General features: G+C 59.2%; 45 protein-coding genes, 1 tRNA gene, 2 rRNA genes, 12 pseudogenes and 1 riboswitch (1 of these 61 running past the window's edge). Of the genes and pseudogenes, 9 read left to right on the top strand and 51 right to left on the bottom strand.

Translation table 11 applies throughout. The annotated features are described in order from the left end of the window. From OMP40_RS05705 to urtA, 15 genes and pseudogenes are all read right to left on the bottom strand, one after another. Positions 1–3393 carry the 5' portion of an Ig-like domain-containing protein gene (locus OMP40_RS05705; protein WP_277529896.1) on the bottom strand. 657 nt of this gene lie to the left of the window's left edge, so 3393 of the gene's 4050 nt are visible here — the first part of the coding sequence; it begins with the start codon at positions 3391–3393; its stop codon lies off the left edge, out of view. 503 nt (positions 3394–3896) lie between these two features. Then, entirely contained in the window at positions 3897–4373 is a 477-nt protein-coding gene (locus OMP40_RS05700) for a hypothetical protein (RefSeq protein ID WP_277529894.1), read from the bottom strand. Between the two features lie 233 nt (positions 4374–4606). Next, the gene (locus tag OMP40_RS05695; protein WP_277529892.1) at positions 4607–5011 is read right to left on the bottom strand and encodes an urease accessory protein UreD; all 405 of its coding nucleotides are present in this window, start codon (positions 5009–5011) and stop codon (positions 4607–4609) included. Beyond that, the gene (locus OMP40_RS05690; RefSeq protein WP_277529890.1) at positions 4944–5471 is read right to left on the bottom strand and encodes an urease accessory protein UreD; all 528 of its coding nucleotides are present in this window, start codon (positions 5469–5471) and stop codon (positions 4944–4946) included. The genes OMP40_RS05695 and OMP40_RS05690 overlap by 68 nt, the downstream gene beginning before the upstream one ends. Continuing rightward, positions 5446–6135 (bottom strand): urease accessory protein UreG, encoded by a 690-nt coding sequence (ureG, locus tag OMP40_RS05685; RefSeq protein ID WP_277529888.1) that lies wholly within the window; start codon positions 6133–6135, stop codon positions 5446–5448. The genes OMP40_RS05690 and ureG overlap by 26 nt, the downstream gene beginning before the upstream one ends. 73 nt (positions 6136–6208) lie before the next feature. Further along, entirely contained in the window at positions 6209–6889 is a 681-nt protein-coding gene (locus OMP40_RS05680) for an urease accessory protein UreF (protein WP_277529886.1), read from the bottom strand. A 21-nt stretch (positions 6890–6910) separates the two neighbouring features. Then, positions 6911–8623, bottom strand: coding sequence for an urease subunit alpha (gene ureC / locus OMP40_RS05675; protein WP_277529885.1), 1713 nt, complete (start codon positions 8621–8623; stop codon positions 6911–6913). Then, positions 8616–8984, bottom strand: a complete 369-nt coding sequence (locus tag OMP40_RS05670; protein ID WP_277529883.1) for an urease subunit beta — start codon at positions 8982–8984, stop codon at positions 8616–8618. The genes ureC and OMP40_RS05670 overlap by 8 nt, the downstream gene beginning before the upstream one ends. Positions 8985–9134: 150 nt before the next feature. Then, on the bottom strand, positions 9135–9437 hold the full coding sequence (locus tag OMP40_RS05665; protein WP_277529881.1) for an urease subunit gamma: 303 nt from the start codon (positions 9435–9437) through the stop codon (positions 9135–9137). Next, the gene (locus tag OMP40_RS05660; RefSeq protein ID WP_277529879.1) at positions 9401–10399 is read right to left on the bottom strand and encodes a HoxN/HupN/NixA family nickel/cobalt transporter; all 999 of its coding nucleotides are present in this window, start codon (positions 10397–10399) and stop codon (positions 9401–9403) included. The genes OMP40_RS05665 and OMP40_RS05660 overlap by 37 nt, the downstream gene beginning before the upstream one ends. Positions 10400–10416: 17 nt before the next feature. Next, a pseudogene (gene urtE, locus OMP40_RS05655) lies at positions 10417–11125 on the bottom strand (urea ABC transporter ATP-binding subunit UrtE). Further along, positions 11112–11888, bottom strand: a complete 777-nt coding sequence (gene urtD, locus OMP40_RS05650) for an urea ABC transporter ATP-binding protein UrtD (RefSeq protein WP_277529876.1) — start codon at positions 11886–11888, stop codon at positions 11112–11114. Before urtD ends, urtE begins: the two are co-directional and overlap by 14 nt. After that, a pseudogene (gene urtC, locus OMP40_RS05645) lies at positions 11885–12956 on the bottom strand (urea ABC transporter permease subunit UrtC). The gene urtD and the pseudogene urtC overlap by 4 nt, the downstream one beginning before the upstream one ends. Before the next feature lie 51 nt (positions 12957–13007). Continuing rightward, positions 13008–13913 carry an urea ABC transporter permease subunit UrtB gene (gene urtB / locus OMP40_RS05640; RefSeq protein ID WP_277529874.1) on the bottom strand — a complete coding sequence of 302 codons (906 nt, stop codon included), beginning with the start codon at positions 13911–13913 and terminating at the stop codon, positions 13008–13010. Positions 13914–14024: 111 nt separating this feature from the next. After that, positions 14025–15261 (bottom strand): annotated as a pseudogene (gene urtA / locus OMP40_RS05635) (urea ABC transporter substrate-binding protein). Positions 15262–15720: 459 nt separating this feature from the next. Between urtA and OMP40_RS05630 the strand changes: the two are divergent. From OMP40_RS05630 to OMP40_RS05605, 6 genes and pseudogenes are all read left to right on the top strand, one after another. Next, positions 15721–17352, top strand: a complete 1632-nt coding sequence (locus tag OMP40_RS05630) for a plastocyanin/azurin family copper-binding protein (protein ID WP_277529872.1) — start codon at positions 15721–15723, stop codon at positions 17350–17352. A gap of 13 nt (positions 17353–17365) precedes the next feature. Continuing rightward, positions 17366–18211, top strand: coding sequence for a cupredoxin domain-containing protein (locus OMP40_RS05625; RefSeq protein WP_277529870.1), 846 nt, complete (start codon positions 17366–17368; stop codon positions 18209–18211). A gap of 140 nt (positions 18212–18351) precedes the next feature. Beyond that, positions 18352–18927: an RNA polymerase sigma factor gene (locus OMP40_RS05620; protein WP_277529867.1), complete on the top strand. Its 576-nt coding sequence runs from the start codon at positions 18352–18354 to the stop codon at positions 18925–18927. Positions 18928–18929: 2 nt separating this feature from the next. Next, the gene (locus OMP40_RS05615) at positions 18930–19715 is read left to right on the top strand and encodes an anti-sigma factor (protein WP_277529865.1); all 786 of its coding nucleotides are present in this window, start codon (positions 18930–18932) and stop codon (positions 19713–19715) included. A gap of 455 nt (positions 19716–20170) precedes the next feature. Then, positions 20171–20467, top strand: a complete 297-nt coding sequence (locus OMP40_RS05610) for a transposase (RefSeq protein WP_277529863.1) — start codon at positions 20171–20173, stop codon at positions 20465–20467. Between the two features lie 20 nt (positions 20468–20487). Next, positions 20488–21345: pseudogene (locus OMP40_RS05605) on the top strand (IS3 family transposase); the annotation flags it as partial. A gap of 409 nt (positions 21346–21754) precedes the next feature. Here the strand turns inward: OMP40_RS05605 and OMP40_RS05600 are convergent. The 4 genes and pseudogenes from OMP40_RS05600 to pth form a co-directional block, all read right to left on the bottom strand. Further along, positions 21755–22927 (bottom strand): peptidylprolyl isomerase, encoded by a 1173-nt coding sequence (locus OMP40_RS05600; RefSeq protein ID WP_277529861.1) that lies wholly within the window; start codon positions 22925–22927, stop codon positions 21755–21757. After that, positions 22914–26439 (bottom strand): annotated as a pseudogene (mfd, locus tag OMP40_RS05595) (transcription-repair coupling factor). The gene OMP40_RS05600 and the pseudogene mfd overlap by 14 nt, the downstream one beginning before the upstream one ends. Positions 26440–26550: 111 nt before the next feature. Next, positions 26551–26782 (bottom strand): annotated as a pseudogene (locus OMP40_RS05590) (anti-sigma-F factor Fin). A gap of 190 nt (positions 26783–26972) precedes the next feature. Beyond that, entirely contained in the window at positions 26973–27539 is a 567-nt protein-coding gene (gene pth / locus OMP40_RS05585) for an aminoacyl-tRNA hydrolase (protein WP_277529859.1), read from the bottom strand. 109 nt (positions 27540–27648) lie between these two features. Between pth and OMP40_RS05580 the strand changes: the two genes are divergently transcribed. Continuing rightward, positions 27649–27852 (top strand): hypothetical protein, encoded by a 204-nt coding sequence (locus OMP40_RS05580; protein WP_306795368.1) that lies wholly within the window; start codon positions 27649–27651, stop codon positions 27850–27852. Between the two features lie 207 nt (positions 27853–28059). Here OMP40_RS05580 and OMP40_RS05575 read toward each other — a convergent pair whose 3' ends face one another. The 18 genes and pseudogenes from OMP40_RS05575 to OMP40_RS05495 form a co-directional block, all read right to left on the bottom strand. Continuing rightward, positions 28060–28707 (bottom strand): 50S ribosomal protein L25, encoded by a 648-nt coding sequence (locus tag OMP40_RS05575; RefSeq protein ID WP_277529858.1) that lies wholly within the window; start codon positions 28705–28707, stop codon positions 28060–28062. A gap of 144 nt (positions 28708–28851) precedes the next feature. Next, complete coding sequence (locus OMP40_RS05570; RefSeq protein ID WP_277529857.1) at positions 28852–29808, bottom strand: ribose-phosphate diphosphokinase; 957 nt, start codon at positions 29806–29808, stop codon at positions 28852–28854. A gap of 97 nt (positions 29809–29905) precedes the next feature. Then, positions 29906–31318 (bottom strand): bifunctional UDP-N-acetylglucosamine diphosphorylase/glucosamine-1-phosphate N-acetyltransferase GlmU, encoded by a 1413-nt coding sequence (gene glmU, locus OMP40_RS05565; RefSeq protein WP_277529856.1) that lies wholly within the window; start codon positions 31316–31318, stop codon positions 29906–29908. Between the two features lie 162 nt (positions 31319–31480). Continuing rightward, positions 31481–31768, bottom strand: a complete 288-nt coding sequence (gene spoVG, locus OMP40_RS05560) for a septation regulator SpoVG (protein WP_067781204.1) — start codon at positions 31766–31768, stop codon at positions 31481–31483. A 214-nt stretch (positions 31769–31982) separates the two neighbouring features. Further along, complete coding sequence (locus tag OMP40_RS05555) at positions 31983–32165, bottom strand: hypothetical protein (RefSeq protein WP_277529854.1); 183 nt, start codon at positions 32163–32165, stop codon at positions 31983–31985. A 65-nt stretch (positions 32166–32230) separates the two neighbouring features. After that, positions 32231–32446 carry a WCX domain-containing protein gene (locus OMP40_RS43055; protein WP_459076904.1) on the bottom strand — a complete coding sequence of 72 codons (216 nt, stop codon included), beginning with the start codon at positions 32444–32446 and terminating at the stop codon, positions 32231–32233. A gap of 178 nt (positions 32447–32624) precedes the next feature. Further along, a pseudogene (locus OMP40_RS43050) lies at positions 32625–33179 on the bottom strand (helix-turn-helix transcriptional regulator); the annotation flags it as partial. Positions 33180–33343: 164 nt separating this feature from the next. Then, positions 33344–34172: pseudogene (purR, locus tag OMP40_RS05545) on the bottom strand (pur operon repressor). 124 nt (positions 34173–34296) lie between these two features. Further along, a pseudogene (gene ispE / locus OMP40_RS05540) lies at positions 34297–35155 on the bottom strand (4-(cytidine 5'-diphospho)-2-C-methyl-D-erythritol kinase). Positions 35156–35342: 187 nt separating this feature from the next. After that, complete coding sequence (locus OMP40_RS05535; RefSeq protein WP_277533002.1) at positions 35343–35528, bottom strand: small, acid-soluble spore protein, alpha/beta type; 186 nt, start codon at positions 35526–35528, stop codon at positions 35343–35345. A gap of 147 nt (positions 35529–35675) precedes the next feature. After that, complete coding sequence (gene veg / locus OMP40_RS05530) at positions 35676–35948, bottom strand: biofilm formation stimulator Veg (protein WP_277529852.1); 273 nt, start codon at positions 35946–35948, stop codon at positions 35676–35678. Between the two features lie 152 nt (positions 35949–36100). Beyond that, the gene (yabG, locus tag OMP40_RS05525; protein ID WP_277529850.1) at positions 36101–36985 is read right to left on the bottom strand and encodes a sporulation peptidase YabG; all 885 of its coding nucleotides are present in this window, start codon (positions 36983–36985) and stop codon (positions 36101–36103) included. Between the two features lie 102 nt (positions 36986–37087). Next, positions 37088–37996, bottom strand: coding sequence for a 16S rRNA (adenine(1518)-N(6)/adenine(1519)-N(6))-dimethyltransferase RsmA (rsmA, locus tag OMP40_RS05520; RefSeq protein ID WP_277529848.1), 909 nt, complete (start codon positions 37994–37996; stop codon positions 37088–37090). Next, the gene (gene rnmV / locus OMP40_RS05515) at positions 37993–38739 is read right to left on the bottom strand and encodes a ribonuclease M5 (RefSeq protein WP_277529846.1); all 747 of its coding nucleotides are present in this window, start codon (positions 38737–38739) and stop codon (positions 37993–37995) included. The genes rsmA and rnmV overlap by 4 nt, the downstream gene beginning before the upstream one ends. Positions 38740–39039: 300 nt before the next feature. Then, positions 39040–39489: a 3D domain-containing protein gene (locus tag OMP40_RS05510; RefSeq protein WP_277529844.1), complete on the bottom strand. Its 450-nt coding sequence runs from the start codon at positions 39487–39489 to the stop codon at positions 39040–39042. Next, entirely contained in the window at positions 39416–40084 is a 669-nt protein-coding gene (locus OMP40_RS05505) for a ubiquitin-like domain-containing protein (RefSeq protein WP_277529842.1), read from the bottom strand. Before OMP40_RS05505 ends, OMP40_RS05510 begins: the two co-directional genes overlap by 74 nt. Positions 40085–40507: 423 nt before the next feature. Beyond that, positions 40508–40720: riboswitch (cyclic di-AMP (ydaO/yuaA leader) on the bottom strand. A gap of 154 nt (positions 40721–40874) precedes the next feature. Further along, positions 40875–41673, bottom strand: a pseudogene (locus OMP40_RS05500) (TatD family hydrolase). Positions 41674–41737: 64 nt separating this feature from the next. Further along, a complete protein-coding gene (locus OMP40_RS05495; protein ID WP_277529839.1) occupies positions 41738–43030 on the bottom strand; it encodes an HD domain-containing protein in 1293 nt (430 codons plus the stop codon). 318 nt (positions 43031–43348) lie between these two features. Between OMP40_RS05495 and OMP40_RS05490 the strand changes: the two genes are divergently transcribed. Beyond that, on the top strand, positions 43349–43597 hold the full coding sequence (locus OMP40_RS05490; RefSeq protein ID WP_067781230.1) for an AbrB/MazE/SpoVT family DNA-binding domain-containing protein: 249 nt from the start codon (positions 43349–43351) through the stop codon (positions 43595–43597). Positions 43598–43688: 91 nt separating this feature from the next. On the opposite strand, the pseudogene rsmI reads toward OMP40_RS05490, so the two are convergent. The 11 genes and pseudogenes from rsmI to OMP40_RS05435 form a co-directional block, all read right to left on the bottom strand. Then, positions 43689–44607: pseudogene (rsmI, locus tag OMP40_RS05485) on the bottom strand (16S rRNA (cytidine(1402)-2'-O)-methyltransferase). 121 nt (positions 44608–44728) lie between these two features. Beyond that, positions 44729–45541 carry a tRNA1(Val) (adenine(37)-N6)-methyltransferase gene (locus OMP40_RS05480; protein WP_277529838.1) on the bottom strand — a complete coding sequence of 271 codons (813 nt, stop codon included), beginning with the start codon at positions 45539–45541 and terminating at the stop codon, positions 44729–44731. A 221-nt stretch (positions 45542–45762) separates the two neighbouring features. Then, on the bottom strand, positions 45763–46146 hold the full coding sequence (locus OMP40_RS05475) for an initiation-control protein YabA (RefSeq protein WP_420871898.1): 384 nt from the start codon (positions 46144–46146) through the stop codon (positions 45763–45765). A 55-nt stretch (positions 46147–46201) separates the two neighbouring features. Beyond that, a pseudogene (locus OMP40_RS05470) lies at positions 46202–47003 on the bottom strand (PSP1 domain-containing protein). A 42-nt stretch (positions 47004–47045) separates the two neighbouring features. After that, positions 47046–48029 (bottom strand): DNA polymerase III subunit delta', encoded by a 984-nt coding sequence (gene holB / locus OMP40_RS05465; RefSeq protein ID WP_277529835.1) that lies wholly within the window; start codon positions 48027–48029, stop codon positions 47046–47048. Between the two features lie 57 nt (positions 48030–48086). Further along, on the bottom strand, positions 48087–48530 hold the full coding sequence (locus tag OMP40_RS05460; RefSeq protein ID WP_277529834.1) for a YaaR family protein: 444 nt from the start codon (positions 48528–48530) through the stop codon (positions 48087–48089). Positions 48531–48554: 24 nt separating this feature from the next. Beyond that, positions 48555–48884: a cyclic-di-AMP receptor gene (locus OMP40_RS05455; RefSeq protein ID WP_067781248.1), complete on the bottom strand. Its 330-nt coding sequence runs from the start codon at positions 48882–48884 to the stop codon at positions 48555–48557. 124 nt (positions 48885–49008) lie between these two features. Beyond that, positions 49009–49647 carry a dTMP kinase gene (gene tmk, locus OMP40_RS05450; RefSeq protein ID WP_277529828.1) on the bottom strand — a complete coding sequence of 213 codons (639 nt, stop codon included), beginning with the start codon at positions 49645–49647 and terminating at the stop codon, positions 49009–49011. 45 nt (positions 49648–49692) lie between these two features. Beyond that, a complete protein-coding gene (gene wsfD, locus OMP40_RS05445; RefSeq protein ID WP_277529826.1) occupies positions 49693–51261 on the bottom strand; it encodes a glycan biosynthesis hexose transferase WsfD in 1569 nt (522 codons plus the stop codon). Positions 51262–51294: 33 nt separating this feature from the next. Further along, positions 51295–52782: an aminotransferase class I/II-fold pyridoxal phosphate-dependent enzyme gene (locus OMP40_RS05440; protein WP_420871897.1), complete on the bottom strand. Its 1488-nt coding sequence runs from the start codon at positions 52780–52782 to the stop codon at positions 51295–51297. A gap of 145 nt (positions 52783–52927) precedes the next feature. Then, positions 52928–53113 (bottom strand): sigma factor G inhibitor Gin, encoded by a 186-nt coding sequence (locus OMP40_RS05435; protein ID WP_277529823.1) that lies wholly within the window; start codon positions 53111–53113, stop codon positions 52928–52930. A gap of 157 nt (positions 53114–53270) precedes the next feature. On the opposite strand from OMP40_RS05435, the gene OMP40_RS05430 reads away from it, so the two are divergent. After that, complete coding sequence (locus OMP40_RS05430; protein WP_277529821.1) at positions 53271–53798, top strand: transposase; 528 nt, start codon at positions 53271–53273, stop codon at positions 53796–53798. 331 nt (positions 53799–54129) lie between these two features. On the opposite strand, the gene rrf is transcribed toward OMP40_RS05430, so the two are convergent. From rrf to OMP40_RS05415, 3 genes are all read right to left on the bottom strand, one after another. After that, positions 54130–54246 (bottom strand): 5S ribosomal RNA (gene rrf, locus OMP40_RS05425). Positions 54247–54427: 181 nt separating this feature from the next. After that, positions 54428–57367: ribosomal RNA gene (locus OMP40_RS05420) — 23S ribosomal RNA — on the bottom strand. 129 nt (positions 57368–57496) lie between these two features. Continuing rightward, positions 57497–57572: transfer RNA gene (locus OMP40_RS05415), tRNA-Ala, on the bottom strand. Positions 57573–57671 lie beyond the last annotated feature (99 nt).

The following is a 57671-nucleotide window of genomic DNA, read 5'->3' as shown; positions in this document are numbered from 1 at the left end:
GGCCGATGCTTCCGCGTTGGCTGCGTCCTCGGCTGCAAGGTTCGCTGCCGACGCCTGGGCAACCAACTCGGCCATCCGCTCGGCGGCATCGATCTGCGGCCACTTCAGCTTGACGACATATTTTCCGCCTGCCGACACGTCTACCGTGCCCGGTTTCCAGACAATCTTGCCGTCCGATACCGTACCGCCGGCAGCGTCCACCACTTCCGCGCCATCGGGAATCGCGAGCGTGATTTGCGCATCCTTGGCAGCGGCGTCGCCGTCGTTTTTATATTGGACGGTCACGGCCGCCGTGCTGCTCTCTTCATAGGTGCTGCGATCGATCGTGACATTGACGATCAGATCGGGCTTGCCTGTCTGCTCGGGCTCTGCCGGCGTCGACGGACCCGTCGGGCCGCCCGGCGACGGCGTGCTCGTCTGAGGCGTCAGCGGCACGTCATGACGTACGATCGCGTACTCGACCGGAATCGTCGGACTGACGTACGTATCGTAACCGGCAGCCGTCACGACCAGATAGTAGTCGGTCGTCGGGTACACCATGTAGGCGTATTTGCCGCCGCCCTTGCTCGTCTGCGGATTGGCATTGTCGTTCGGCGCGAAACCTGGGATTGCCGGTAATACGACTTCGGTGCCCGGCGTGATGCCCGCGGCTCTGTTGCGCGGCGTATCGGCATAGTAGAGGACGACGTGCGCGCCGTCGACTGCCGCGTTTGTTACTTTATCCGTAATGTCGCCGTACGGGTCGATCAGCTCGTCCAGAATGTTGAGCTCGCCGTCCGCGGACAGCTCGAACTTCGGCAGCGTGCCGTCGTTGTCGACCGCGTTCATGATGATTTCCTTCGCCGCGCCGCCGCCTTGGGCGTCAGGCAGACTGTACACGATCGCCAGGCCGTACTTCTTGCCTTTGACCAGGCCCGGAATGCTGAACACGCCGCTCGGATCGAGCGCGAACGCGTCCTGTCCGTTTACCGTTACGAACGCGCCGGTGTCGGGATCCTGAATCTTGATCTTGATCTGTGCCGCCATATCGCGATCGTCCGAATCCTGGTCGTCCAGCAGCTTCTGCGAGCCGTCGGGCTTCGCGAGCACGATGATGCCCGTGGCGACCTTTTCCGAGTCGAAATATTCTTCGCCGCCGCCCATAATCTCGCCGACCTTGGCGGTCTGCTTGAACGACACTTGCTTCGTCTCGCCGCCTACCGTGACCGGCTTGATAATCTCGATGCTGTAGACGAGATCTCCTTCGGGAACCGGTATGGCGTATTGCCCCAGTTCGTCCGTCGTCGTCTCGGCGGAGAAGCCGGTCGTCGCGTTCGAAATGCGGACCGTAACGCCTTTTTCAACGACGCGGTGGCCGTTAACCGTCGAAGCCACGACGCCGCGGATCGCAGCGGGTTGGAACGTGACGTTGATCTGCTGGTGGCTATAAATACCCTTTGCCGTGTCGTGCACGTCCGCAGTTACGGGAATGACCTGAGAGACCGTGCTCGAAATTTTGGACGTCTTATACGGAATGACCGCTTTCCCGGACGCATCCGTCACGGCTTCGTCACCGTCCGGGAATGTGCCGGACGTCGCGCCGAACTTGACCGTAACGCCTGGAACAGGATTATTTTCACTGTCCAGCAAGGTCGCCGTCAGCTGCGTCGTGGATTTGCCGTCACCGATGAGCGTGTCCGGATCGGCTACCAAACGGATGACGTACGTGCCCGGCTCCGCAATCACGATCGTCACCTGTGCAGGTGCCGACGTTGCGCCGTGGTTGTCGGTGACCGTGAAAGTAAAGCTATCCTGGCCGCTGTAGCCCGGAGTCGGTTGGTACGTATAGGTGCCAGTATCGGCATCTATCGTAACCGTGCCGTGCTCAGGACCGCTTGCCTTGGCAAAGGTGAGCGTGTCGCCAGAATCAAGGTCGCTGCCGTGCAGCTGGCCGTTATATACAGCGCCGTTCACGCTAATGACAACGTCTTGCGGAATGGCGGTCGGCTTCTGGTTCGTGACGGTGATTGACACTGTCGCCTCGTTGGAGTCTGCCTTGCCGTCAGTTGCCTTGAAGGTGAAGCTGTCGGTGCCTACGTAATTGTCGTCCGGCGTGTACGTATAGCTGCCGTCCGGATTCACCGTGACCGATCCATGCACCCCATTCGTAACCAGGGCATATGTCAAGGTGTCATTCGTATCTGCATCCGTGGCGGACAACGTACCGCTTACCGGCGTATTCAGATGCGTAGATTTGGAACCGTTGGTCGCCACCGGCGCCACGTTTGCAGGCTTGATCGGACCAAAGCCCGTACTCACGACCGGTGTGCCCGTCAATACGCCTGCTACCGCGACCGGCGTCACTTCGAAGAAGAGGTACTTATTCGTGTCGCCTGCCACCGGCGTGTAGGTTAATCCCGTTTCGTTAGTAATTTCGACCTTGCCCGTTCCGTCCTGATTGCTGCCGACGTACCATTTGAACGTCGAGGTGCCTTGAGAATTGCTGTCGGCATCCGAGTAATCATAACTGCCCGTCAGTTGCTGGCCGACTTCGTCGATGCCGTCGATCTCCACGTTCGTCGCCACCGGCGCCACGTTCGCCGGCTTGATCGGACCAAAGCCCGTACTCACGACCGGTGTGCCCGTCAATACGCCTGCTACCGCGACCGGTGTCACTTCGAAGAAGAGGTACTTATTCGTGTCGCCTGCCACCGGCGTGTAGGTTAATCCCGTTTCGTTAGTAATTTCGACCTTGCCCGTTCCGTCCTGATTGCTGCCGACGTACCATTTGAACGTCGAGGTGCCTTGAGAATTGCTGTCGGCATCCGAGTAATCATAACTGCCCGTCAGTTGCTGGCCGACTTCGTCGATGCCGTCGATCTCCACGTTCGTCGCCACCGGCGCCACGTTTGCCGGCTTGATCGGACCAAAGCCCGTACTCACGACCGGTGTGCCCGTCAATACGCCTGCTACCGCGACCGGCGTCACTTCGAAGAAGAGGTACTTATTCGTGTCGCCTGCCACCGGCGTGTAGGTTAATCCCGTTTCGTTAGTAATTTCGACCTTGCCCGTTCCGTCCTGATTGCTGCCGACGTACCATTTGAACGTCGAGGTGCCTTGAGAATTGCTGTCGGCATCCGAGTAATCATAACTGCCCGTCAGTTGCTGGCCGACTACGTCGATGCCGTCGATCTCCACGTTCGTCGCCACCGGCGCCACGTTTGTAATCTCTGAAGAATCCGTTGCCGGCGTGGAAGGATTACCATTTGCGTTAACCACGCTGGCCGTCACCTTAACGACGCCCATCGTCAATGAAGACAAATCGACCGTCTTGGTGTAGCCGCCTCCGCTCGCAACACTTGTGGTAAAAGTAAGAATCTTTCCTGCGAAATCTTCGACCGTAATCGTGACCACATCACCGGTTGAAGCCTTCGTCGTCGTACCCGAGAGAACGACATTAGGGAGCTCTGCAGCAGACAGCTTTCCATCGGTACCGTCCTGGACCTCCACGTTAATTGTAGGAGAATCTGCGTTACTATAGGTTGCGGGGTCACCGAATATACCGCCGGGCGCACCAAAATTAAGCGAGAATTGTCTCCCTACTCCACTGCCATTATTAAGAGGGCCCGTATTGCCGATCAACACGCTAATCGTCTGAACGGGCGCATCGTAGTGGGCAATAAACGAAGCCGTATTGTCAAAGCTCACGTCCGGGAGCGAATTGAGGACTCCTTTAAATCGTGTGCGGCCGCCACTCGGACGATCGCTGACAGGCGAGTTTGCATCATAGATGGTCAAACTTGTTCTGTAGCCTGTATTACTCGAATTTATATCGCCAACTTCATAGCTCGAGAATCCCCCCGACTTCGGCATATTCCTGGTAGGAACTGTTGCCGTCCAGGTCGATCGCCGTCAGATTAAAGCCTTTCAGATAAACAGGATCGCTCGTCCCGCTTTGTACAAAGCTGATCTGAAACAGGATCCCGCCCGCTCCCCCCGCTTGTAGATATCGTCGGATTAAACCGTCGGAGGATATCAGCGGATTTTCCGGACGGGTCGTCGTCCAACAAATTCAGGGTGGCCGTCGTATCCTTGCTGACGATCTTGACCAGCGCATCGACCGTAATGTTGTTTTTGGTCAGTACATTTTTATAACGATACACGTTGCCTACCGCATTGCCCGAGGTCCCGGATTCCCTTGAGGGATTGTTGGTCGACGAATTCGACGTAAAATCAAGATAATCGCTATTCGTTAAAGGCACCAGCAGCGGCTCGGAAGCCGCGCTTGCCGCGGGCGGCGACAAGGAAATCGAAGACCCGATCAGCGCGACGATTAACAAATTTAAGAAAAGCCTCTTCATCCATTTCGATTTACTGACGTGGTTCGCTAACATGGAGAACGAATCCCTTCTTTCTTAAAATAAAATGTCGAAAATACAAAGAAAAATTTACCAACATCCTCCCTTGTACTATTGCTTTCTTTCATTTTCAGGCCTTTTTAACCATTATCAATGATCGTTCTGAACAACTACTGAACAAATAGCAGCTAAAAAAAATAAAGCCCGCCCGGTCTCCATAGACCTTAAGGACGAGCTCTGTTTAATTTCCTTTTTTATAGATATAAAATTTATCCGATCCGACTCGCCTGACTAGGCCTAAGCCCCAGTAACGTCTGCCGCACCGCTGCCCAGACATCCCAAAGCGTCTGCTGCAGCACCCATGCGGCCGACGCCGACGCCGAGACGGACAAACCGTGCCGCCAGGTCAGCGCCGCGCCCGCGATCAGCTGCTCCTGCGCAAAGGGGAGCTCCTCGAGCGCCTTCCTTACGATCTCCAGCAGCCCCGGCGTCACCCGGTCCGAAAAAACAACAAACGATCCTAGGTGACTGTAATCTCCCCAAGCCCCTTGCGTCGCCATCCGCTGCAAGGCCGGCCGGATCAGCTGCCGCTGATGATGGATCAACTCACCCTCGTAATAAACGGACAAACGATTGTCCAACGACTCGTATTGAAAAGCCTCTCCCCGCAGCATCCTCCCCCGGGCACAGCACCTCGCCCTGCATCCAGACGGCGCCGGGGGCCAGCTCGACGACCGTTCGGTTGTCGAAGACGGCGTCCCGATAGAGCATGACGGGCTTCATCATCGTCTCCACGACGGCGCCGGCACCGATTCGATAACAGCTCTCCATCGACGCAGCCTGACCGAGCCCGCACGGATGAACTTTGGTGAAGCCTTGGTTCGTCAGCACAAGATGCGTGCCGGCCTCCGCCTCCCAGCTCAGTCCATAGCGGTCGCCCGCCAGCATGCCCGGCGAAGCGTCCATCAGCATGACGCCAAGCGCGCCTCCTTCGGGAAATGTCTTGGCGATCTTGATCGGCGACGTGCAGTAGCGGCGAGCCAGGACGGTCGCGCCGCCCCGCAGCTCGGCCGCGGCTTCCAGCACCGAAGGGCGGCCGGCACCTCCGTCAGCGGTGGCTGTGCTCGATGCCATGAGCATGCTCGTATTCATGCGCGAGCCAGGAGACGATCTCCGCCACGCCTTCTCCTCCGCGCAAATTGGAGAATACGTAAGGCCGATCCCCGCGCATTCGCTTGGTGTCCGCCTCCATGACCGCCAGGCTGGCGCCGACATGCGGAGCGAGATCGGTCTTGTTGATGATCAGCAGGTCGGATCGCATAATGCCCGGACCGCCCTTGCGCGGAATCTTCTCTCCCTGCGCGACGTCGATGATATAGATGAAGCGATCGGCCAGCTCCGGGCTGAATGCCGCGGCCAGGTTGTCGCCGCCGCTCTCGATCAGAATGAGCTGCAGGCCGGGGAATCGCTCTTCAAGCTCGTTCACGGCCTCGAAGTTCATGGAGGCATCCTCCCGAACGGCCGTATGCGGACAGCCGCCCGTCTCCACGCCGATGACGCGCTCTTCCGGCAGCACGCCCGTGGCCAGCAGGATGCGCGCGTCCTCCTTCGTATAAATATCGTTCGTGATCACGCCGAGACTGAACCGCGACTGGAGCTCGCGCGCGATATTCTCGAGCAGCGCGGTCTTCCCCGATCCGACGGGGCCTCCGATGCCGATGCGCATGGGGCGCGAGCCCTCGAACGCCGGCTGCGACCACTCGGGGTGATGGTGTCCCGGTCCTTTTCCTTGGCACATTTCGCATTCCTCCTATTAAATAGCGTTGCGTTAAATAGGCTTGTGTCGTCTCCTCATAACACTCTCGTGACGCTCAGGACATGAACAGGCGCGAATACAGCGTCTCGTGCCGGATCGCGCCGATCTCGCTCAACGGCGCGTTCGTATAGGCTTCCTCCGGCGCCAGTTCCCGCGCGATGCGCCAGCCCTCGTCGATCGCGGGACCGAGCCGGGCGATGAGCGCCTGGCATTCGGTCTGCCCGATCGGCAGCAGCCGCAGCGCGCTGCTCGTCGCCGTGACGACGCAGGCGTACAGATAACCCTGCACCGCTTGCTCGAGCGGCAGCCCGAGCTGCCGGCAGACGAAGCCGTGCACGAGCGGATGCGTGGCAAGGCAATCTCCGGTTTCGCATGCCGCGAGCAAGACCGACCAGTCAAGCGCGGGATGGATCGAGACGGCCAGCTGAAGCAGGCGCCGCCCCATCTTCTCCGCGCCCGCACGCGATTCGCTGCCTGCCCGCTGCAGATGGACGAGCCGTTCTACGCGCCACGCACGCGCCCAATCCCCGTCCGCCGCCTCGTACACCGCCTTGACGGCCATGGCGTCCGCCGTCGACCAGCTCTGCAGGAGCATCGTGCGAATATACTGCTCAAGCTCCCGCAGGTCGGCGACGAGGCCGTCCTGCACCGCTGCCTCGAGGCCGAACGAATGCGCGAAGCCGCCGATGGGCAGCGCGGAGTCGAGCAGTTGCTGGGCCGCGAGCCATCGAATCATAGGCGCCAGACTCCTCCCGCCCTAGAATAAAAAGTAACGTTGCGCCATCGGCAGCCGCTCTGCCGGCTCGCAGACGGCGGGCACGCCGTCCACCGTCACCGTGTACGTCTCCGGATCCACCCGAATATCGGGCGTCGCGTCGTTCAGAATCATGTCCGCTTTAGAGACGCTGCGGCAGTTGCGCACAGGCTCGATCCGCTTGCGCAGCCCCAATCTCTCAGCCAAGCCGCTATCGTAAGCCGCCTGCGAGACGAACGTAACCGCGCACTGCTCGACGGCCCGGCCGTAGGCGGCGAACATCGGCCTGCCCATGACCGGCTGCGGCGTCGGGATCGACGCCCCGGGATCGCCCATCTGCGCGTATGCGATGCTCCCGCCCTTCAGGACGAGGTCCGGTTTGACGCCGAAAAAGGCAGGCGACCAGACCGCGAGGTCGGCGAGCTTGCCCGGTTCGACCGAGCCGACGAGATGCGAGATGCCGTGCGTGATCGCAGGGTTGATCGTGTACTTGGCGATATAACGCCTGATCCGAAAATTGTCGCTGTCCGTATCCGCCCCGAGCGGGCCCCGCTGCCGCTTCATCTTGTCCGCGGTCTGCCACGTGCGCAGGATGACCTCGCCTACGCGCCCCATCGCCTGCGAATCGGAGCTGATCATGCTGAATACGCCCATATCGTGCAATATATCCTCCGCGGCGATCGTCTCGGGCCGGATTCGGGAGTCGGCGAACGCGACGTCTTCGGGGATGCGGCTATCGAGGTGGTGACAGACCATCAGCATGTCCAGATGCTCCTCGATCGTGTTGACCGTGAACGGGCGCGTCGGGTTGGTGGACGAGGGCAGCACGTTGGGATGTGAGGCAGCGCGGATGATATCCGGCGCATGTCCGCCGCCCGCGCCTTCCGTATGGTAGGTGTGGATCGTTCTGCCGCCGATGGCGGCCAGCGTATCCTCCAGGAAGCCCGCCTCGTTCAGCGTATCGGTATGGATCGCTACCTGCACGTCGTACGCGTCGGCCACGCGCAGGCACGTATCGATCGCGCGCGGCGTCGTGCCCCAGTCTTCGTGCAGCTTGAGGCCGATCGCGCCCGCTTCGATCTGCTCGACGAGCGGCGCTTCGAACGACGCGTTTCCTTTTCCCGTGAACCCCAGATTCATCGAAAAAGCCTCCGCGGCCTCCAGCATCCGTCGCAGATGCCAGGCGCCGGGCGTGCATGTCGTGGCGTTGGTCCCGGTCGCCGGTCCCGTGCCGCCGCCGATCATCGTCGTCACGCCCGACGACAGCGCCGTCTCGATCTGCTGCGGGCAAATAAAGTGGATGTGCGCGTCGATGCCGCCCGCCGTCACGATCCTGCCCTCGCCGGCGATGACCTCGGTGCTCGCGCCGACGATCATATCCGGCCGGACGCCGTCCATGATGTCGGGATTGCCGCCCTTGCCGATGCCGACGATCATCCCGTCCTTGATGCCGATGTCCGCCTTCACGATGCCCCAGTGATCGATGACGACGGCATTCGTGATGATCGTGTCCAGTACGCCGTCAGCCCGTACGGCATGGGCAGACTGCCCCATCCCGTCCCGGATCACCTTGCCGCCGCCGAACTTGCATTCGTCTCCGTAGACGGTGTAGTCCCGCTCGATCTCCGCCCACAGCTCCGTATCCGCGAGCCGAACCGCATCGCCGGTCGTCGGCCCGAACATGCCGGCATACGCCTCGCGCGTCATTCTAGCCATTCGCCTTCCCCCACTCCGCAAGCCGCCGGACCGTCTCCTCGGGCAGCGGTCCATCCGCCGCGAGGCCCTCGGTCAAGCCGTTCAGCCCGTAGACCAGCCTTGCGCCGCCAAGCGCGACCAGCCTGACCGGCTTCTCCTCGCCCGGCTCGAAGCGCGCCGCGGTGCCCGCGGGAATATCCAGTCGCATGCCGAACGCCTGCGCCCGATCGAAGCGAAGCTCCCTGTTGACCTCAAAAAAGGGATAGTGCGAGCCGATCTGAACGGGACGGTCGCCCAGGTTGGCTACCAGCAGCTCGACCTGTCTGCGCCCTTCGTTCAGCTCGATGTCTCCTGCGCGTATGCGATATTCGCCCGGTATCATCCCGTCTTCACCTCATTTGAAATGCCAGAATCCGATTGACCGCCATCCGATCGGCCAACCCGCCAACCCGCCGACCCGTCAATCCGTCAACCGCCAATCCGCCAATCAGCCGATCAGCCGATCAGCCGATCAGCCGATCCCCCCAAGCCGTCAGCCAATCGGCTGATGCACGGTCACCAGCTTCGTCCCGTCAGGAAAGGTCGCCTCGACCTGAACCTCGTGGATCATCTGCGGAATGCCCTCCATGACCTGCCCGGCAGTCAGAATCTGCCGCCCGTAGGCCATGAGCTCGGCCACGCTCCGCCCGTCGCGCGCACCCTCCATGATCTCCGAAGTGATCAGGGCGACGCTCTCCGGGTAGTTGAGCTTCACGCCCCGTTTCATCCGGTCTCTCGCCAGATTGGCGGCCACCGTGATCAACAGCTTTTCTTTTTCACGCTCCGTCCACTGCATGGCTTGCTTCTCATTCCTCTCCTGGCGATTGCGAAGCCGATCCATGTCGCTGCGAAAAGGCCCACCAAGCCGTATCCGAGATAAACGAAGTCGATCCGGTCGGTCCAGGACAGCCACGCCTGCGGGAGTCGGCCTTCAAGCAAATGCGACAGCTGCAGGCAGCCGACGAACAAGGCGGACACGACCGAGATGCCCGTCACGACAAGGTTGTAGGCGAACCGCTTGCCCGGCGTGACGGACGACCAGCGATAGGCGCGGCTCATCAGCACGCCGTCGAGCGTGTCCAGCAGCGTCATGCCCGAGGCAAAAAGAAGGGGCAGCGACAAAATGCCGATCAGCGAAGCCGATTGTCCGGCGGCGCCCGCCGACAGCGCCAGCAGGCCGATCTCGGTGGCGGTGTCGAACCCGAGCCCGAACAGGAAGCCCAGCGGGTACATATGCCAGCTGCGGCTGACGAGCCGCAGCACCGGGCGCAGCAGCGCGGCGAGCGGTCCCGACGGACGCGGCGCAGGGTCGGCGGCGCGCCATCCGGACCGACGCGCGGCAGATAGCGCCTTGAACAAGACGACAAGATTAATGATTCCGATGGCAACCAGAAACACGCCCGAGACCGACGTCCCGATCAATGCGCCCAACTCGCGCAGCGCGGCATTTTCAAAAATGTAAGTATCCGCCGCGAGACCGATGGCGAGCACCATCAGCAGGACGACGGAGGAATGTCCGAGCGAAAAGTACAAGCCGACGCCGTTCGAATCCGAGCGCGCCGATACGAGCTTGCGGACGGCGTTGTCGATGGCGGCGATATGATCCGCGTCGAACGCGTGCCGAAGGCCGAAGGAATAAGCCAACAGGCCAAGCCCCCAGAAGGCGGATTCCCGAAGCGATGCATAGATCAGTCCGAAAATGCCAAGCACGTGAAGCAGAATTACGATCCGCCAATAGACGGGGCCGCGCGGCGCCATTCGTCCGCCTCCTCTCTCTAGATCGTCAGGTACCGCATGACGGCCGGATCGTCCAGCTCCTCCCTGCCGCCGGACCAGACGATCGTTCCTTTTTCCATAATGTAAAAAACGTCGCCGACGCTGCGCACGAAGTCCAGGCTCTGCTCGATGAGCAGGATCGACGTCTTGCCTTCGTCCGCAATGCCGCGGATGACCTCCTGGATCGCCTGAACGATAGAGGGCTGGATGCCCTCCGCCGGCTCGTCGAGCACGAGCAGCTCGGGCTCCGCTGCGAGCGCGCGGGCAAAAGCGAGCTGCTGCTGTTGGCCGCCGCTCAGGTCGCCGCCGCGACGTCCGTACATCGACGGCAGCACGGGGAACTTCGCGATCGCCGCCGGCGGAATCTCCTTCGCTCTTCGCCGCTTCGGATCGCGGCTCGCTTCCAGCCCGATCCGCAGATTGTCCAGCACGCTCAGTTGGCCGAATATCTCGCGGCCCTGCGGGACGTAGCCGATGCCCGATCTGGCCCGCTCCCCCCGAAGCGACGCGCGTAATGTTCCTCCCCTTGAAGGAAATACTGCCCCTTCTTGCCTTCAGAACGCCCATAATGCTCTTGGCAAGCGTCGACTTGCCCACGCCGTTGCGGCCCATCAGGCAAACCACCTGGCCGGGCTCCACCTTCAGGCTGACGTCGCGCAGGATGACGCTCTCTCCATAGCCCGCCTCAAGCGCCTCAACCGACAGCATGCGCATCCCGCCTTTTGCCCAGATAAACTTCGGCCACCCGGTCGTCGCGCTGGATCTCGTCCATCGTGCCGTCTTTTAGCAGCCTGCCCTCATGCATCACCGTCACCTTGCTCGCGAAGTTCCGCACGAACTCCATGTCGTGCTCCACGACGACGACCGTCCGCCGCTTGACGATCTCCTGCAGCAGCTCGCCCGTCTTATCGGTCTCCCGGTCGGTCATGCCGGCCACCGGCTCGTCGAGCAGCAGAATCTCGGGCTCCTGCATCAGCATCATGCCGATCTCGAGCCACTGCTTCTGGCCGTGAGACAGCAGCCCCGCCCGCGTATGGCGGTGGTCCCCAAGACCGATCAGCGCCAGCTCCTCGTCGATGCGCTCCCGCTCCCGCGCCGTAAGGGAAGCGCGCAGCGTCGCCCATACGCTTCGGTTCTGCGACATCGCGATCTCCAGATTTTCCATGACCGAGAGACCGGCGAAAATCGACGGCGTCTGGAACTTGCGCCCGATGCCAAGCTCCGCGATCTTATGCTCTTTGCGCTTCGTAATATCGACCACGCCCGCACGGCTGTGAAACGAGACGGAGCCCGACACCGGCTTCACCTTGCCGCAGATGACGTCGAGCATCGTCGTCTTGCCCGCGCCGTTGGGGCCGATCAAAAACCGCAGCTCACCCGGGTCGAGCGACAAGCTCATCCCTTGCACCGCCTTGAAGCCGTCAAACGCTACGGTTACTTCCTCGCAGGACAGGATGGACGTCCGGCTCATGATGCGCATTCCCCCTCCCCCGTTTTTTTACGAACGCTTCCGGCTCCCTTGCGGATCAAACCGACGATGCCTCCGGGCAGGAAGACCGTCACGACGATGAAGAGCGCGCCCAGGAAAATCGTCCAGATCTCCGGGTACGCCTCCGACAACCCGCTCTTCGCATAGTTCAGGGCGAGCGCGCCGATCAAGGCGCCGATCAGCGTGCCGCGTCCCCCCGATCGCGACCCACAGGATCATCTCGATGGACGGCACGATCCCCATCATCGACGGCGAGATGATGCCGACGTGGAGCACGAACAGCATGCCCGCAAGCCCAGCCAACGCGCCGGACACGGCGAACGTCGCCATCTGGTACGTCGCCGGATCGTAGCCGAGGAAGCGCACGCGGTTCTCTCCGTCCCGGATCGCGCGCAGCACCTTGCCCATCCGGCTCGTCGTCAGATAGCGGCAGAGCGCATAAGCTGCGATGAGCGCGATGACCGTGGCGAGGTACAGCGCGCTTTTCATGCCGTCCGACCGCAGCGGGCTGCCCAGCAGCTTCGTGAACCCGGTCAGCCCGTTCGTCCCGCCGGTATAGGCCTGTTGGCCGACGAACAGCGTCGTCACGATGATAACCAGCGCCTGCGTCAGAATCGTGAAGTAGACGCCCTTGATCCGGTTGCGAAACGTGAAGAAGCCGAGGAACAGCGCAAGCAGCGCCGGGATGAGAATGCCGAGCAGCACCGCCGCGGGGAAAGACTTGAACGGCTGCCAGAACCATGGCAGACGCGTCAGCCCGCTCCAATCCATGAAGTCCGGCAGCTTGCCGCCGCTCGCATTGAGCTTCAGATGCATGCCCATCGCATAGGCGCCGAGTCCGAAGAAGACGCCGTGCCCGAGGCTCAGTACGCCCGTATAGCCCCACAGCAGGTCCAGGCCGAGCGCCACGATCGCGAAGGCCAAAAACTTGGCGAGCAAATTCAAGCGAAAATCGCTTAAATAGAGCGGTGCGGCAAACAACGCAGCCGATGCGCCGGCATAGGCGAGCAGCAGCCATAGACGTTTGCGATCCGACCATAATCCATTCATAACGGCCTCACCTTCTTTGCGTGGAAAGTGGATGTCGCGTTCCTCCTCCTGTCAATCCAGCTGCCGCGTGCGAACGGCGAACAGTCCCTTCGGCTTCCACTGCAGGAAGGCGACGATGCACAGGAAGACGAATACCTTGCCGAGCGACGCGGTCGACCACCATTCGAACATCGTGTTAAAGACGCCGATGCCAAGCGCGCCAAGCACCGTGCCGATCAGCTTGCCCACGCCGCCGAGCACGACGACCATGAAGGCGTCGACGATATAGTACGTGCCGATATTCGGCCCGATCGGTCCGATCAGCGTCAGCGCGCAGCCGGCGATGCCGGCGATGCCCGAGCCGATCGCGAACGTCATCCCGTCGACCCGGCGCGTCGAGATGCCGAGGCAAGCGGCCATCTCCCGATTTTGCATCACCGCCCGCATGCGCCTGCCCGAATGGCTGCGATTGATATACAGATACATCGCCGCCAGACAGACCGCCACCAGCGCGAGGATGAACAGCCGCTTGTAGGGCAGGTCTATGCCGTCCATCACATGCAGTCCGCCGTTCAGCCAGGAAGGGCTGTTCACGGCGACGTTAGGCGCCCCGAAGATAGAGCGGGCGATCTGCTGCAGGACGAGTCCGACGCCCCATGTCGCCAGCAGACTGTCCAGCGGGCGGCCGTACAGATGACGGATCAGCAGCAGCTCGAGCAGATAACCGATCGCGAAGGCGACGAGGAAGCTGGCGGCGAGCGCGACGGGGAAGTACGCGTCGAACATGCGCCCGGGCAGCAGTTCCTTGAAGGCGTTCTGCGTCAAATACGCCGCGTAGCTGCCGATCATGATGAACTCGCCGTGCGCCATATTGATGACGCCCATCAATCCGAAGGTGACGGAGAGTCCGAGCGCGATCAGCAAGAGAATGGAGCTCACGCTTAACCCGTTGAACAACTGGGTGATCCACATCGCCAAGAAAAATCGCTCCCTCCTTGTATTGAAGGCAGCGGGGCGGTCGCCCGGGACATCCATTCGTCTCCGGGCGCCGCTCCGTCGCGTTAGGCGCCTCCGATGCGGGAGATGCCGTTACGAACCGGCGCTTAGATCTTTGGCCCAATCATAGCCCTTGAGATACGGATCGGGCTTCACCGGACTGCCGGAGTTCCACAGCTCCTTGATCATGCCGTCCGGCTGAATCTCGCCGATGCGAACCGTCTTGTAGATATGCTGATTGTCGCCGTCGATGGTCACCTTGCCCTCGGGCGCGTTCCATTCGATGCCCTTCGCGGCTTCCTTGACCTTGTCGACGTCGAAGGAGCCTGCCTTCTCGACCGCCGCCGCCCACAGGTAGACGGCCGTATAGCCCGCCTCCATCGGATCGCTCGTCACGCTGTCCGCGCCGTACTTCGCCTTGAAGTTCTCGACGAACGTCTTGTTCTCCGGCGTGTCGGTCGTCTGATAGTAGTTCCAGGCGACGAGATGGCCGGCCAGGAAGTCGGGACCGATGCCTTTGACTTCTTCTTCCGCGATGCTGACGGACAGCGTCGTCAGATCCGATGCGGCGATGTTGGCATCCTTCAGCTGCTTGAAGAAGGCGACGTTGCTGTCTCCGTTCAGCGTGTTGTACACGACGTCCGGCTTGGCTTCCTTAATCTTCGCGATGATCGTCGTATAGTCCGTATGTCCGAGAGGCGTGTATTCTTCCGCGACGGTCTCTCCGCCTTTGGCGGCGAGCTGCGCTTTGATGATCTTGTTGGCCGTGCGGGGGAAAACGTAGTCCGAACCGAGGAGGAAAAATTTCTTCTTGCCCTGCTCCAGCAAATAATCGACCGAAGGCACGATCTGCTGGTTCGTCGTGGCGCCCGTGTAAAAGATGTTGGGCGAAGATTCAAGTCCTTCGTACTGAACGGGGTACCACAACAGGCCGTTCAGCTCTTCGAATACGGGCAGCATCGCCTTGCGGCTTGCCGACGTCCACCCGCCGAAGACGGTCGCGACCTTGTCCTCGGACAGCAGCTTGCGCGCCTTTTCGGCGAAGGTCGGCCAATCCGACGCGCCGTCTTCCACGATCGGCTCGATTTTTTTCCCTAATACGCCCCCCTTTGGCGTTAATCTCGTCGATCGCCATCGACTCCGAGTTTTTGACCGTCACCTCGCTGATCGACATCGTGCCGCTGAGCGAGTGCAGAATGCCGACTTTGACGGTATCTCCGCCGCTGGCGGCGGACGAAGAGGCCGCGCTCGACGAGGCCGGCGCCGACGATGCACTCTCCTTGTCGTTATTTCCGCACCCGGCCAGCGCAAGGCTTAAGGATACCGCGATACCCGCGCTTTTAAACCATTTCGTTTTTTTTCATGAACCCACTCCCTTTTCATGTATATGTTTAAAAAACGAACGTTCGGTAATTTTTTTTTAATTACCGTTCGCGATTCATATTATAGAGTCGTATTAAATTTGGTGTCAATATAATTTACATAAAATAAAATTTTCTGGTAAATGTGATTCATATGTAATATATTTAATGAAATTCGCTATGATTAATGGAATATTATATGACATTTTGATTGCTCTAATACTTAATTGGGGCCTTAATGAAGACAAAACGGGAAATTGAATGATGATGTCGATTTTTGGCGAATGTTCGCATTTTATTTTCTCTGTGAAAATATGATTAGCGTCGGTCAAAAGACTTTCGCTTGTTTTACATTTCGTTCGAACCGCCTCCGCCTTCCGTTCGTTACCTCATACATAACCGGAACGATGGAGAAGGAGATGGTTAAAATGAACGGATTCGTAAAAACCGTTGCAACGCTCGCCATGTGCGCGTCCCTGCTGATTCCCTCGCTGGCATCGGCGGACGAGCCTTCGGTCCCGACGGTCCAGCCCGGCGGCGCGGCGGTCAAGACGGACGGACAGACGGCAGCGGGGCTCGGCTTGCTGATCGGCGACGGCGGCGGCGTCTCGGCCGAATACCTGGCCAAAGGCACGACGCGCATTCAAGCGGCCATCATCTCGCTGAGACTGCAAGGGAAGCTTGAAGCGGCCAAAGCTTACGAAGGCGCCGGCAGCTTTGCCGACGCCAATCTCGCCGGCGCGAGCAACCGGCCGATCCTCGCCTTCCTGCACGACCATCCCGAATACGGCTGGACGGGCGAAGGCGCGAACCGCTTCAACCCGCTCGCGTCCGTTAGCTCGCAGCAGCTGTACAAGGTGCTGCTCGAGACGCTGGGCTACCGTTCGAACGCGGATTTCGCCTACAAAGATACGGAAGCGTTCGCGTCCGGCAAGGGATTGACCTCGATCGCGGGCACGCCGGCCCTTACGAATGCGCATATGGCTGCCGCGCTGGTCGAATCGCTGTCGGCGTCGACCGCGATGGGGCACTCGCTCTTCGACATGCTTCGGACGGAAGGCGTTCTTCCCGCAACGGCGACGCTGCCTGCCGGCGAGCGTATCTCGCTGCGGCGCGATGTCGCCGGCGACGCTTATCTGGCGGACGCCAAAGGCTTTACGCTGTACTATTTTTCGAATGACGCGGCGAACCTGGACGCTTGCCAGGGTCAGTGCCTTGCCAACTGGCCGATATTAACCGCAGACGAGCTGCGGATTCCGGCCGGCCTGGACCCGGCGGACTTCACGGTCGTCACGCATGCGAACGGCGTTAAACAGTGGATGTACAAAGGCTGGCCGCTTTATCGGTTCGTCAAGGACGTCAAAGCGGGGGACACGCTGGGCGAGGGCGTCGGGGGCGTTTGGTTCGAGGCGAAGCCGGACTATCGCGTCATGATCGGCAAGAGCGCGGAACTGGGCGGCTACCTGACCGACAGCGAGGGACGCACGCTCTACTATTTCGACAAAGATATCCCGCAGTCCAGCGCCTGCACGGAGAGCTGCCTGGCGAACTGGCCGGCTTACGATGCGACTGCCGGCAACGTGCCGTCGACCTTGAACGCGGCGGACTTCGGCACGATCACCCGTCCGGACGGCAGCAAGCAGGCGGCTTTCAAAGGCTACGCGCTTTATTATTTCGTGAAGGACACGAAGCATGGAGATGCAGCCGGCCAGAATATCAACCAAGTCTGGTTCACGGTGGATCCCGCCAAGTTCTCGGGCACGACCGCAGGGCAAACGGCGCCTGCGACGCCTGCCGAGCAGACCGGCAAGACGTACCGTATCGACATCAAGGACTATTCGTTCGGTTCCGGTCCGCTTACGGTCGAAGCCGGATCGACGATCATTTTCACGAACTTCGACGATATGAAGCACAACGCGGTGGCGGTGGACGGCAGCTTCGCAGGTCCGCTGCTCGCCAAAGGCGAGTCGTATACGATCAAGCTGGATAAGCCCGGTACGTACGATTATTACTGCCAGCCGCACAAAGCGTTCATGACCGGCCAAATTATCGTAAAATGAGAGGTGCAGGCGAATGAGAAGCTTCCTCGCGACGCTTCTGGTCGCAGCCATGCTGGCGCTGTCCGCTTGCGGCGCTTCCTTCGATAACGCGGCAGGGGCGGATAGCGGGCATGCCGAACATTCGGCAAGCGCAGCGGCGCAAACGCAGACAGCCACGGCCTCCGCTTCAGCGGATGAATCGGAGCCGACGGCAAGCGCGCAAGCCTCGGCTACGGGACAGGCACAACCGCAGCCGGACGACAACATGCCGAATGCGACGGCGGAATCCGCAACTGTAATGCCCAAGTCTACAGCAACGCCAAAATCAACTGCGAAGCCGACTGCGACGACGCAAGCGCAGCATGAAGGCGACGACGACAACGACGGACATGGCAGCGGCGATGACGGCAACGGACATGGCGGAGGCATGGACGACAACGGCAGTCATGCCGCCGCTTCCCACCAACCGTCTCCGTCGACGATCCCGGCCAAGACCGCCAGTCCGCGGCCGACGTCCGGCACGAAGACAACCCCGTCGCCGACGTCCAAGCCGTCTTCCTCCGCCTCGGCGCAGGATGACAAGCATGGCGGCAAAGGCGGAAGCGAAGACGACAAGCAGGACGCCAAGACTTATGTAGTCGAGATCGCAGACTTCAGCTTCACCGTGGATAAGCTGGAGATTCATCCCGGAGACTCGGTCACGTTCGTAAATCGCGATAAGATCAAGCATACGGCCACCGCGGACGACGGCTCCTTCGACACGGGCCTGCTCGGCCAGGACGAGTCGAAAACGGTGGTTTTCAAGAAAGCAGGCGAATTCGGCTATTACTGCACGCCCCACCCGGGCATGAGGGCGACGATCGTCGTCAAGGCCGATTGAGCGCCCGCGCGCCCATATCCGAGCAGGGAGACCGCCCAGGCGGTCCCCCTGCTTTTGCCGTACCGCCCGCCGCGATCGACCGGTTGGAGCGCCGCACGCGCGAAGGCGTTCCTCAAGCCGACCTTGGAGGCTGCGTTCCTATGCAAATGCAACATTTAACCGATTATGAATTAATGCTCCTCGTCAAGCTCAAGCGGCAAGAAGCGCTGTCCGTCCTGTACGACCGCTTCGCGAGCCTCGTCTATTCGTATGCGTTCAGAGCCGTACGGGAGGAACAAGCCGCGCGGGATATCGTTCAGTCAGTTTTCGTGCGGCTATGGACGACCGACTCCGATTACAGCGAAGAAAAAGGCAAATACGCGAACTGGCTCATTACGATTACCCGCAACATCACGATCGACTGGCTGCGCAAGCAGCGCAGGGAATCGGCAGGCATCGTTTCCTACTCTTCCGAGCAAATGGCGCGCATTCCGGACGACGTGGACGATTCGCCGGAAGCGAGCGCCCTGCGCGAATCGCTCAAAGGTCAAATTCGTCTCGCCTACCGCTACTTAACCGGCCCTCAGATCGAACTGCTGGAGCACTTTTACTGGCAGGGCTTCACGCTCAGGGAACTGGCCGCCCGGTACGGCGAACCGCTCGGCACCGTGAAGAACAGGCTGCATCAGGCTTTGAAAATATTGCGCAGACATTTGGCCCTGGAAGGAGAGCGATGACGATGCACGACAAGCAAAAGCCGCTATGCGATCTGTGCCTGTCCGTCATGACCGGCGAATGCAGCGAAGAAGAGCGGCTCGCCTTTGAGCGTCATCTTCCGCGCTGCGAAGCCTGCCGGGCCGAATGGAACGATCTGCAGCTCGCATGGGGGGCGCTGTACGCGGATATGGACAAGATCGAACCGCCCGAGGATCTGAAGCGCCAAGTGATGAATGCCGCGCTGGAGGCGGACCTGGCGCTTGCCGAAGAAGACAGGAGAAGAGAAGCGGATTCGGTCCAGCGTCGGCGGAACAACCGGCGGAAGGGAAGGAGCCGGTGGCTTGCGGTCTCTGCCTCCGTCCTGCTTGTTCTGCTGGCGGCTAGCTCCGCCTGGAATTACAAACTCGCCCGGGACAACGGCGCGGCCCCGCCGCCGATCGAACGCGCGCTGTCGGTACCCGCCTCCCAAGTGAAGCTTGCCGTGCCGCTCCAATCGCAGGCGCCGGAAGCTTCCAAGGCGTTCGGCATCGCCTGTATCGTCGACAACGGGAAAAGCCGCCAATTCGTCGTCTACGTCTACGGCGCATCGCCGACCAGCGGCGAGGAAGCCTACCAGGTCTGGCTGCTTAAGGACGGCGTGCGCAAGAGCGCGGGCACCTTCCGCGTGACCGACGACGATCAGGGGCTCGGCGTGCTGGCCATGCCGATCGAAGCGGCCAACCTGGACTTCGACAAGATCGGCATCACGCTCGAGCCCGACGACCGCGGCGACCAACCGCGCGGGGCGAAGATGTTCGGCTCCGTCTGACGGGCACCGCAATCAACGCCTATCAGGACCGTCCGGGAGAATCGCCCTGACGGTCCTTCTTATTCTTAGAGCGCTGCAACACCGACGTCCCGGTCACTAATCATTATCAAGCCTCTGCGCTGCGCACCAGGGAGGCAAGATGGCTGCAACTGCCTTCCAACAGGCTGTAGAGTAACCTTTTACCCTTATAGCACCATCTAGACCATGCAAGGAGACTGTAGAGTAACTTTTTGCCCTTATAGCACCATTTAGACTATGCCTCGAGACTGTAGAGTAACTTTTTGCCCTTATAGCACCATCTAGACCATGCCGGGACACTGTAGAGTAACTTTTTGCCCTTATAGCACCATCTAGGCCATGCCGGGACACTGTAGAGTAACTTTTGGTGGTAGCATATAAAGTGGACACCTCCTAAGCGCATGAGATAATAAAGAAAACGACGTGAGGTGTCCAGAATGGGCGATGTACGGAAACACTACAACGAGGCATTCATTGAACAGACGGTGAAGTTCATTCAAGAACAAACGAAGTCCATCCCGCAGCTTGCACAGGAGCTCGACATACCGGCCGGTACGCTGAGGAAGTGGATGAGCAAACACCGTAAGTTTGAAAACGAACCCCTCTTGGATCGGGAAACGATTCGTCAGAAGGAGAAGCAGATTGCCTCCCAGGAACGTGAGATCGAGGACCTCAAGGAAGAGATCGCAATCCTAAAAAAAGCCATGCACATCTTCAACAAAGAAAGGAACTAAGGTTCCAGTTTGTCGAAGATCACCGCTCCGAGTTTCGACTGGAGAAGATGTGCTTCGTACTGAATGTCTCCCGGAGCGGCTTTTACAAATGGTTGAAAGAGAAGCTAAAGGAAACCAACTACCAGAAACGCCGACGGGCCCTGCTGCTCCGCATTACCTGGTTGTTTACCGACTCGAAGTGTCGGTATGGCAGCCCGAAGATCACGAAGATTCTGCGCAATGAGGGATGGATCGTCTCCGAGCGCCTGGTAGGGCAGATCATGGGCGAATACGGTCTCAGATCCTGTGTCTCCCGTAAATTTCGCGTGAACACCACGGATTCCAATCACGATCTCGCCATTGCGCCTAACGTGCTGGGCCAACAGTTCAAGGCGGCGGCTCCCAACGAAGTTTGGATGGCTGACATCACCTACATTCCTTGCCGGCAAGGTCGCCTGTACCTAGCGAGCATCATGGACCTGTACACCCGCCGCATCGTAGGCTGGAAGCTCGCAGACCGCATGACGACGGATTTGGTGCTGGCCGCCTTGGATCAAGCCTACGCGTCGGAGAAGCCTTCAGCAGGCCTGCTACATCACTCGGACCGCGGTTCGCAATATGCCTCGGATACCTATCGGGAACGCCTCGAGCAATACGACATGAAGACGAGCATGAGCCGCAAGGAAAACTGTTACGACAATGCCTGCATCGAGTCCTTCCACAGCGTGCTCAAGAAGGAGTTTATTTACTGTACGAAATTCAAAACCAAGGAGCAGGCGCAGCAAGAGATGTTTGAATACATTGAACTGTTTTACAACCGAAAACGGATCCACGGTTCTCTGGGTTACTTATCCCCGCAGCAATTTAAAGTTCAGTTCGATAGAAAAAAGGACAAGTGAGCTTAGAAGGTGTCTACTTTATTGACAGAGGTCCATTTTTACCCTTATAGCACCATCTAGACCATGCCGGGACACTGTAGAGTAACTTTTTACCCTTATAGCACCATTTAGACCATGCCTGGAGACTGTAGAGTAACTTTTTACCCTTATAGCACCATTTAGACCATGCCGGGAGACTGTAGAGTAACTTTTTGCCCTTATAGCACCATCTAGACCATGCAAGGAGACTGTAGAGTAACTTTTTGCCCTTACAAGCACCCCTTATATCGTATCACGAGACCATGAATTAACTTTCTGGACTTGATGTCGCTTTCTAGAGGCGTCTTTTCGGACCTCCAACAACCGCGTTTTTGGATAAGCATAGAAGCACCCGGCTGACCGCAGCCGGGTGCTTCTATACGTTCTTCTTTTATTTGCTGGATGCGCTGGCCGACGCGGAAGCGCTGGCCGAAGGGGACGCCGGCGCGCTGGACGAAGCCGATGCGGATGCCGACGCGCTAGCCGAAGGCGACGGGGAAGGCTCGGCGGGCAGCGTCACTTTGATGTTCAGCTTGTCCGTTTCTTCCTGAATGTACGTCTGCATCTTCGGATCGACGAGCGTGGAGACGATCGCGTCCTTGTCCGTCTGGGACAGCTTGTCGTAGGTCGCGACTTCGCGCGCTTCGACCTTCATCACGTGATAGCCGTACTCGGTCTTCACCGGATCGCCGATGACGCCGATCGCCTGCGTGTTGGCCGCGTTCTTGAACTCTTCGACCCAGCCCTTGGCCTGTTGCTTTTCGTACAGTCCGCCGTTGTCCTTGGAGCCGGTGTCGTCGGAGTATTCCTTCGCCAGCGCGGTCCAGTCCCCGCCGTCCTCAAGCTTCTTCTTCACTTCCTGCGCGCGCTTCAGCGCGTCAGCGTCGGAGCGCTCCTTGCTCGTGGCCGGATCCGTGAAGGAGACGAGGATGTGGCGGACCGTGTCGACGTTGTAATCGGCCGGCGCCTTGTCGAACTCGGCTTTGACGTCGGCGTCCTTGATGGTCGCCTTGACTTCGTTCTCCTTGGCGGTGCTGATCTCGCCGCCCGTCGCCAGCGTCACCACGAGGTCGACCATCTCGTCCTCGGTGATGTTGTTGGTCTTCATCGCGTCCTTGAGGGACGCGCCGTTCGTCTCGTCCTTCAGGGCCGTGTCGAGCTGCTTCTTGAACTCGTCGGCCTGCGCCTTGCCCGCTTTCTTCTGCTCGTCCGTCGCGCGATCCGCGAACGCCTTCTGCAGGATGTACTGCTTGACGATCTCTTCCTTGTACTGCGGGATCGACAGGTACATCGCCATCTGCGGGTTGGTCACGTTCATGAACGCTTCGTACTTGCCGAATTCGGCTTGCTTCAGCTCTCCGCCGTCCCAGGTGGCGAGCACGGTGTCCGGATCTATGCTAGCGGTCGGGCTGGCCGAGGCCGAGGATGAAGCCGAAGCGGACGCCGACGCGCCGGAATTTTCACTTTTGCTTTTGCCGCAAGCGGTTGCCGTCGCGGTCAGCAGAACGAGGGCCGCCAGCAGAAAAGCGAACCGACGGTACGTTCCGCGTTTATTGTACAGCATTTTGCAATTCCTCCTTGGATTTTGTCGCTTCTTTATATTGTAACAGAAACTCTTCGACAAGCGCCAACATTGAATCGTCGTCGAGGCCTTTGACCCGGATGCGCACGAGCGGATGCGGCGTCTGCTGGACGAGCTGCACCCGGCCCTGGTACCGGCTCTCGATGGCCTTGAACTTCTTGGCGTCGAGCTCGGATGCGCGCCGCTCCTCGAACTTGAGCGTCAGATCGTCGCTCCGGTTGACGATGGATTCGATGCCGTAGACGCGCGCCAGCGCTTTGATCCGGGCCACGCTCAAGAGGCTCAGCACAGGCTTCGGCGGTTCGCCGAACCGGTCGACCAGCTCGTCGAGCAGGTCGCTGACATCGTCTCCCGAAGCCGCGGCGGCCACCTTTTTTGTAGATCTCGATCTTCTGAATGCTGTCGTAAATGTACTCCGGCGGCACGTACGCGTCCACGCCAAGGTCGAGCTGCGTGTTGACCGGCGGCGGCGGAGGCGCCTGCTCGCCGTGCCATTCGGCCTTGCGCGCGTTGACCTCCTCCGCGAGCATCTGCGAGTACAAGTCGAAGCCGACGGAAGCGATAAATCCGTGCTGCTCCGCGCCGAGCAGATTGCCCGCGCCGCGGATCGACAGGTCGCGCATCGCGATCTTGAAGCCCGAGCCGAGCTCGGTGAATTCCTTGATCGACTGCAGGCGTTTTTCCGCCACCTCGTTGAGCACCTTGTCCCGCTGGTAGGCGAAGTAGGCGTAAGCGATCCGGTTGGACCGTCCGACGCGTCCGCGCAACTGGTACAGCTGGGACAAGCCCATCTTGTCCGCATCGTGCACGATCAGCGTGTTGACGTTCGGGATGTCCACGCCCGTCTCGATGATGCTCGTGCTGACGAGCACGTCGTATTCGCCGTCGAGGAAATCCAGAATCGTCCGCTCCAGCTCCTGCTCGGACATCTGGCCGTGCGCGACCGCGACCTTGGCGTCCGGCACGAGCGCCGAGATCTGCTCGGCCATCTGGTAGATGCCCTGCACGCGGTTGAACAGGAAGTACACTTGTCCGTCCCGCGCCATCTCCCGTTCGATCGCCTCGCGGACGAGCGTCGGGCTGTATTCGACCACGTACGTCTGCACGGGGAAACGGTTCTCCGGCGGCGTCTCGATGACGGACAGGTCGCGCACGCCGAGCATCGACATGTGCAGCGTCCGCGGGATCGGGGTCGCGGTCAGCGTCAGCACGTCGACGCTCGTCTTGAGCCGCTTGAGCTTTTCCTTGTGCGAGACGCCGAACCGCTGCTCTTCGTCCACGATCAGAAGGCCCAAGTCCTTGAATACGACGTCCTGCGACAGCAGCCGGTGCGTGCCGATCAGCACGTCGACCGTGCCCGCCTTGACGCCCTTGATCGTCTCCGTCTGCTCCTTGCGCGTACGGAAGCGGCTCAGCACCTTGATGTTGAACGGATAGCCGGAGAAGCGCTCGCGGAACGTCTCGTAATGCTGCTGCGCCAGAATCGTCGTCGGCACGAGCACCGCGACCTGCTTGCCCTCGATGGCCGCCTTGAACGCCGCCCGGATCGCAACCTCCGTCTTGCCGTAGCCGACGTCGCCGCAGAGCAGCCGGTCCATCGGCCGCGGCTTGCGCATGTCGGCCTTGATCTCCTCGATCGCGCGCAGCTGGTCCGTCGTCTCGTCGTAGGGGAACATCGCCTCGAACTCTTGCTGGTAGGGCGTGTCCTCGCTGAAGCCGTAACCCGGCGTCGCTTGGCGATCCGCATACAGCTTGATCAGGTCGTCGGCGATATCCTTGACCGAGGAACGCACCTTGGACTTGACCCGGTTCCACTCCGCGCCGCCGAGCTTGCTCACCTTCGGTTCCTTTTCGTCGGAGCCGACGTACTTCTGGATCAGGTCGAATTGTTCGACCGGGATGGACAGCTTGTCGCCGCCTGCGTAGATGACATGCAGATAATCCTTGTGAATGCCGCCTACCTCGAGCGTGCCGATGCCCATATACTTGCCGATGCCGTGGTTCTGGTGGACGACGTAGTCGCCGACTTTCAGCTCCGTATAGCTCTTGATGCGCTCGGCGTTGTCCATGCGGCGGTCGACGCGGCGCGCCTTGCGCTGCTTCTGCGTGAACATCTCGCCTTCGGTGATGACGACGAGCTTGACGGACGGCATCTCGAACCCGCTTTGCAGGTTGCCCTCGACGATCTCCGGCGTCTCGATCTGATAGTCGTCGAGCACGCGGCGCATCCGCTCGGCCCGCTCCGCGCTGCCGGCCAGCATGACGATATGCGCGCCGCCCTTGCGCCAGCGCTCCATCTCCGCCTTGAGCAGGTTCATCTGCCCATGAAAGCTCTGCATCGAGCGGCAGACGAAGTTGACGATGTTCTGCGGCTGCGTATGCGGAATCTGGCGCACGAACAGCGACAGGTACACCGTCTGGAACGTTCGCGGGTACAGCGCCTGCTCCGCCGGTACGGCCAGCGTGAAGCCCGGGAGCGACTTGCCCTGCGACAGCAGATGCGTCGACCATTCGGTCTCGTCCCGCTCAAGCTGGCGCGCGGTCTCGGCGAGCCGGTTCGGCTCGTCCATGATGAGCAGCGTATCCTTGGGCACGTAGTCGAACAGGGTTTGTCTCTCGGGGTACAGCAGCGATATATATTTATAGATTTCGGAAAAATACATATTTTGGCGCAGATCGTCGATTTCCCGGGTAATCTCGGTCTTCAGGCGCTCTTTGGCCTGACGGTCCGCCATCTTCTCCAGCTGGCGCTCGAGCAGCTCGAAGGCATGCTGCGCCGCGTTCGCGAAGCGCCGCTCGTCGGCGATGATCTCGCGGCACGGTCGCACGGTATAGCTGTCCAGCTTTTCGATCGAGCGCTGATCCGCCGGATCGAACGTGCGGATCGAGTCGATCTCGTCGTCGAACCATTCGACGCGAACGGCGCTCGCGCTCGTCAGCGGGAAAAAATCCGCGATGCCGCCGCGCACGCTCAAATGCCCCTTCTGTTCCACGCGATCCACGCGTTCGTAGCCAAGCCCGATCATGCGCCGCAGGAATTCGTCCATCGGCAGCGTATCGCCCGCGCGCAAGGTGACGAAGGCGCTTGCCATCGTATCCTTGCTCGGCTGGAAGCGGCGCACGCCGGAAAAGGGCACGACAATAACCCCGCGGAAGCCTTCCGCGAGTTGAAGCAGCGCATCCATGCGCCTGGCCGACGTCTCCGGACTCGAGATCGCGGTCTCCGCGGCGATCAGCTCGTTGGCCGGATAGAGGAGCACTTCCTCCGCGGTCAGGCATTCCTGCAGGTCCTCCGCCATCTTCTGCGCGGCGAACATATTGTGCGTGACGACAAGCACGGGTCTCCCCAGCTCGCGGACGGTCGCGGCGATCATGACCTGCCTGGCCGACCCGGACAGCCCCGCCACCAGTTGCTCCCGCATGCTTCCGCGAAGGCCCGCAAGGACGGACTGGAAGTCGGGGTCGGTAGCTAACGTATTCATTAGCGGCTTCATCGCTTTTCCCCTTATACGTACAATCTACGTTCACGTTCATTCAAAAAAGAAGCCTGGGCGTAAAGCCGAGGCCTCTTATCATCGGTCGTTTGTCGCAGCGGACGGCGGCGCCTATTGAAGCGGATTGCTCAGCAGCGCCAGTTCGGGGTGATGGTCGAGCGCCTGGCTGCAATAATCGCAGACCACCTGCACCGTCACATCTCCGTTAGAATTATACGCTATTATACGCTTTCGCTCTTCGGGGGTCAAGAAATGCAAGCCCAGCCTATATTCGGATACGTCGGCCCCCCTCGAATCGGCCAAGCGGCGCGCGGCAGTGCCGGCAAACGTAGTTCACAGCCATATGGGTATGCCTCCTGAAGGCGGATTATGCGGCCATGCACAAGCCATGGTTCCGCGTTCCCTTCAGTATGCCCGCACGCCGGCGATTTTAAGCGGAAATGCCACCTTTTTTATAGAATCTACTACCTCAGTAATTTTGGTACTGCTTTTTTGTTGATGCGTTGCTACGCTGACCCTTATCGCACCGGTTGTTACTTGCCGTTGAACTTCGCCATCGTCTCCTCGAACGGGTGACCGAGCGCGTATTCGATGGCGTCGCATGCGTCCGCGATCATCGTCCGCAGCGCCTCCTGCTCGCTCTTGGGGAATGCGCCGAGCACGTAGTCGACCACCTTCATGCCGCCGACGGGACGCGAGATGCCCATGCGCACGCGGTTGAACGACTGTGTCCCCGTATGCGCGATGATCGATTTGATGCCGTTGTGGCCGCCAGCGCTGCCCTGATAGCGAAGCCGGATCTTGCCCGTCTCCGTGTCCAGATCGTCGTAGACGACGATGCCGTCCTCGAGCGGGATCTTATAGAAATCCATCAGCGCCCGCACCGATTCCCCCGACAGGTTCATATAAGTCATCGGCTTCAGCAGCGCGACCTTGCGGCCTTGAACGCGCGCTTCTCCGTACATGCCCTTGAGCTTCTTCTGGTGCTCCAGCCGCACGCCCCAGCGGTTCGCCAGCTCGTCGACGACCATGAAGCCCGCATTGTGCCGGGTCGCGGCGTATTCCGGTCCCGGATTGCCGAGACCTACGATCCATCTCATCGGTAGTCCAACTCCGTTTCAACATAAATTTAAGGGCAAGCTGCAACGAAATCGCCTGCCGCGGTGTCATCTAGATTACATAGCACAAACGCCAGGGTGGTGATGACAAATGATGTACATCAACGGCCAGACCTTGTCCCATGACAGGCACTTCGCGGACCATATCGTAGCGGAGGTGCCTGTGCAGATCTACAGAGACAAGGAGCACAGCGACATCGGGTTCATCGAATATTATGGCAAAGAATTCGTGAAGGTCAACAACAACGTGTATTGCCGCAAGTCGTTTACGTTCATTTCCAGACCCGGATATTAGACGATCCACAAGCAGAGAGCCGTCCGTCCGAAGGGACAGGCGGCTCTTTGCTTTTTATTTATCCACAACCAATCCACAATCCTGTGTAAAAACATGTCGGGTTCTGCGCTTGAAATCCCTTATAAAATAAGAAACGCCGAGGCTATCCACAGCCTGGCGCTTCTTGTTCACATATGTGGATAAGTGTGTGCATTCCCTGGGACAACCTTATGCGTCCGTCTCCACGGCTTGCGCGGCATCATGCTGCTTCGCATTCTCCGTCGCGGCATCGGCCGAAGCGTCCGCCTCTTCCGCGGAGACGTCCTTCTGCGGCGCGAGCACGGCGATGACGACGGTCTCTTCGTCCTGCAGCGGCTTGACGCCCGCCGGGAACGAAAGCTGGCCGATCGTGAGGTTCTCGCCAAAGCCGAGGGACGAGATATCCGCCGTGACGGACTCCGGCAGATCGCGGGCCACGCACTCCACTTCGATCTCGTGAAGCACGACGGTCAGCAGGCCGCCTTCTTTTTCGCCCGGGCTCGTACCCGAGACTTCGACGCGGATCGGCGCCTTGATCTTTTCGTTGAGGTTGATCTGATGAAAGTCGACATGCAGCACTTGGCCGCTGAGCTTATCCCGCTGCACGTCCGTCAGCAGGACGGATTGGCTGCCGTTGCCCGGCACCTCGAGCTGAAGCACAGCATGCGCATGACCGCGCATCAACGCCGAGAGCTCCTTGCTGTCGAGCGCGATGGGACTCGGCTCCTTCAAGCCCTTGCCGTACACGACGCCGGGTACCCGGCCCTGTATCCGAAGCTGCCTGAGCGCACCTTTCGTGGAGCGCTGGCGCGATTCCGCACGCAATGTCGTCGTCATACCGATTCCTCCCGATTGCTCAAGATTTGAAGACATGCATTTATTTTACCCCTCGGGAGGAGGCTCTAAACAAAAGGTCGGGGCGGCAACATACGTAGAGAAGGCCGCGCCGTCTCCATGGAGACGGCGCGGCCCTCGATCGAATCAGGCGTGCGGTTCGAAAAGCTTGCTGATGGACTGCTGCTCGTGGATGCGCACGATCGCTTCGCCGAGCAGCGCGGCGACCGACAGCACGCGCATCTTGGTGGAAGCGCCTGGCGTGCGGAGCGGGATCGTGTCGGTCACCGTCACTTCAGTGATCGGGGACGATTCGAGCCGCTCCATAGCCTGTCCGGACAGCACGGCATGGGTACAGCAGGCGTAGATCTCTCGCGCCCCCGCCTCCTTGAGCGCCTGCGCCGCCAGACAGATCGTGCCGGCCGTGTCGATGATGTCGTCGATCAGGATCGCCGTACGTCCGGAGACGTCGCCGATGATGTTCATGACCTCGACGACGTTGGGCTCCGGACGACGCTTGTCGATGATGGCGAGCGGCGCCTGGAGCTCGTCCGCCAGGCGGCGCGCCCTTACGACGCCCCCGTGGTCGGGGGAGACGACGACGGGCGCGATCAGTCCCTTGCTCTGGAAGTAGTCGCCGAGGATCGGCACGCCGAGCAGATGATCGACCGGGATGTCGAAGAAGCCCTGAATCTGCATGGCGTGCAGATCCATGGCGATGACGCGATGCGCGCCAGCCGTCTCGATCAGATTGGCGACCAGCTTGGCGGTGATCGGGTCGCGCGACCGCGCCTTGCGGTCCTGGCGTCCGTAGCCGTAGTAGGGAATGACGACGTTGATCGTCTTCGCGGAGGCGCGCTTAAGCGCGTCGACCATGACGAGCAGCTCCATCAGATGCTCGTTGACCGGCCAGGAGGTCGATTGGACGACGAAGACGTCCGCGCCGCGCACGCTCTCGTTCAACCGGATGTGGATCTCTCCGTCGCTGAACCGGGTGACCTTCACGTCGCCGAGCGGCACGCTGATATGCCTGGCGATCGCTTCCGCCAGGCGAGGATTCGAGCTGCAGGAAAATAGCTTCAGGGTATTGTCAGGGTAGCTCATAAGCGCCTCGCTTTCGGTGAGGTCGACGCGCGCCCCGCCCGCGCCGGGGCGACGGCGCGTCGCCGTCCGTTTGAATCTGTCCCCGCTATTCGCGGTTCTATTGGCCGTCCTTGCGCGTCGCGGCGGCTTCCTTCTTCGACTTGGCCCTCGCGCGAAGCTTATCCGCGTAGCCTTCCTTGTTCTCCTGTCGGGCGCGCGCGATCGCGACGCTGCCTTCCGGCACGTCATGCGTAACGGTAGAGCCGGCGACGACATAGGCGCCGTTGCCGATGGTCACCGGGGCGATCAGGTTGGCGTTGCTGCCGATGAAGGCATCGTCGCCGATGACGGTCTTCGATTTATTATACCCGTCGTAGTTGGCGGTAATCGTCCCGCAACCGATGTTCGTGCCGCTGCCGACCACCGCGTCGCCCACGTAGCTCAAGTGCGGCACTTTGCTGCCTGCGCCGATCTCGGCGTTCTTGATCTCGACGAAGTCGCCGATCTTGACGTTGTCCGCGAGCTTCGTGCCAGGCCTTAGATAAGCGAACGGACCTACGGCGCATCCGGCGCCGAGCTGCGCCGACTCCGCCACCGACTGGCGGATCGTCGTGCCGTCTCCGATCGTCGTATCGGTCAGATCCGCGGAAGGCCCGATGACGCAGTCCTCGCCGATGACCGTGCCGCCCCGCAGGAACGTGCCCGGGTACAGGACGGTGTCCGAGCCGATCGTCACGCCCGCTTCGATATAGGTGCCTGCCGGATCCACGATCGTCACGCCGTTCGTCTGGTGACGGCGCGCGATGCGCTCCCGCATGAGCCGTTCCGCCTCGGACAGGGCGATGCGGTCGTTGACGCCGATCGACTCGGCCGGGTCCGCCGCGACCGAAGCGGAGATGCGCTCGCCGCGCGCCTGGAGAATGCCGATCACGTCGGTGAGGTAATATTCGCCCTGGGCATTGTCGTTCGTGACGGCGGCCAGCGCCTCGAACAGCTTCAAGTTGTCGAAGCAGTAGGTGCCGGTGTTGATCTCCCGGATCGCCGCCTGCTCCGGCGTGCAGTCCTTTTGCTCCACGATGCGGTGCACGCTGCCGTCTTCGCCGCGGACGATACGTCCGTAGCCGGCAGGCTGCGCAAGCTCGGCGGTCAGGATCGTGGCCGCGGCGCCTTCGGCCGCATGCAGCGCGATGAGCGCCTCCAGCGTCTCCGAGCTGACGAGCGGCGTATCGCCGCAGACGACGATCGTCACGCCGTCCGCGCCGCCGATCGCGGGCGCTGCCTGCAGCACCGCATGGCCGGTGCCGAGCTGCTGCTGCTGCAGCGCGTATTCGACCGAATCGCCGAGCGTCCGCTGGACCGCCTCGGCGCCGTGGCCGACGACGACGACGGCGCGCTCGCAGCCGATGCCGCGCACCGCGTCGAGCACATGTCCTACCATGGGCTTGCCGCATACGGGATGCAGCACTTTATATAATTTGGATTTCATCCGTTTGCCTTGTCCGGCAGCCAGAATCACAGCCATTCTCGTCATATCGGGCGAATGCCTCCTTTTCCCGCTTTCCCGCGCGCACGGTCTTTTTTCACTTGTGATCATAGCTTATTACCGTGCAAATGAAAAGAGAGCCGTCTCCGGCTCTCGCGATGCTACTTCGTATTCTCGGCGTCTATCGTCGCTTAAGCGCGAACACAAGCACTACGCACCTTCGACCAGCACCTCTTCTTCCTCCACGGCGGCGCGCTCGTACTCGGCGAGTACGGCGGACTGGATCTTCTCCCGCGTGCCCGAAGAGATGGGATGAGCGATATCTCGGAATTCTCCGTCGGGCGTACGTTTGCTCGGCATCGCAACGAACATGCCGTTGTTGCCGTCGATCACGCGAATATCATGGACGACGAACTCGTTGTCGATCGTGATAGACGCGATAGCCTTCATTCGCCCCTCGGAATTAACGCGGCGGAGTCTGACATCTGTAATTTGCACTTGTGTTCACCACCTTTGCCCCATCAGAAGACTTGGTGTAATATTCCACAAAATCGCGCGGATTCCTTCTTAAATCTGGTAAAACTAGTCCTTTATTTTAAATATTTTTTCAATACCGGATATTGTCGACATCGTACGCCGCCATTGGCTTTTTTTCGACAAAAACTCCGTTTTCGCGCGGCGCAAGGCCATCGGAAAACGGAGTTCCAAACGCTTATAGCAGTCTCCCCAGCGCGGCGATCAACTGGTGCAATCCGCTTCTCGAAGCCGACTTCGCCGCACGCCTTGAATGTGGACCGGCGGCCCATTTCCAGGCTTCCCGATTCACCGCCTCGATCTCGCGCCGACGCTCGCGAACCTGCTCCTCCAGCATATGGTGATGGTAGATCATCGTCATGGCCATACTCCTCCCACAGGAACGTATGTGCCTATTATAAAAAAAAGAAATATGACAGCTGCCTGTCATACTTCTCCGTACCGCGCGCGCAAATTCGCAAGCTTGGCGCGCAGTTCTTCCCTGAGCCAGACCGGCTCCTCAATGTACGCGCTGCCTCCATAGCCGAGCACCTGCGATAACAGCCAGTCCGCATCCGTCGGATTCACGATCCGCACGATCAGCTCTCCGTCCGGTTCGAAGCTTTTTTCCTCCGCATAGAAGCAGTCGAGCGCCGAAGCCACGGCATCGGACGAGAACCGGATGACCGCCCCCCGTCATATCCCGGTCGCGGGACATTCCCTCTCCGACGCAGAGCGCCGTCGGCGCATGCTCGCGAAGCACCGGCTCCTGCGTCAAGCTCAAATCCGTCATCCGCGACAGCTTAAAAACCCGATAATCCGCGCGCGTCCGGCAGTAGCCGTGCAAGTACCAGGCGTAATACTTGAAATGCAGCGTCACGGGCTCCACTGAACGTTCGATGCGGTCGTTCTTCGCATTGACATAGCGGAAGCGGACGACGCGACGCGAAGTGATCGCCTTGCGCAGCTCATGCAGCAGTTCGTTGTTCATCCGCCAGCTGCCTAAATCCAGCGTAAGGCTCGGCACCCGATCGGAGGACTGGACCGTACGCAGCCGATCGAGCGTCCGCTCCGCGCGAGGATCTCCGAACACGGTCGTCGTGCAGCTGAGCAGCGTAATGAGGCTGTTCACATCGTCGGGTCCGAGAAGACTCCTGTCCATTTTGTACGCGTCGATAATGCCGAATCCGCCGTTCGAACCCTGGTAGGAAACGACCGGAATGCCTGCCGCGCAGAGCGCCTCGATATCTCGGTATATCGTCCTCTGGGATACTTGATGCCGTGCGGCGAGCTCCGCCGCCGACACGATCTCCTGATTCAGCAGCGCGTATGTAATCGAAAGGAGTCTTTCCAGCTTCACTTTTATCACCGCCAAGGGAACGTATGGTCCCCTCATTATACGGCGGATTTTTCATTCAGGCGATGCTTTGTCCCTCAAATAAGCGGATGGTCCTAATGCACTTTGGCAGCCCGGCGCGCAGAACGGCAAAAACCGCCGGATTCGAACGCGAAGCCGACGGTCAAAAGTTACGTAATGAATTCCCCCCATCCCTGCTCTAATCACGGCTGAAAGAAATTGCCCGGCTGAACCGCGATATGTCTCGTCTTCAGATCGACTTCGGTGAGCCGCGCCAGGGAAATATAATCGTGCAGCAGACGCTCCTCGTTGTCCACCTCGCCCGATTCGACCAGCACGCCGACGCCGGCGACGATCGCCCGGAATTCGCTGAGCAGGTCGACCATCCCCTGAATCGTTCCCCCCCGCCTTCATGAAGTCGTCGATGATGAGGACGCGCGACTGCTCCTTGAGCGCGCGGCGGGCAAGCGACATCGTCTGGATGCGCTTGTTCGAGCCGGAGACGTAGTTGATGCTGACGACGGAGCCTTCCGTCACCTTGTGATCGCGTCTGACGATGACGACGGGAACGTTCAGGTACTGGGACGCGGCGTGCGCCAACGGGATGCCCTTCGTCTCCACCGTCATGATAACGTCGATGTCGCGGTCCGCGAACGCGGTGGCGAACATGCGGCCGAGATCCTGCAGCAGTCCGGGCTGTCCCAGCAGGTCGGTCATATATAAATATCCGCCGGGCAGCAGACGGTCCGGCTGCTCCAGCATGCTGCATACTTCTTCGACCTTGCGGAGCGCCTGGTCCTTGCGGCACTTCGGGATAAAGCGCACGCCGCCCGCCGCGCCAGCAAGCGTATGAAGCTCGCCGATCCCTTCGTCCTCGAACACTTCCTTGATGATCGCGAGATCCTCGCTGATCGAGGACTTCGCGGACTGGTAGCGCTCTGCGAACGCTGTCAACGATATTAACGTGTGGGGGCGATCCAGCAGATATTGCGTCATTTCTACGAGCCGCGCACTGCGCTTTAACTTTTTCACTTGACCCACCCCGTCCAAAACCGAATATTTTAACGTTATCATAACACTTTTATCCGGTTTTGGGCAAGGCGACAAAAGGTCGATGGCAAGCTTCCTCACACCTGTTGAAACAGTGTCCTTATGCCTATGTGAGCATGCGGACAACGTAGACTTCTTTGCAAAACCCGCGCAGTCCGTTGTATATGCGGGCCAGCTTCGACGCCTTGGACACGAGCCCGAAGACGGTCGGTCCGCTGCCGGACATGAGCACGCCGTCCGCGCCGAGACGCGTCATCACTTCCTTGATCTGCCTCACTTCCGGATAGTGGGACAACGTCACCTTCTCCAGCACGTTGCCGAGCGCGCCGCACATTCGCTCGAAGGAGCCTTCGCGCAGCGCCGCCAGCATATCCGGCACGGAGGGATGAATCCCGATCTCGTTCGCCCGGAACCGACCGTAGACGTCTGCCGTCGAGACGTTGATCGGCGGCTTGGCCAGCACGACCCAACACTGCGGCGGACTGTCCACGCTCTCGAGCCGTTCGCCGCGCCCGGTGGCGAGCGCCGTGCCTCCCCCGCACGCAGAAGGGCACGTCCGAGCCCAGCTCGGCGCCGAGCGTCTCCATCTCCGGCACGCCAAGGTTCAGATCCCAGAGCCGATTGAGACCGCGCAGCGCGGCGGCGGCATCGCTGCTTCCGCCCGCCAGCCCGGCCGCTACGGGGATCTGCTTGTCCAAATAAATATATACGCCTTTCTTGACGCCGTATCGCTGCTTCAGCAGCTTAGCCGCCTGAAAGGCCAAATTTTTCTCGTCAAGCGGGATAAAGCCGGCTTGGCTGGCCAGCACGATCTGATCGCGCTGCAGCTCCTCGAGCGTCAGACGATCGGCGAGATCCACCATCGTCATGACCATTTCCACTTCGTGATAGCCGTCTTCCCGCTTGCGCAGCACGTCGAGCACCAGATTGATCTTCGCCGGCGCCTTCTCGTATATTTTCGTCATATGCCCACCTGCCAGACCTTCTGCTTCGCCTGATTCCTGTCGCTCCAAAGCTTAACATATTATAACAAACCCCTGCCCGAATTGCGATTTGGGATACGGCGGCTTAAACACGCAAAAGCCGGGGGATATCCCCGGCGGCTTCTTCTTTCCTCTATTTGCCGGGCCGGCGACGATCGCCGGCGCCCGATCAGTCCGGCTTGCGCGCCAGCGACTGTTCGGCGAGCTGGATCGCCCGCTTGACCATGTTGCCGGCGTCTTTGGTGCTGATGGCGCCCCAGCCTTCGCGCTCGACCTTCCCGTAAAAACCCAGATCCTTGGCGAGCTCCGTCTTGAACGATTCGGTCATCGTCCGTCCTCTGCGCCTGCGGCTCATGCCGATCCCTCCCCCGTGTTGACTATGACGACGCTGCGCGGCGAGCTGCGCCGCCGTCACCGGTTAGGGTGTCCCCAAGCCGTCCCGCAAATGCAAAACAGGCAGCCGAGCCTGTAACGGCGCGACTGCCTTAAAGATCCCAAAAGCTCAGTGCTGCAAATCGATGCGGACCTGACCTTGTTCATTGCACAGCATGACCTCGACGGACTCGGTTAGAATGTCGGCATAGCTGTACGAGACACGCTTGAACGCATTCTGCTCCTGGTCCAACTTGACGATGAACACCGACGGGTAAATTTCTTCGAGAACTCCCGTGCGTTCGATGGTTTTACGGCGGCCACCGTTGGCGCGGAGCATGATCTTGGATCCGATATGCGGCTCCAAGCTTCGTTTGATATCCAGAAGCGCGTTCTTGGACATGTCCACTACCACCTCTTTCCCTGTAAATTATACCTAAATACAGGGGAGGTGTCAAGGGGTTAAATATTATATCAGCGGACAAGAATTATTGTCAATAATGTTTTTCCAATATCATTTTATTTTTAAGCAAAATGAGTCTGAGGAAACAGGATTCAGCCAAATTCCGCGGCCGGTAGGGTCGGGACGATGTTCGTCGGCTTGATGTTCGGAAGTCCGATCCGGTATTTGCCCAAAGATTCCACGCCGCCGACGCCCCGCATGCCGCTGATCGTATGGGAGATGACGTCCGGCAGGTCGATCGTCTCCCTGAACGGCGTAAAGGCCGCGCGGACGGCGACGTAGACCGGATCGAGCGCGTGGATCATGATGCGCGCCGGCGAGCTGGCGAAGTTCGCGCCCGCGGACATCAACGCCTCAAAGTGCGACTGACAGGCGCCTGCGACGACGATAAGGGAGTCCTTGCTCTTGTCGTAGCTCCGCGCGGTCCGGACTGCCTGAAGGAAGTTGCCCGTGTTTTTGTAGCTCGACAGCTGCTCGTAGTCGGTCCTGTTCTTGTAGACGCCGTCGTGGCCCGTGATCACGACGATATCCGGCATCACCTTCGGCAGCAGGTCCGCTACCGCGGCGGCCATCTGCGATTCGTGGCAGTGCACGCCTTCGGCGGGCATTCGCAGCTGCCGATAGACGGCCATGCTCTTTTTCAAATAATTGACGTCGCCGTCCAGATGGAGTACCTTGCCCGGCATCTCGAAGTACGGTTTGCGCTTACCGCTCGAAGCCTCTTCCTCCATGCCCTCGCGGGCGTGGGCGCGCTCCGCTTGCATCCGTCTCACCGATTCGCCGGCCTGCACGCGGGCCGTCCGGGGGCCGCGCAGCTCGTCCGGGTTCCGTACCTGCTCGAGGTCTCCGACAGGCGCGTCCGCGAGCAGCCGATAATCCGTTCCCCGCAGCACCGCCGTATGCTGCAGCAAGGCCGCGATCCGGAACAATACATCGCCGCCGTACGATTTGCGGACGACCAAGTCCCCTAGCTTCATGGGCGAATCACCTCTTCGTCTATCGTATGGAGAGGCAAGCCCGAAGGTGCACGCATGAACGCAAGCGAGGGTTCCCGCCGCTATGGCAGAAACCCTCGAATTTTATTCGATCATGCCGGCGGCGGCCAATGCCTCGGACAGCGTCGCGAACTCCTGAAGCGACAGCGTCTCGCCGCGGCGCTCGGGCTTCACGCCGCACGCCTCGAGCTGGCCGGCGAGCTCGCTCTTGCGCGCCTTGCCGACCAGCGTGGCCAGGTTGTTGTGCAGCGTCTTGCGCCGCTGCGCGAAGGCCGCGTGCACGACGCGGAAGAAACGCGCCTCGTCGGACACTTCGACCGGCGGCGCAGGTCGCTTGGTCAGCCGAATGACGGCGGAGTCGACGTTCGGCGCGGGGATAAAAGCGCCGGACGGCACGACGCAGACGATGTCCGGCACGCAGTAGTACTGGACGGCGATGCTGAGCGTGCCGTAGTCCTTGCCTCCGGGCCTCGCCGCCATCCGCTCGGCGACTTCCTTCTGGACCATGACGACGATCCGGTCGAGCGGCAGCTTGTGCTCCAGCAGCGTCATCACGATCGGGGTCGTCACGTAATACGGCAGGTTCGCGACGACGCTGACCTCGCTGCAGCCTGCGAACCGGTCCGCCCACAGCTTCGCCAGGTCGGTCTTCAACACGTCCCCGTGCACGACGGATACGTGCGGATAGGGCGAGAGCACCTCTTCGAGTATCGGGATGAGCCGGTTGTCGATCTCGACCGCGGCGACCTTGCCCGCTTCCTGCGCGAGCCGCTCCGTGAGCGCGCCGATGCCCGGCCCGATCTCCAGCGCTCCTTTTTCCTTGGTCAGCGCCGCCGCGTCCACGATTTTGTCCAATATATTCTTGTCGATCAGAAAGTTCTGACCCAGGCTTTTCTTAAACGTAAACCCGTGCTTGCGGATAATGTCCTTCGTCCGCGTCGGCGTCGCGATGTCCATGGCGCCCATAGCCGTTCCGCCGGCTTGCTTCGTCATTCGCCTACTCCCTCTCTCGTCAGCTGCCTCAGCGCCTCGGCGAACTCCGCCCGCGTAATGCGGAACATCCCCAGCCGCTTGTAGAACTGCTTGCCGTTGGCATAGCCGATGCCCAGCAGCTCGCCCATGCGCTCCCTGCGGCTCGCGGCTGCCGGGTGCACGATCAGCCCCGCGTCGATCAGATCCGCCCAGGCGATCTCTGGCTCTCCCGCATCGTTCGCTTCGCCAACCGCCGCAGCAGCTACGCCCGCTCCCGTGGCGCCCGTCTTGTCCGCCTGTCTCGCTTTGGACGCGTCCGCACCCGAAGCTGGCCGCTCGGCCGGCTGCGCAATCGCCCCTTCGGCACCGGCCGCAGCGCCGCCGCCCGCCGATACCCGCACGCGAGCCAGCGCTGCGCGTATCGCCTCCGGGCTCGCGTGCTCGACGCCGATCCCGTCCTTGCCGCGCGCATCGGCCTTCGCCAGAAACGCATGGCTGCAGCCCGGCACTCTCGCCTCGATGATCTTGCGAATCTTCTCTCCCGGCACGTCGGGATCCGTGAAAATAATGACGCCCCGACGCTCGCGGGCCAGCTCGATGCGGCGCAGCACCTTGTCGTCGATCGCCGAGCCGCCCGTCTCGATCGTATCCGCGTCGACCGCCCTGCGGATCGCCACGGTATCCTCCTTGCCTTCCACGACGATCATCTGCGCGATTCTTGCCAGGCCGATGCCGTTCACCCCGCTCGCTCCGTTCGTTTCCAAGTTCGTTCGGCTCTTCGCCGATTCAACGCTCCATCGTTCGCGTCATGCCGTTTGTTCATTGCCGTCCGTTCATTGCCGTCCGTTCATTGCCGTCCGTTCATTGCCGTTGCGCGCATTCCGTTCACGTCGTTCTGTATGCTTTATTATAGCCCACATCCCGGAAATGACAAAGGGAAGGGGTGTGCGCCCCTTCCCGGAATGCGGCGACCCGACCAGGCCGCCGCCAAAAAAACTTGCCGCTCCGACATTAAAACAGATACGAAATCCGCTAATAGCGGGTAATAATAACCAAGTCGCTTGTCAGTCGGCCGACGGCTTAACCGGACCGATCACGTATACGGTAAATCCACGTTTCTTGCCGAACTTATTCGCATACCTCTCGCTGTCGAAGTAAACGTCGATTTTTTTGCCGTTGATTGCGCTGCCGGTATCTTCCGCGCGGCGGAATCCGATGCCCTCAATGTAGACCCACCAGCCCAAGGGGATGATGTCGGGATCGACGGCGATCGTGCGGCCCTCGGATACCTTGGTGCCGGAAGCGGTGATGCCGTAGCCGGCGTCGCCGACATCCTTGCCCGTCGAAGCCGGACCGGCGGAATACGCGGTCAACGTGACGCCGGACAGGACGTTTTTTACCTTCACGGCTTTGCCGTTCAGCTGGAGCGTCTTCGCGGCGTTATCCGATTTGTTGAAAGCAAGCGATACGACGGCCGCCTTTTTCTTCGCGCCGACGGCTACGACTTGCTGCACGATCGGCTGATCGAGCGATTTGTAGATCAGTTGCTCGTCGACGAGCTTGCCGTCTTCGTAGACGCGTTCGAACTTTTTTGACCAGCAGGCCCTGTTTGCCCGTCTGCACGACCTTCGTCTTGCCTACGAGCAGGCTCTGGTCCGCGGTCTTGATGACTTTGTAAGCCATCGGGTGCTCGGTCGTGACGACCTCGCGCTTGACGCGAACGACCTTCACCTGCAGACCCTCGTCGATCTTCGCCGTGAGGGCCGGCGTCACTTTGTCTTCCGCGGAAAGCGCGATGCCTTCGTCTCTAAGCAAGTCGCCGACCGTCCGGACAGTTGTATATTTGGTCTCTTTCTTCCCGTCTGCGACGAGCTGAACGCTCATGGCTCGATCAATGACGACCCGCGTGCCGTCCTCTACCGAGGACGTGAGCGATGCCGACAACCGATCGTTTGGACCGACCGTGATGCCCGCCTCCTTAAACAAAGCGGAGACATCGGAAGTACGGGTTTGGATGACGGTAGATTTCCCGCCGTCCACGACGGTCACGCTCTTGGCGGACGCGCCGTGCAGCAGCATGATGAGACAGATGGTAAGAGCAAAGGACAAGATTGCGCTCAAGAGAATCAAACGCAGATGCTCATGCAACCATCGCGCTGCGGTAAGCTTGCCGGTCGGTCGTGGATCATGGGTCCCTTGGAGGGGAATTGCACCCATTTTCTCGTTCCTCCTTCATAGCCTCGCCGTCGACTGTTTTACATGATATTCGTCTGACGCGACTATCCATTTGTGATAACGGCGCTGGAAGCTTCGTGTGGAGCGGCTTGCACACGAGCGAATTTGCGCCGCCTTGCCCAGCTGTATAGGCCTGTCATGCGCCTGCCGATCCATCCCTTGCGTGCTTCCAACGAGCGGTCTTTGCCTGCGCTTTGCGCCGAATGGGCGAATTCGGGCATAAAAAAAAGCCTGCGACAGAGGGCCTGGTCGTGGCTTCCGCTCAACTGGACGAGGGACGATGGGGCGGCACGAGTTTGCCTCTCTCTACTACGCTTGCGAGGTTAGCTGTCGGGTTCGGGCGTCGAGAGTCTGCCCTAAGCGATCAAGCGGTCGACCGTCAGCCGGACGGTGCCCGTCGTTCGCCATTCACCCCAAGATTGCTCGGCCGCTCGGACATCGGCATGCGCCGATATCGTCCGCGTCGGGTCCCCCGCTCTCCCTGCTTGGGAGATTAAGCGCACTGGAAAAGGAATGTCATATTCGGACTTCTGGATTAGATAATAACCCGCATGCCCCGAAGGTGTAAAGAACGTGCAAAGAGCGAATTTCAGCGTTTTAAGGCAAATAGAAGCCATTTTTTCAGGATTTCAAGAGCAAAAGCTAGTTTTATCTTAGAAAATATTTATTTTTCTTCGATTGTTGGCGCTTTTTCTTCGAGTCGGAAACAGACGCGCGCATTTCGCTCCGTAATTTCTTCTATTTTTTCCCTAGAAAGGCCTGTGATTTCCGCCGTAGAATCGGCTACGAATTGCACGTAAGACGACTCGTTTCGCTTGCCACGATAGGGGTGGGGGGTAAGGTAAGGAGCGTCCGTTTCGATCAACAATCGGTCTAAAGGGACACGCGCCAGCACCTCTTTGGGAACGCGCGCGTTTTTGAAAGTGACCGGTCCTCCGAAGGAGATATAAAAGTTCATGTCCAGGCATTGCTTGGCCGTCTCCCAACTGCCGGAGTAGCAGTGCATGATACCCCCCGACCTCGGCCGCGCCTTCTTCGCGGAGAATGCGGACGACATCTTCATGCGCGTCCCGATTATGGATGACGATCGGCTTGCCGAGCCTTTTCGCCAGTCGGATCTGTTCGCGGAACACGACGTGCTGGACGTCCTTGGGCGAAGTATCCCAATAATAGTCGAGACCGATCTCTCCGATCGCCACGACCTTCGGATGGCTGCACAGCGATTCGATCCAGGCGAGGTCCTCCTCCAATCGCATATCGACGGCATCCGTCGGATGCCAGCCTACGGCCGCGTAGATAAAATCGTATTTTTCGGCCAACGCGATCGTCGTCGGAATCGTCTCCCGGTTAAAGCCGATGTTCACGATCGCGCCCACGCCCGCCTCCCTGGCGCGCGCGATCACTTCTTCCCTGTCGTTGTCGAACTTCGTTGAATCCAGATGAGCGTGCGTATCGAATAGCATGTCGCGTCAATGCTCCTTTGGTCGAATGGCTTGGACTTGCGGACGAATGGCGAGATAAGACCTTCTATAAACCCAGCAGCTCTCGAATCTCCGGCTTCAGCCTATCGATATGAGGGAGCACCAGGTCTTCGGGATAATAGATATAATATTTGCCGGTATGAAGGCCCGCGATCGAACGGACGATATCGCTTTTGAGGGAAATCTCCGTCAAGCGGTCTTTGTCGTCCAGCACGAGGACGGGCGTCTTTTCTTTGGGTTCCGGATCCGGCGAGCCCGGTTTGTATACGTCGTACGGCAGGTTCGTCGGCGTGTCCATTTGCAGGTGGTAATCGGGATGAAGGCCGATCTCCTCCCACGCCTGCCGGAGCTTCGCTTCCAGTGTTTCGTGGTATCCTTCGAGGGGTACATACTTGTACAACCGGCGGTTTAAAAACCGTTTACATAAGTCTGCCAATATATCGTCTTCTTCATCCGACCATTGGCCGAACGCGGTTTGCACCATCGCTTCGTCTAGCGCAAGATAATCCCGGAGCCCGATCGTGCCGTTCAATAACTGCGCCAGCGGCGGCAGCAGGAACTTGAACGCATAGCCTTCCCGGTACAATTCGCGCGCCCTCATGAAAATTTGCCTCAATACGATATCCGAACTGCGCGTAACGGGATGGAAGTAAATCTGCCAATACATTTGATATCGCGACATCAAATAATCCTCGACGGCATGCATCCCGCTCTCCTTCACGACGATCCGTCCCCGATAAGGACGCAGTACGCGCAGAATCCGATCCAGATCGAACGTACCGTAGTTCACGCCGGTAAAATAAGCATCCCTGAGCAAATAATCCATCCGGTCCGCATCCATCTGACTGGACACCAGACTCACGACGATCGGTTTGTCGTAGTTCTTGCAGATGACGGCCGCGACCTGTTGCGGGAAGTCCTCGCTAACTTCCTTTAATACCTGATTGATCTCGGTATCTCCCAGTATGATCGCGCAGGACCATTCTTCGTGATCCGTATCGAACACTTGTTCGATGGCGTGGGAAAATGGACCGTGTCCGACATCATGCAGCAAAGAAGCGCATAAACTGACCATTTTTTCCTCTTGCGGCCAGTCCTGGTATCCGTTACGCTCAAATTGACTGATAATTCTTCGCGTGATATCGTATACGCCCAGCGAATGGGAGAACCGGCTGTGCTCTGCCCCATGGAAGGTCAGGTACGAAGTCCCCAACTGGCGTATGCGCCTCAATCGTTGGAATTCGGCGGTATTGATGAGTTTCCAGATCGTCGCTTCCTGCACGTAGATGGACTGGTGAACGGGGTCCTTGAATACTTTTTCCTCCCGAAGACGGTACATGCTCGATCACCTCGTTGGTTTGGGCTTCGCATTCGACAAACGCTTGTGATTTTTGTCGAATGGTGTCATCCGCTAATTTTAAGAACAAATCCCGTTTTTTACCTCTTATATCAATCAAATGGGGGTAATCTGTGGAAGTTAGCGGGTTTTCAGCTAAATTTCAGCTAAAATTGCCGCTATTTCTGGTTGACTTATTTGGGAATCGTTGGTACGATAGATTACGGAAAACAAAGAATTTTGTCGAATGATGGCGAATATGCGGAGGTTCTCCGGCAGTTCGTTTAATCTTATTTTACGCGAATGAGGGAGGATTTCCAAATGTTGAAGTCGACGGGCATTGTACGGAAAGTAGATGAGCTGGGTCGCGTGGTCATTCCGATCGAGCTGCGCAGAACGCTGGGGATCGGCGAGAAGGATGCGCTGGAAATCTATGTGGACGGCGAGCGCATCATGCTGAAGAAGTACGAGCCGGCTTGTATCTTCTGCGGCAATGCGGACAACGTGATTTATTTTAAAGGAAAAATCGTTTGCAGAGAATGCTTGAAGGATTTGCCTGCAACTGTGTGACAAATTAGAGAATTTCGTTTATAATGGAAGAAGCACTTACCAACATCGTTATTTCTAACCTTTTTTATATCTCCTTGCACCCCTCCCGGACCTAGTCCGCGGAGGGGTCTTTTTCTTCGTCAAGCAGCATCTGGTAGACTTCCCTGCGGGATACACCCAGGTCCCGCGCCGCGAGCCGCATCGCTTCCTTGCGGTTGTCGCCGTTCTGCGCTTCGTACCGGGCAACATGCTGGGACGTCGTCAACTCGGACCACCATGCATCGCCCGAATCTGCAGCCGAAGCGGCGGATGCGTCCGCGCCTTCAATGACCAGGCAGCATTCGCCTAGCGGCGGATTCGCTTCGATATATTGCAGGCAAGCCTCGGCCGTGCCTCGCACGATTTCCTCGTGCTTTTTCGTCAGCTCCCGCACGACCGCCATCCGTCTGCCCCCCCCAACGCTCGGCAACCGCCTCCACGGTTTTTTTGAGCCGATGCGGCGATTCGTACAGCAGGAGCGTCGCCTCTTCCCGATCCAAGCGAGCGAGGAACGTCTCGATCCCTTTGCGGTCGCGCGGCGGGAATCCCGCGAACAGGAACCGGTCCGTCGGCAGGCCGGACACGATGAGCGAGGATAGCGCGGCGTTGGCGCCCGGCACGGGAACGACCGGGATGCCTTGGGCGGCTGCCGCGGCGGCGAGATCGGCGCCGGGATCCGAGATGGCGGGCATGCCCGCGTCGCTGACGAGAGCGATCGTGCTGCCTTCGGCCAGCAGCCTGACCAGCTCCGGCCCGCTCGCACGCTTGTTGTGCTCGTGGTAGCTGACCAGGCGCGTCGAGATCTCGAAGTGCGTGAGCAGCTTGCGCGTCTGACGCGTATCTTCGGCGGCGATGAGGTCCGCTTCCTTCAGCATGCGCACGGCGCGGAAGGTCATATCTTCAAGGTTGCCGATCGGCGTCGCGACCAGATAGAGCGTGCCCGGTCCGCCAGGCGCGCGGGCGCCGAAGCTTTTCTGAACTTGCGCCTCCAAGCTGCCGCCGGACTGCTCCTGCTGCGGATGCGTTTTTTCTTCGCGGGCTTGCTCCCTTCCGGAAGGATCGGCTGTCTGCTTCGATTTGTGTTTATGCCGTTCGCGTTTCTCCTTCATCGCTTCAAATCTCCGCCCCTTCGTTCGCTTCAGTGCCGTTTAATTCCTTCTTGCGCCCGTAAAATACGTCCAGCAGCTCCTCAGTATACGTACGGCCTTCGCCCTCGTACACGATCAGCGGCGGGAGGAGCCGGAGTTCCGGACGACCGCCCAGGCTAGCCTCGATCAGCACCATGTTCGCTTCCGCGCCTGCGCGCGAGTGCACGAAGCGCATCCGCTTCGGCTCGAGCCGGTACCGCTGCATGGCGGCCATGATCTCCGCTAGCCGAGACGGACGATGGACCATGGAGACGCGCCCGCCCTCGCGGACGCTGCGCGCAGAAGCCGATACGACATCCTCCAGCGTGCATCCGATCTCATGGCGGGCGAGCGCCTGATGCAGGTTGCCCTTATGCTCTCCGGAGCCGACGGGTTTGTACGGCGGGTTCACCGTGACCGCATCGTAGGCTTCGCCGCCTTGCAGGGCGGGCAGCGTCTTGAGATCCGCCTCCCGAATGGCGATCCGCGACTGCAATTCGTTGTAGGCGACGCTCCGCCTCGCCATGTCCGCGAGCCGCGGCTGCAGCTCGACGCCCTCGATCGCCGCGTCGGTTCGCGTCGCGAGCAGCAGCGGGATCACGCCGTTCCCCGTGCACAGATCGAGAATGCGACCCTTCTTCGGAATTCCCGCGAATCTGGCGAGGAGAACGGCGTCCAACGAGAAGCTGAAAACCTCTTTGCTCTGTATGATTTTGTACGCGTGCGTCAGCAGATCGTCCAGCCGTTCGCCTTCCAGCAACGGCGGCTTCCCGAGCGCGATGTTATCGTTTTCATTCAACGTTCAACGCACCGTCCCGAATTTTTTCTTCTATTATATATGCGTCATTTCGTACCACTTTTGTATACCGGTTTTTAACACCGGAGCACGTCTCTAAGCTTACTCGATTTGCGGATTCAATGCCACCTTCGGAAGGCCGGAGAGGTGACGGAACGGGCGACCGCAAAAAAAAAGCCGGCTCCCCCCGGATTGGAGAGTCGGCCGTACATGGTTAAGATCGACTAAGGCTTGCTGAGAAACGAGAGGCAAAACAAGCAATCGCCTTCCATCCGCAAATGCCCGTAATAGACGTTGCAGATATGGAACCCTTCGTGGTAGAGCCGGGCCAGGTTGTCGTAGCCTTCGCCAATGGACGACCCGGCCGCAGTCTCGGCTTGCTCCTGCTGACGGGTATCGGCCGGTTCCTCCGATACGTCGACCGCAGGTTCTGCCGCGAATTCAATGTTCTCTCGCTTGAAGATCTTGCGCAGCTGTTGGTTCTCGATGCGCAGCCGCTGGTTTTCCTCGACCAATTCCTTCATCTTGAGCTTCAGCGCGCCGAATTCCGTATGGAGGCCGCCTAGCTTCGCCTCGAGTTCATCCACGCCTAAGTATATATCCTTCATGGGCAAGCTCCACCTTAAAGCCAGGTTGTGTCGGTGACGATAGGTGCTGCTGGAATTACTTTACGACGACTTCTTCGAAAGGAAGCTCTTTGACCTTGCCGACCTCGAACAGCTGAACGTGAACGCTTCGGCTGCCCGCATTGAGACCGACGACCTTGCCGTCTCCGAACGAGGTGACGACGATCTTGCCGACGGCCGGCATCTCTTCCTTGGCGCTCTCGTAGTTGTCGTGTTCGAACTTGAGGCAGCACATGAGGCGGCCGCACAAGCCGGAGATCTTGGTCGGATTAAGCGACAAGTTCTGGTCCTTCGCCATCTTGATCGAGACCGGCTCGAAGTCCCCCCAGCCAGGAAGAGCAGCAGAGCACGCGGCCGCAGGGGCCGATGCCGCCCAGCATCTTGGCTTCGTCGCGAACCCCGATCTGACGGAGCTCGATACGGGTCCGGAATACGCCTGCCAGATCCTTGACCAGCTCCCTGAAGTCGACGCGTCCTTCGGCCGTGAAGTAGAAAATGATCTTGTTGCGGTCAAACGTGTATTCGACGTCCACCAGCTTCATGCGGAGCTGATGGTCCTTGATTTTCTGCAATCCGATGGCAAAAGCGTTTTTCGCCGCATTCCGGTTTTCCTCGACTGCATGCGCATCGCTGTCCGCAGCGACGCGTATAACCCTCTTGAGCGGAAGGACGACGTCGGCTTCGCCGACGGTCTTCGGTCCGATGACGACCGTGCCGTATTCGACGCCCCGCGCAGTCTCGACGATGACATGCTGGTCCTTGGCTACCGGATGTTCGGCTGGGTCGAAATAATAGACCTTGCCCGCCTTCTTGAAGCGGACGCCGACAACCTCGTACAAAACTACCCCTCCCGTACGCCGGCGCAGACGCTCCGATGCGGTCTAACCCGCCGTCTGCGCGGACGTCACTAGAAATTGCTCGAAAGCGAGCTGCGGCTGCACGTTCGCCTTGATGCGGCGGACGGCGGACAGCGCCGCTTCCATCGACCGGGTCCAGGCATGGACGCTTCGGGTCCAGGCCTGCTTGGAGAGCCATTCCGCTTGGTCGGGAAAGACGAGCCTCTCCTCGCGGCCGGTCATGACGTAAATCATATCTCTATACCATAAAGCAAACAGTTGCAGCAAAATGTCGGTATGCTCGGATAGATCCGTCTTAAACACCTGGGTCTGCGCGGTTAGCAGCACGCCAGGGAACCGGGACGGGATCTCCCTGCCTAATTGTATCACTACGTTTCGGATTTCTGCAAACCAATTCTCGGCTGCCAGCGCCCGCGCGGCTTCGAACCCCGCGGACAAATGCACGACCGATTTGGCGATCAGCGGCGGCGTGCCTTCCTGCACGAGCAAGGCCTCCATCGCCTTCGGATCGCCCGGCGTGAACGGCACGAGCTGCGTCCGCGATACGATCGTCGGCAGCATCGCCTGCTCGCTCGGCGCGATCAGGATGGCCACGACGGGCGACGGCGGTTCCTCCAGGAACTTCAGCAGGCTGTTGGCCGCCTGGGTCGTCATCGTCTCCGCCGCCTCGATCACGTAGATCTTGCGCTGCGAGCCTGCGCTGCGATACGACAGCTCCCGCTGGAGCTCGCGGATCTGATCGATCTTCACCGTCTGTCCGTCCGGGACGATCCGGTGCAGATCGGGATGGTTGCCGTGTTCGACCTTGCGGCACGTCAGACATTCGCCGCAGGCATCGTCGCCGCCGCGCTCGCACAGCAGCGTCATCGCGAACGCCTGCGCCAGCGCGCTTCTTCCCGATCCTTGCGGACCCGCGAACAAATAAGCGTGAGCGATCTTGCCGCTGCGGAGCATGCCTTGAAGGAGCCTTTTAGCCCGATCCTGGCCCGGTACCGATGCGATCGCCATTGCGCTGAACCTTCTCTCGTTGATGAACTAAAATTTATTGCAACGGCTTGAGCGCCGTTAGAATACCAGGTTGATCAGAAGTCCCCGAATCTCGCCGACCTTTTGCAGAAGCTCCAGCCGGCCTTCTTCGCTGCCTAGGAGTTCCTCGCCCATGGCCACGAGCATCGAATCGACTTCCTCCAATATTTTGTATCGTTTGCCGCGTCCGCGACGATCCCAGCCCTTCGTCTCCTTCAGGGCGATGCCGCGCTTCAGCGTATCTTCAAGAAAGCCCTTGACCATCATCCGGTACAGCTTAAGCTCCCGGACGGTCATCGAACGCATGAGACGGTCGCCCTGCAGGCGAATGTCCTCCAGCTTGCGCTGCAGCTCCTCCTGGGAGCGTCCCTCTTCGTTCTGCTGCATCAGATCGCCGAAGTTCGGCATCTCGCGCGGACGAGCATTCGTATCCGCACGCTGAATCTTATTGTTCGGGGGAAAATAACCCGGCTGGATCTTCATCCCGCTTCACATCCCGCCTGATAGTTAGAAGTGTTCGAATCGTTCGACCGGGACGACGAAGACGGCTGCGCCGCCCACCTGCACTTCGACCGGAAACGGAATATAGGAGTCGGCTGCGCCGCTGACCGGAGAGACAGGGGTAACCAATTGGTCGCGCACTTTGCAGTTGGCACGGATGACGTCGAGCACCTGCTGTACCCGTTCATCCTCGATCCCGATCAGGAACGTCGTATTCCCGGCTTTGAGGAATCCTCCGGTACTAGCGAGCTTCGTCGCGCGGAATCCTTCCTTGATGAGCGCATTGGAGAGCCTGTTGCTATCCTTGTCTTGTGCTACGGCGATGACCAGCTTCATCCATCATTCCTCCCAATTCAATGTAATATGATGATCTTCTCTTTATAAAATTTGACGCCGCCGCTTCAAATCCTGCCTCGCGCCGCATTTTGCAAGCGCTATCCCGCGCTTTGCCGCCGCTATCCTATTCACTTCGATCTAAAAAGCGATCCAGAACGCCGGCAACCGCCGCGAACACGTCCCCGATATCCGGATTGGCATCGATGCGCACGATACGGTCCGGGTAGCGCGCCAGCGCCTCCTGGTAGCCCTCGCGCACGCGTTGGTGAAAGGCCGAGGATTCCAGGTCCAGACGATTGATTTCCCGTTCTCCATGCGCATGGATGCGTTCGATGCCGACTTGGGGGTCGACATCCAGATAGATCGTCAGATCCGGGAAGACGCCCTCGATCGCGAACGCGTTGATCGACATCACCTCATCGATGCCAAGTCCTCGGGCGAATCCCTGGTAAGCCAGGCTACTGTCGACAAAACGATCGCATAAGATCGTCTTACCCTGCTCGAGGGTAGGAACAATCTTCTCGACGAAATGCTGCCTGCGGGCCGCCGCGTAGAGCAGCGCCTCCGTGCGGCCGTCCATGGCGGTATTGCCGTTGTCCAGCACGATCGCGCGGATCTGCTCCGCGATGGCGATGCCGCCGGGCTCGCGCGTCGCCACGACCGTTAGGCCCTTATCGCGCATGTAATCGAGCATCATGAGGGCGATGGTCGACTTTCCTGCGCCTTCGTTGCCTTCTATGGTAATGAAATGGCCTCTCTTCATCCTGCGAATGCTCCGATTCTGTGTACTGGCAGACTTCCAAAACGTCTACTCTTCTCTATTATAGCCTGAAACCTTCCCTGGTTGAACGATTATCGTCGAAAGTCTGCGATTCCCGCTCTTCGCGGCCAGCGCCCCCATGCCCCACAGCAATCCGTAAACCGCGGCGGCAAGCGCGCTGGCTGCCATAATATCGAAGCATACGTTAAACATAAAGAGGTGCTTGCCGAGATCCGCTTCTCCGTCTCCCATGAGCGACACGGTCACGGCCATCGCGCCAGAAGCCCCTATGACGGCCAGCGTCTCCGCCAGCAGCCTTCCGCCTAGGCGACCGGCGCTTCTGCTTCTGGCCCACCACGCGGCGAGCAGCGCATAATAGACGACGTAGCACGCGGCAAACCATGCCAGCGTATTCGGCATGTGCCGATGCTTCCATTCGCTCCAGGCACTGAACGCGTAAGAGAGCTCGCTGCGCTCCCGCCCCGCGGACTGACTGTAATTTCCCAGGTAATAGGGCCTGACGGCCGTCCCGTTCTCCGCCGCCTTCTCCAGCTTGCTCACGAACCGCTCGGGATGGCGTGCGTAGTATAAGGCAATGTCGCGGTGCGACAGCTTGTCCAACACCTCTTTTCGAAGCGTAGGATCGCTCTGGGGGACGATCGTGTCATTCTGAAAATAATTCGTGCCCGCCAATCCTGCGTACTTGTCCGGAATGCCCAGCTCGCGCATATCCCGCTTGAGGTCGGGCGTATCCTTGAGCGCGCCGAAAAAGATCGATTGGTACAGGTTGATATGCCTGAGCTGATCCGGCGCCAGCGCCATCATGAGAACGGCCGATAGCGCGAGGATGCCCGCGCCGACCCTTGCGCGTAAACGCCAGCCTTGGTCGGGACGGAGCGCGGCCATGCGCCAAGCCAGAAGGGCTAATAGGAAGCCGATAGGCGCGTTCTGGATTTTGGACGTCGCCAAGGCGACCCCGGCGCCTACGAACAATGCCAGCAGCCATGCCGAAGGCGGGCGAACCGTCTGCTGCGGCTCGTCGTTTGGCACCTTGGCGCTTCGGAGATTCGGATCGACCTGCGATGCGATCGCGACCGCCGCGCCTAATGCAAGCATGGTAGCGACCAGGGCGTAAGGTTCCCCGAAGAAGGATTGATAATAAGCGGTATAACCGACGTCGCAAAAGAAAACGATGCCGATGACCGCTACAAGAGCGGCCGCTGCGCCGGTAGCGTATTTGCCGCGCATCTTCGGCGCATAACGAACGAGAAGCCATAAGGCAGCCAGCATGAGCGCCATATAGCAGAAACCGAGCACGCGAATATCGAACGTTTGCGGATCGATGAGCCTTCCGATCCCGCCCGCGAGGGCCACAAGCAGCACATGCGTGGATACGTACCCGCCGGAAGTAAAGCCGCCATAATGATAAAGTTGATGGGCATAGCCAAAATAACGATCCGAATAAGCCTCCTGCGGATCTGCATAAGCGATTCCAGCAGCTCCCATAACGCGATTGAAGTCGCCGTTGTCCGCTACGCCGATGACGGGCGGCACGAATAGCAGATACGCCATAATGAACGCGGCTTGCGCCCAAGGCAATCCAAGCCGCGATGACACGCGAATCCACTCTTTTGCGGGATGCTTCGTCGTTCATGCGCTATCCCCTTCCGTCAGGACTCGAATGGTCGACAACGATTCGTCCGCCGCTCCCTGGAATCGCGCCCCGGCAGCCGCCAGGCGTGTCAGCTCCTCGACAACGGCTTTCGATATGGATTCTCCCGGGTACAAGAGGGGAATGCCCGGCGGATAGGGAATGATCCATTCGCCGCAAACGCGTCCCGATGCCGCCTCCAGCGACACGCTCGACGTATATGGGATTCGTCTCCGAATCGTAACTGGCTCCGGGAGCTGACCGTACGCAATGGACATTGACGAGTTTCCCGGGGAGCTTTTCATCGCGACTTCCTCCGTTCGAGAGCTCTCCATCCTCTCAGCATCAGCATCCAGCTCTCCGGCGATTTTGTTCAAAGCTTGCAGCAAGACAGCCGCGTCTTCTTCCCTCGTACCGGGTCCGAGCGCCAATACCGCATATTTCGCATCCGCCATCTCGGCGACGCAGCCATGCGCTTCCAGCCTCGTTTGGAGCTCGAATCCGGACAGCCGTTCCATTTGGTCCCTAATGGATAACTTCAGAGGATCATTGGCGTCGAGCGCCTCGAAAGGCAACCCGGCTAACGCTTCTCGTATAGCTTGCGCTGCCGCAAGCGCCGGCTCGAATAAGGCGGGCCCTTGCATTTGAATGGCTCTCCGGGTCAGGTCGAGCGAAGCCATGAGCGGGTAAGACGGACTCGAGCTCAGAATCATGCCAAGCGCCTGCCGTATGGCAGGTCGGTACACAAGATCGCCTTGCATATGAAGCATGGCGCTCATCGTGAGCGAGCTCAACATCTTATGCGTCGATTGAACGACGACGTCGGCCCCCGCTTGAAGTGCGCTTCCGGGAAATGCCGGATGCAGCCCGAAGTGGGCGCCATGCGCTTCATCGACCAGAACCGGCATTCGCCTTCCATGGGCAGCTTCAACCAAAGGCATCAGATCTGCGGTCATTCCATAATAGTTGGGACTGCTTAAGATAAGGGCTTTCGCCTCCCGGTATTTCTCGATCGCTCGTTTGACAGTCTCTAGACTGGGCGCTATAGCGATGCCCGATTGATCATCCGATTCCGGCGTCAAAAAAACGCATTGGGCTCCCGCTAGCGCCAGACCGTTAATAATGGATTTGTGGACGTTGCGCTGTACCAGCACGAGATCGCCCGCATCGCAAATCCCAAGGATCATGGCCAAATTGCCCGCGGTGCTGCCGCCGACAAGAAAACGCGTCTCTTCCGCTCCGAAGCAGGCCGCCGCCAGATCTTGCGCCAAGGCGATCGCTCCGCTCGGATCGTGGAGATCATCCGTATCCGACAGCTCGGTGACATCGATGTCCATCAGCATGCCGAAGTCTGCCCTTGCTCCCTCATGTTGATCGCCGACGGTACGCTGCTTATGCCCCGGGACATGGAAAGGAGTTAACCCTTTTTGCGCATGGCTGACAAGCATTTCGAATAAAGGCGCTTGCTCGGGTTTTGCCGATCGCATGGTCATTCATTCCTCGCTTGGTTTCATAAAATTTTACATAATCACCATTATATCAGACCCGAAGTCCCTTCCCAAAAACACAAAAAAGCGCCGTCATCCTCCGGCACTTCTTCGTAATGGGCGCTTCAACCTATGCGGCCGGCCGTCAGCCTTCCGTATGCACCCACAATTGCTTCAACTGCTGAACAAAGTACGGATATCGTTGATCCTCGACCGGCGTATTCACCATTTCCGACTCGCACGAATGACAAATAAATGAACGCATGATCCGAATGCCTTCCCGATCGCCTTGTCCGCATACGATGCAGATTTTGCTATCCTCTTCACGCATGGCATTCCCGCCTTTGTTGGCTTATTACGAATAGTATGCCTCATACTCTATGAAAATATACCTCTTTCTAGCGCGTTGCAGTCGCCAATTTAATCATAATCGCACTTCGAGCCGATAGTAAGTACAGAAGCCTTAGAGCCGTACAAGGAGATCCTCTATGAAAATGCCCGAGCCTGCGCGCGAGGCCACCGTCTATCATTACAAGCTCATACGCAAAATTCCTTTGCGCCCGGAAACTAAATACAGCTACATGACAACCGCACTGTTAGGCGCAGGGTTCGTTACGGGTTTCTATGCCTGGAAAGGACTCGAATGCATGGCAGTCGGCCTGATCGTCATGGTGCTCATTCACGCGGTCGTTCTCCGCATCACCCTGCGCCGCGTAGATGCCGCAGCCGGCAAACGCTGGAGCTTCCGCATCGACTGGCCGTGGATCGGCCCCCTGCCTGTCATGGACACGAGTCTCGGCCTCTTCCGCCGGCTACACTTCCATTTGACGTTGGTCGGCTGCTGCGCCTCCGCACTGCTGTACCCGTGGGCGCATCCCGCTCTTGTCATTTCTCTGGTATACTGGCATTTCTGGCTGCTCTCGCCGCGACTCTCGCTGCTGATGCGCATGCGCAAAGAACGTGGCAATGGCGTCATCCGCCTGTCCGATACGGAAGTTTCCTACTATCATATTTAGAGACGTTGCGGAATTGCCATGGTTGAGGTCGTCCTTACTTATGTGCATTTCTCGCCAGTGTTTCTTCCCACCGCAGCCATTGCGTTGCGCCCATTTAGGCGAGTCTGCGGACCCAGTTGCCGCTATTCGCACGGTCGCGGGCGATTTCAAGCGACTTCGGTACAAATAACGACTTTCCGGTCCGCAACTTACGCAAAACGATGGATATCCGCAAAATAACGGCCACTGAGTCCGCTAACCCATCCGATGCCGCGCGTCCCGCCCATACTGTTCGCAAAACGCAAAAGAAAACCACCCTCCGAAGAAGGTGGTTCGCTTTGTCCTGCTATTGGCCTGGCGACGTCCGACTCTCCCAGGACCCTGCGGTCCAAGTACCATTGGCGCTGGAGGGCTTAACGGTCGTGTTCGAGATGGGTACGCGTGGGACCCCTCCGCCATAATCACCAGACCTGTTGTGCAGCGAAGCGCGCAAACGGTGTAGCCTGTTCAGGCTTAACCTCCTGTTTGGCATAAGCCATACAGCTTTGCAGCTTCACAGAGCTTGCGCCCTGAAAACCGGATGCGAAACGAAGATGCGCTAGAAATGCTCTTACCTGTGCGGCTTGCCGTTTGTTCCTCGGAAGGAACGGTAGGATAAGCCCTCGACCGATTAGTACTCGTCAGCTACACATGTTGCCATGCTTACACCCCGAGCCTATCAACCTGGTGTTCTTCCAGGGGTCTTACATACTGGGAAATCTCATCTTGAGGCGGGCTTCGCGCTTAGATGCTTTCAGCGCTTATCCCTCCCGCACTTGGCTACCCAGCGATGCTCCTGGCGGAACAACTGGTACACCAGCGGTGCGTCCATCCCGGTCCTCTCGTACTAAGGACAGCCCCTCTCAAATTTCCTACGCCCGCGACAGATAGGGACCGAACTGTCTCACGACGTTCTGAACCCAGCTCGCGTACCGCTTTAATGGGCGAACAGCCCAACCCTTGGGACCTACTTCAGCCCCAGGATGCGATGAGCCGACATCGAGGTGCCAAACCTCCCCCGTCGATGTGGACTCTTGGGGGAGATAAGCCTGTTATCCCCAGGGTAGCTTTTATCCGTTGAGCGATGGCCCTTCCATTCGGTACCACCGGATCACTAAGCCCGACTTTCGTCCCTGCTCGACTTGTAGGTCTCGCAGTCAAGCTCCCTTATGCCTTTGCACTCTTCGAATGATTTCCAACCATTCTGAGGGAACCTTGGGGCGCCTCCGTTACGCTTTAGGAGGCGACCGCCCCAGTCAAACTGTCCGCCTGACACGGTCCCTTCACCGGATTCACGGTGACAGGTTAGAACCTAGATACGATCAGGGTGGTATCCCAACGGCGCCTCCATTGAAGCTTGCGCTCCAACTTCTTAGGCTCCCACCTATCCTGTACAGACCGTACCCAAGTTCAATATCAAGCTACAGTAAAGCTCCATGGGGTCTTTCCGTCACGTCGCGGGTAACCTGCATCTTCACAGGTACTAAAATTTCACCGGATCTCTCGTTGAGACAGCGCCCAAGTCGTTACGCCATTCGTGCGGGTCAGAATTTACCTGACAAGGAATTTCGCTACCTTAGGACCGTTATAGTTACGGCCGCCGTTTACTGGGGCTTCGGTTCACAGCTTCGGGTTGCCCCTAACCGCTCCCCTTAACCTTCCAGCACCGGGCAGGCGTCAGCCCGTATACTTCGCCTTACGGCTTCGCACAGACCTGTGTTTTTGCTAAACAGTCGCTTGGGCCTATTCACTGCGGCCCCCCTCGGGCTATTCACCCTACCGAGGCACCCCTTCTCCCGAAGTTACGGGGTCATTTTGCCGAGTTCCTTAACGAGAGTTCTTCCGCGCGCCTTAGAATTCTCTTCTCGCCTACCTGTGTCGGTTTGCGGTACGGGCACCTTCTCCTGGCTAGAGGCTTTTCTCGGCAGCGTGAGCACGGAACCTTCGGTACTGTAATTTTCCCTCCCCATCACAGCTCAAGGTTAAAGCATGCGGATTTGCCTACATGCACCCCTCACTGCTTGGACGAGCTATTCCATCAGCTCGCGTTCTTGCCCTCCTGCGTCCCCCCCATCGCTCGTAACGGATTACGGTGGTACAGGAATTTCAACCTGTTGTCCTTCGACTACGCCTTTCGGCCTCGCCTTAGGTCCCGACTTACCCTGAGCGGACGAACCTTCCTCAGGAACCCTTAGGCTTTCGGCGGACAGGATTCTCACCTGTCTTTTCGTTACTCATACCGGCATTCTCACTTGAATGCAGTCCACCGGTCCTCTCGGTCCGACTTCTACCCGCATTCAACGCTCCCCTACCCAAGCGTTTCTAAAAGAAACGCGAGCCATAGCTTCGGTGGTGTGTTTAGCCCCGTTACATTTTCGGCGCAGAGTCACTCGACCAGTGAGCTATTACGCACTCTTTAAATGGTGGCTGCTTCTAAGCCAACATCCTGGTTGTCTTCGCAACTCCACATCCTTTCCCACTTAACACACACTTGGGGACCTTAGCTGATGATCTGGGCTCTTTCCCTCTTGACGACGGATCTTAGCACTCGCCGTCTGACTCCCGAGCATACATCCATGGCATTCGGAGTTTGACTGGACTTGGTAACCCTTGGCGGGCCCCGCACCCAATCAGTGCTCTACCTCCATGATGCTAAATCTCGAGGCTAGCCCTAAAGCTATTTCGGGGGAGAACCAGCTATCTCCGAGTTCGATTGGAATTTCTCCCCTACCCCCACGTCATCCCAGAGCTTTTCAACGCTCACGAGTTCGGGCCTCCAGTAAGTGTTACCTCACCTTCACCCTGCACAGGGGTAGATCACCCGGTTTCGGGTCTACGACTACGTACTCAAGCGCCCTATTCAGACTCGCTTTCGCTGCGGCTCCGTCTCTCCGACTTAACCTCGCACGTAAACGTAACTCGCCGGTTCATTCTACAAAAGGCACGCCATCACCCCTAGATCGGGCTCTGACTTCTTGTAAGCGCACGGTTTCAGGTTCTTTTTCACTCCGCTCCCGCGGTGCTTTTCACCTTTCCCTCACGGTACTGCTTCACTATCGGTCGCCAGGGAGTATTTAGCCTTGGCAGATGGTCCTGCCGGATTCCCACGGGGTTTCTCGTGTCCCGCGGTACTCGGGATCCGTCTCGGAGGGAGCAGACTTTCGGCTACGGGGCTTTTACCCTCTATGCCGGGCCTTTCCAGACCTCTTCGCCTAACCTGCTCCTTTGTAACTCCATGTGAGACGTCCCACAACCCCTGAGAGCAAGCTCTCAGGTTTGGGCTAATCCGCTTTCGCTCGCCGCTACTGACGGAATCACTCTTGTTTTCTTCTCCTCCAGGTACTTAGATGTTTCAGTTCCCTGGGTGTGCCTTCTCATGAGCTATGGATTCACTCATGGATGACTGGGCATGACCCCAGCCGGGTTTCCCCATTCGGACATCCCCGGATCAAAGCCTGCTTACGGCTCCCCGAGGCAATTTCGCTGTTCGCCGCGTCCTTCTTAGGCTCCTGGCGCCTAGGCATCCTCCGTGCGCCCTTAATAGCTTAACCTTTCGGGTCTAGCCAACAAGGCATTGTAGAGAATTTCTAATTTGCGCATTTTCGTTTCGCTATCCGGTTTTCAAAGAACAAGTTCTGCCCTCCGCCCATCTGACCAGCAGGCTGCGCGGAGAATAAAAATGGTGGAGACTAACGGGATCGAACCGTTGACCCCCTGCGTGCAAGGCAGGTGCTCTCCCAGCTGAGCTAAGTCCCCATGGGAAGTATTCAATTAAAACTTGGTGGTGGGCCTTAGTGGACTCGAACCACCGACCTCACCCTTATCAGGGGTGCGCTCTAACCAGCTGAGCTAAAG

The sequence above is a fragment of the Cohnella rhizosphaerae genome (genome assembly GCF_029525575.1).
Taxonomy (GTDB): Bacteria; Bacillota; Bacilli; order Paenibacillales; family Paenibacillaceae; genus Cohnella; species Cohnella rhizosphaerae.
Note: the sequence above shows the minus strand (reverse complement) of the source record. Positions and strands in the feature narration are given on the sequence as shown.

Bases quoted from the DNA above. Each gene is read 5' to 3' on its own strand.
- OMP40_RS05660 (WP_277529879.1), bottom strand. From the start codon at position 10,399: ATGGCGCCGCGCGGCCCCGTCTATTGGCGGATCGTAATTCTGCTTCAC.
- OMP40_RS05620 (WP_277529867.1), top strand. From the start codon at position 18,352: ATGCAAATGCAACATTTAACCGATTATGAATTAATGCTCCTCGTCAAG.
- veg (WP_277529852.1), bottom strand. From the start codon at position 35,948: ATGTCCAAGAACGCGCTTCTGGATATCAAACGAAGCTTGGAGCCGCAT.
- OMP40_RS05695 (WP_277529892.1), bottom strand. From the start codon at position 5,011: ATGCTGCGGGGAGAGGCTTTTCAATACGAGTCGTTGGACAATCGTTTG.
- OMP40_RS05460 (WP_277529834.1), bottom strand. From the start codon at position 48,530: ATGAAGATCCAGCCGGGTTATTTTCCCCCGAACAATAAGATTCAGCGT.
- OMP40_RS05575 (WP_277529858.1), bottom strand. From the start codon at position 28,707: ATGACGACGACATTGCGTGCGGAATCGCGCCAGCGCTCCACGAAAGGT.
- OMP40_RS05455 (WP_067781248.1), bottom strand. From the start codon at position 48,884: ATGAAGCTGGTCATCGCCGTAGCACAAGACAAGGATAGCAACAGGCTC.
- OMP40_RS05475 (WP_420871898.1), bottom strand. From the start codon at position 46,146: ATGAAGGATATATACTTAGGCGTGGATGAACTCGAGGCGAAGCTAGGC.
- OMP40_RS05535 (WP_277533002.1), bottom strand. From the start codon at position 35,528: ATGAGCCGCAGGCGCAGAGGACGGACGATGACCGAATCGTTCAAGACG.
- rsmA (WP_277529848.1), bottom strand. From the start codon at position 37,996: ATGACGAAGCAAGCCGGCGGAACGGCTATGGGCGCCATGGACATCGCG.
- yabG (WP_277529850.1), bottom strand. From the start codon at position 36,985: ATGAAGCTAGGGGACTTGGTCGTCCGCAAATCGTACGGCGGCGATGTA.
- OMP40_RS05625 (WP_277529870.1), top strand. From the start codon at position 17,366: ATGAGAAGCTTCCTCGCGACGCTTCTGGTCGCAGCCATGCTGGCGCTG.
- OMP40_RS05435 (WP_277529823.1), bottom strand. From the start codon at position 53,113: ATGCGTGAAGAGGATAGCAAAATCTGCATCGTATGCGGACAAGGCGAT.
- OMP40_RS05670 (WP_277529883.1), bottom strand. From the start codon at position 8,984: ATGATACCGGGCGAATATCGCATACGCGCAGGAGACATCGAGCTGAAC.
- OMP40_RS05490 (WP_067781230.1), top strand. From the start codon at position 43,349: ATGTTGAAGTCGACGGGCATTGTACGGAAAGTAGATGAGCTGGGTCGC.
- OMP40_RS05600 (WP_277529861.1), bottom strand. From the start codon at position 22,927: ATGCTGTACAATAAACGCGGAACGTACCGTCGGTTCGCTTTTCTGCTG.
- OMP40_RS05615 (WP_277529865.1), top strand. From the start codon at position 18,930: ATGCACGACAAGCAAAAGCCGCTATGCGATCTGTGCCTGTCCGTCATG.
- holB (WP_277529835.1), bottom strand. From the start codon at position 48,029: ATGGCGATCGCATCGGTACCGGGCCAGGATCGGGCTAAAAGGCTCCTT.
- tmk (WP_277529828.1), bottom strand. From the start codon at position 49,647: ATGAAGAGAGGCCATTTCATTACCATAGAAGGCAACGAAGGCGCAGGA.
- OMP40_RS05555 (WP_277529854.1), bottom strand. From the start codon at position 32,165: ATGACGATGATCTACCATCACCATATGCTGGAGGAGCAGGTTCGCGAG.
- glmU (WP_277529856.1), bottom strand. From the start codon at position 31,318: ATGACGAGAATGGCTGTGATTCTGGCTGCCGGACAAGGCAAACGGATG.
- OMP40_RS05690 (WP_277529890.1), bottom strand. From the start codon at position 5,471: ATGGCATCGAGCACAGCCACCGCTGACGGAGGTGCCGGCCGCCCTTCG.
- OMP40_RS05440 (WP_420871897.1), bottom strand. From the start codon at position 52,782: ATGCGATCGGCAAAACCCGAGCAAGCGCCTTTATTCGAAATGCTTGTC.
- ureG (WP_277529888.1), bottom strand. From the start codon at position 6,135: ATGTGCCAAGGAAAAGGACCGGGACACCATCACCCCGAGTGGTCGCAG.
- urtD (WP_277529876.1), bottom strand. From the start codon at position 11,888: ATGAGCCGGACGTCCATCCTGTCCTGCGAGGAAGTAACCGTAGCGTTT.
- OMP40_RS05580 (WP_306795368.1), top strand. From the start codon at position 27,649: ATGATGTACATCAACGGCCAGACCTTGTCCCATGACAGGCACTTCGCG.
- OMP40_RS05630 (WP_277529872.1), top strand. From the start codon at position 15,721: ATGAACGGATTCGTAAAAACCGTTGCAACGCTCGCCATGTGCGCGTCC.
- OMP40_RS05430 (WP_277529821.1), top strand. From the start codon at position 53,271: ATGAAAATGCCCGAGCCTGCGCGCGAGGCCACCGTCTATCATTACAAG.
- OMP40_RS05495 (WP_277529839.1), bottom strand. From the start codon at position 43,030: ATGTACCGTCTTCGGGAGGAAAAAGTATTCAAGGACCCCGTTCACCAG.
- OMP40_RS05610 (WP_277529863.1), top strand. From the start codon at position 20,171: ATGGGCGATGTACGGAAACACTACAACGAGGCATTCATTGAACAGACG.
- OMP40_RS05570 (WP_277529857.1), bottom strand. From the start codon at position 29,808: ATGAGCTACCCTGACAATACCCTGAAGCTATTTTCCTGCAGCTCGAAT.
- OMP40_RS05665 (WP_277529881.1), bottom strand. From the start codon at position 9,437: ATGCAGTGGACGGAGCGTGAAAAAGAAAAGCTGTTGATCACGGTGGCC.
- pth (WP_277529859.1), bottom strand. From the start codon at position 27,539: ATGAGATGGATCGTAGGTCTCGGCAATCCGGGACCGGAATACGCCGCG.
- OMP40_RS05700 (WP_277529894.1), bottom strand. From the start codon at position 4,373: ATGTTAGCGAACCACGTCAGTAAATCGAAATGGATGAAGAGGCTTTTC.
- ureC (WP_277529885.1), bottom strand. From the start codon at position 8,623: ATGGCTAGAATGACGCGCGAGGCGTATGCCGGCATGTTCGGGCCGACG.
- OMP40_RS05680 (WP_277529886.1), bottom strand. From the start codon at position 6,889: ATGATTCGATGGCTCGCGGCCCAGCAACTGCTCGACTCCGCGCTGCCC.